General features: G+C 55.3%; 45 protein-coding genes, 1 tRNA gene and 1 pseudogene. 25 read left to right on the forward strand and 22 right to left on the reverse strand.

Annotated features, from left to right (window positions below; translation table 11 throughout):
- A partial coding sequence (locus tag H151_RS0114060; RefSeq protein WP_026354031.1) for a recombinase family protein occupies positions 1-332 on the reverse strand: 332 nt, incomplete at its 3' end.
- 282 nt (positions 333-614) lie between these two features.
- Here H151_RS0114060 and H151_RS0114070 point away from each other — a divergent pair.
- Together H151_RS0114070 and H151_RS0114075 are read left to right on the forward strand one after the other, a co-directional pair.
- A complete protein-coding gene (locus H151_RS0114070) occupies positions 615-905 on the forward strand; it encodes a hypothetical protein (RefSeq protein WP_083918627.1) in 291 nt (96 codons plus the stop codon).
- A 1-nt stretch (position 906) separates the two neighbouring features.
- Positions 907-1,278, forward strand: a complete 372-nt coding sequence (locus H151_RS0114075; protein WP_019960634.1) for a hypothetical protein — start codon at positions 907-909, stop codon at positions 1,276-1,278.
- Here the strand turns inward: H151_RS0114075 and H151_RS0114080 are convergent.
- From H151_RS0114080 to H151_RS0114095, 4 genes are all read right to left on the reverse strand, one after another.
- On the reverse strand, positions 1,275-2,021 hold the full coding sequence (locus H151_RS0114080; protein WP_019962312.1) for a hypothetical protein: 747 nt from the start codon (positions 2,019-2,021) through the stop codon (positions 1,275-1,277). The two genes, H151_RS0114075 and H151_RS0114080, sit on opposite strands and share 4 nt — an antisense overlap.
- A gap of 75 nt (positions 2,022-2,096) precedes the next feature.
- Positions 2,097-2,387, reverse strand: coding sequence for a type II toxin-antitoxin system RelE/ParE family toxin (locus tag H151_RS0114085; protein ID WP_019962313.1), 291 nt, complete (start codon positions 2,385-2,387; stop codon positions 2,097-2,099).
- A complete protein-coding gene (locus H151_RS0114090; protein ID WP_026354032.1) occupies positions 2,380-2,634 on the reverse strand; it encodes a type II toxin-antitoxin system ParD family antitoxin in 255 nt (84 codons plus the stop codon). Before H151_RS0114090 ends, H151_RS0114085 begins: the two co-directional genes overlap by 8 nt.
- Before the next feature lie 100 nt (positions 2,635-2,734).
- Complete coding sequence (locus H151_RS0114095) at positions 2,735-3,316, reverse strand: hypothetical protein (RefSeq protein WP_156823524.1); 582 nt, start codon at positions 3,314-3,316, stop codon at positions 2,735-2,737.
- A 338-nt stretch (positions 3,317-3,654) separates the two neighbouring features.
- Here H151_RS0114095 and H151_RS16575 point away from each other — a divergent pair, with 338 nt between their 5' ends.
- From H151_RS16575 to H151_RS17910, 7 genes and pseudogenes are all read left to right on the forward strand, one after another.
- Positions 3,655-4,083, forward strand: a complete 429-nt coding sequence (locus H151_RS16575; RefSeq protein WP_051088985.1) for a hypothetical protein — start codon at positions 3,655-3,657, stop codon at positions 4,081-4,083.
- A gap of 106 nt (positions 4,084-4,189) precedes the next feature.
- A complete protein-coding gene (locus tag H151_RS0114105; protein WP_019962317.1) occupies positions 4,190-4,486 on the forward strand; it encodes a hypothetical protein in 297 nt (98 codons plus the stop codon).
- 24 nt (positions 4,487-4,510) lie between these two features.
- Complete coding sequence (locus H151_RS17630) at positions 4,511-4,708, forward strand: hypothetical protein (protein WP_156823525.1); 198 nt, start codon at positions 4,511-4,513, stop codon at positions 4,706-4,708.
- An 85-nt stretch (positions 4,709-4,793) separates the two neighbouring features.
- Complete coding sequence (locus H151_RS0114115; RefSeq protein WP_019962319.1) at positions 4,794-6,407, forward strand: type IV secretory system conjugative DNA transfer family protein; 1,614 nt, start codon at positions 4,794-4,796, stop codon at positions 6,405-6,407.
- A 79-nt stretch (positions 6,408-6,486) separates the two neighbouring features.
- Positions 6,487-6,768, forward strand: a complete 282-nt coding sequence (locus H151_RS0114120; RefSeq protein WP_019962320.1) for a hypothetical protein — start codon at positions 6,487-6,489, stop codon at positions 6,766-6,768.
- Between the two features lie 89 nt (positions 6,769-6,857).
- Positions 6,858-7,181 carry a hypothetical protein gene (locus H151_RS0114125; protein ID WP_019962321.1) on the forward strand — a complete coding sequence of 108 codons (324 nt, stop codon included), beginning with the start codon at positions 6,858-6,860 and terminating at the stop codon, positions 7,179-7,181.
- A gap of 16 nt (positions 7,182-7,197) precedes the next feature.
- A pseudogene (locus H151_RS17910) lies at positions 7,198-8,235 on the forward strand (recombinase family protein); the annotation flags it as partial.
- A 39-nt stretch (positions 8,236-8,274) separates the two neighbouring features.
- Here the strand turns inward: H151_RS17910 and H151_RS17640 are convergent.
- The 6 genes from H151_RS17640 to H151_RS0114160 form a co-directional block, all read right to left on the reverse strand.
- On the reverse strand, positions 8,275-8,472 hold the full coding sequence (locus tag H151_RS17640; protein WP_156823526.1) for a hypothetical protein: 198 nt from the start codon (positions 8,470-8,472) through the stop codon (positions 8,275-8,277).
- Between the two features lie 271 nt (positions 8,473-8,743).
- Positions 8,744-8,830, reverse strand: a tRNA-Leu gene (locus H151_RS0114140).
- A gap of 159 nt (positions 8,831-8,989) precedes the next feature.
- Positions 8,990-9,799 carry a fimbrial biogenesis chaperone gene (locus H151_RS0114145; protein ID WP_083918629.1) on the reverse strand — a complete coding sequence of 270 codons (810 nt, stop codon included), beginning with the start codon at positions 9,797-9,799 and terminating at the stop codon, positions 8,990-8,992.
- A gap of 12 nt (positions 9,800-9,811) precedes the next feature.
- The gene (locus H151_RS0114150; protein WP_083918631.1) at positions 9,812-10,291 is read right to left on the reverse strand and encodes a DUF4402 domain-containing protein; all 480 of its coding nucleotides are present in this window, start codon (positions 10,289-10,291) and stop codon (positions 9,812-9,814) included.
- 86 nt (positions 10,292-10,377) lie between these two features.
- Positions 10,378-11,007 (reverse strand): hypothetical protein, encoded by a 630-nt coding sequence (locus H151_RS0114155; RefSeq protein WP_019962324.1) that lies wholly within the window; start codon positions 11,005-11,007, stop codon positions 10,378-10,380.
- Positions 11,008-11,171: 164 nt separating this feature from the next.
- Entirely contained in the window at positions 11,172-14,195 is a 3,024-nt protein-coding gene (locus H151_RS0114160; RefSeq protein ID WP_026354034.1) for a stalk domain-containing protein, read from the reverse strand.
- 309 nt (positions 14,196-14,504) lie between these two features.
- Between H151_RS0114160 and H151_RS0114165 the strand changes: the two genes are divergently transcribed.
- From H151_RS0114165 to H151_RS0114185, 5 genes are all read left to right on the forward strand, one after another.
- Positions 14,505-15,515 (forward strand): SPOR domain-containing protein, encoded by a 1,011-nt coding sequence (locus H151_RS0114165; protein WP_019962326.1) that lies wholly within the window; start codon positions 14,505-14,507, stop codon positions 15,513-15,515.
- 103 nt (positions 15,516-15,618) lie between these two features.
- Positions 15,619-18,681, forward strand: a complete 3,063-nt coding sequence (locus tag H151_RS17230; protein ID WP_019962327.1) for a PAS domain-containing protein — start codon at positions 15,619-15,621, stop codon at positions 18,679-18,681.
- A complete protein-coding gene (locus H151_RS0114175; protein ID WP_019962328.1) occupies positions 18,668-19,099 on the forward strand; it encodes a response regulator in 432 nt (143 codons plus the stop codon). Before H151_RS17230 ends, H151_RS0114175 begins: the two co-directional genes overlap by 14 nt.
- A gap of 9 nt (positions 19,100-19,108) precedes the next feature.
- Positions 19,109-19,912, forward strand: a complete 804-nt coding sequence (locus H151_RS17235; RefSeq protein WP_019962329.1) for a response regulator — start codon at positions 19,109-19,111, stop codon at positions 19,910-19,912.
- 233 nt (positions 19,913-20,145) lie between these two features.
- Positions 20,146-20,355 carry a hypothetical protein gene (locus H151_RS0114185; RefSeq protein WP_019962330.1) on the forward strand — a complete coding sequence of 70 codons (210 nt, stop codon included), beginning with the start codon at positions 20,146-20,148 and terminating at the stop codon, positions 20,353-20,355.
- A gap of 96 nt (positions 20,356-20,451) precedes the next feature.
- Here the strand turns inward: H151_RS0114185 and ald are convergent, their stop codons facing one another.
- On the reverse strand, positions 20,452-21,570 hold the full coding sequence (ald, locus tag H151_RS0114190; RefSeq protein WP_019962331.1) for an alanine dehydrogenase: 1,119 nt from the start codon (positions 21,568-21,570) through the stop codon (positions 20,452-20,454).
- Between the two features lie 195 nt (positions 21,571-21,765).
- Here ald and H151_RS0114195 point away from each other — a divergent pair, with 195 nt between their 5' ends.
- Both H151_RS0114195 and queF read left to right on the forward strand, forming a co-directional pair.
- Complete coding sequence (locus tag H151_RS0114195; protein ID WP_019962332.1) at positions 21,766-22,233, forward strand: Lrp/AsnC family transcriptional regulator; 468 nt, start codon at positions 21,766-21,768, stop codon at positions 22,231-22,233.
- A 55-nt stretch (positions 22,234-22,288) separates the two neighbouring features.
- Positions 22,289-22,753 (forward strand): preQ(1) synthase, encoded by a 465-nt coding sequence (gene queF / locus H151_RS0114200; protein ID WP_019962333.1) that lies wholly within the window; start codon positions 22,289-22,291, stop codon positions 22,751-22,753.
- A 47-nt stretch (positions 22,754-22,800) separates the two neighbouring features.
- Here the strand turns inward: queF and H151_RS0114205 are convergent, their stop codons facing one another.
- A complete protein-coding gene (locus tag H151_RS0114205; RefSeq protein ID WP_019962334.1) occupies positions 22,801-23,436 on the reverse strand; it encodes a nitroreductase family protein in 636 nt (211 codons plus the stop codon).
- Positions 23,437-23,593: 157 nt separating this feature from the next.
- Here H151_RS0114205 and H151_RS17240 point away from each other — a divergent pair, with 157 nt between their 5' ends.
- From H151_RS17240 to H151_RS0114235, 6 genes are all read left to right on the forward strand, one after another.
- Positions 23,594-24,292 carry a TetR/AcrR family transcriptional regulator gene (locus H151_RS17240; RefSeq protein WP_019962335.1) on the forward strand — a complete coding sequence of 233 codons (699 nt, stop codon included), beginning with the start codon at positions 23,594-23,596 and terminating at the stop codon, positions 24,290-24,292.
- 140 nt (positions 24,293-24,432) lie between these two features.
- Complete coding sequence (locus H151_RS16595; protein ID WP_019962336.1) at positions 24,433-25,593, forward strand: efflux RND transporter periplasmic adaptor subunit; 1,161 nt, start codon at positions 24,433-24,435, stop codon at positions 25,591-25,593.
- A gap of 2 nt (positions 25,594-25,595) precedes the next feature.
- A complete protein-coding gene (locus H151_RS16600) occupies positions 25,596-28,733 on the forward strand; it encodes an efflux RND transporter permease subunit (protein WP_019962337.1) in 3,138 nt (1,045 codons plus the stop codon).
- A 38-nt stretch (positions 28,734-28,771) separates the two neighbouring features.
- Positions 28,772-29,374: an NUDIX domain-containing protein gene (locus H151_RS0114225; RefSeq protein ID WP_019962338.1), complete on the forward strand. Its 603-nt coding sequence runs from the start codon at positions 28,772-28,774 to the stop codon at positions 29,372-29,374.
- A 12-nt stretch (positions 29,375-29,386) separates the two neighbouring features.
- Complete coding sequence (cysE, locus tag H151_RS0114230) at positions 29,387-30,223, forward strand: serine O-acetyltransferase (protein ID WP_019962339.1); 837 nt, start codon at positions 29,387-29,389, stop codon at positions 30,221-30,223.
- Between the two features lie 93 nt (positions 30,224-30,316).
- On the forward strand, positions 30,317-30,541 hold the full coding sequence (locus H151_RS0114235) for a DUF3126 family protein (protein WP_156823527.1): 225 nt from the start codon (positions 30,317-30,319) through the stop codon (positions 30,539-30,541).
- Between the two features lie 79 nt (positions 30,542-30,620).
- On the opposite strand, the gene H151_RS0114240 is transcribed toward H151_RS0114235, so the two are convergent.
- Positions 30,621-31,373: a PhoH family protein gene (locus H151_RS0114240; RefSeq protein WP_019962341.1), complete on the reverse strand. Its 753-nt coding sequence runs from the start codon at positions 31,371-31,373 to the stop codon at positions 30,621-30,623.
- Positions 31,374-31,692: 319 nt separating this feature from the next.
- Between H151_RS0114240 and H151_RS0114250 the strand changes: the two genes are divergently transcribed.
- Entirely contained in the window at positions 31,693-32,220 is a 528-nt protein-coding gene (locus tag H151_RS0114250; RefSeq protein WP_026354036.1) for a gamma carbonic anhydrase family protein, read from the forward strand.
- Positions 32,221-32,283: 63 nt separating this feature from the next.
- Here H151_RS0114250 and H151_RS0114255 read toward each other — a convergent pair whose 3' ends face one another.
- From H151_RS0114255 to H151_RS17245, 3 genes are all read right to left on the reverse strand, one after another.
- Complete coding sequence (locus H151_RS0114255) at positions 32,284-32,781, reverse strand: DUF4339 domain-containing protein (RefSeq protein WP_019962344.1); 498 nt, start codon at positions 32,779-32,781, stop codon at positions 32,284-32,286.
- A gap of 177 nt (positions 32,782-32,958) precedes the next feature.
- Positions 32,959-33,576 carry a PilZ domain-containing protein gene (locus H151_RS0114265; protein WP_019962346.1) on the reverse strand — a complete coding sequence of 206 codons (618 nt, stop codon included), beginning with the start codon at positions 33,574-33,576 and terminating at the stop codon, positions 32,959-32,961.
- Between the two features lie 68 nt (positions 33,577-33,644).
- Positions 33,645-34,208: a PAS domain-containing protein gene (locus tag H151_RS17245; RefSeq protein ID WP_019962347.1), complete on the reverse strand. Its 564-nt coding sequence runs from the start codon at positions 34,206-34,208 to the stop codon at positions 33,645-33,647.
- Between the two features lie 201 nt (positions 34,209-34,409).
- Here H151_RS17245 and H151_RS0114275 point away from each other — a divergent pair, with 201 nt between their 5' ends.
- Positions 34,410-35,270 (forward strand): hypothetical protein, encoded by an 861-nt coding sequence (locus tag H151_RS0114275; RefSeq protein ID WP_083918635.1) that lies wholly within the window; start codon positions 34,410-34,412, stop codon positions 35,268-35,270.
- A gap of 797 nt (positions 35,271-36,067) precedes the next feature.
- Here the strand turns inward: H151_RS0114275 and hfaD are convergent.
- The 3 genes from hfaD to hfaA form a co-directional block, all read right to left on the reverse strand.
- Positions 36,068-37,279 (reverse strand): holdfast anchor protein HfaD, encoded by a 1,212-nt coding sequence (gene hfaD / locus H151_RS0114280; protein WP_019962349.1) that lies wholly within the window; start codon positions 37,277-37,279, stop codon positions 36,068-36,070.
- Positions 37,227-38,231 (reverse strand): holdfast anchoring protein HfaB, encoded by a 1,005-nt coding sequence (gene hfaB, locus H151_RS0114285; protein ID WP_019962350.1) that lies wholly within the window; start codon positions 38,229-38,231, stop codon positions 37,227-37,229. The genes hfaD and hfaB overlap by 53 nt, the downstream gene beginning before the upstream one ends.
- A gap of 223 nt (positions 38,232-38,454) precedes the next feature.
- Entirely contained in the window at positions 38,455-38,880 is a 426-nt protein-coding gene (gene hfaA / locus H151_RS0114290) for a holdfast anchoring protein HfaA (RefSeq protein ID WP_019962351.1), read from the reverse strand.
- Positions 38,881-39,018: 138 nt separating this feature from the next.
- On the opposite strand from hfaA, the gene H151_RS0114295 reads away from it, so the two are divergent.
- A complete protein-coding gene (locus tag H151_RS0114295; protein ID WP_019962352.1) occupies positions 39,019-39,780 on the forward strand; it encodes a rhomboid family intramembrane serine protease in 762 nt (253 codons plus the stop codon).
- A gap of 7 nt (positions 39,781-39,787) precedes the next feature.
- Here the strand turns inward: H151_RS0114295 and H151_RS0114300 are convergent, their stop codons facing one another.
- Positions 39,788-40,435 carry a GDYXXLXY domain-containing protein gene (locus tag H151_RS0114300; protein ID WP_019962353.1) on the reverse strand — a complete coding sequence of 216 codons (648 nt, stop codon included), beginning with the start codon at positions 40,433-40,435 and terminating at the stop codon, positions 39,788-39,790.
- On the reverse strand, positions 40,432-41,793 hold the full coding sequence (locus H151_RS0114305; protein ID WP_019962354.1) for a DUF2157 domain-containing protein: 1,362 nt from the start codon (positions 41,791-41,793) through the stop codon (positions 40,432-40,434). The genes H151_RS0114300 and H151_RS0114305 overlap by 4 nt, the downstream gene beginning before the upstream one ends.
- Between the last annotated feature and the right edge of the window lie 707 nt (positions 41,794-42,500).

Here is a 42,500-nt window from a genome sequence, read left to right on the forward strand (position 1 = left end):
GCGCTGGCGACCACAAAAACCGTCTCGCCAAAGGGGGAGCCGGTATCCATCCCCTCACAGATCGAACGAAAAACAATCCCGCGCGCCTTCATCGTGTGCAAAGTATCAATGAGATCAAACACGCTGCGCGCCAGACGGTCGAGCCGCCACACCACCAGCTCATCACCGGCATTTAAGGCCTTCATCATCTGGTTATAGGCCGGGCGGTCCAGACAGGCCCCCGATATACCATGGTCTTCAAACACCTGATCACACTGCGCCGCCACCAGCGCATCGCGCTGAAGATTAAGCGATTGATCATGCGTTGAAACGCGCGCATAGCCGATCCGCATGGCGGCCTCCTTTCCGTGTCCGGTGATAAGCGTAAAACCGCACTGAGCGCGCATTTTATCGTCTCTAATCCCTTCCTTTACGGGACGGGCGCGAAGTGGACGAAAATCCGGCGCGTTTTCACGCCGGATCAGGCGATCTCAATGATGGGTTGACCATAGCAGGGAAAATCTCTTTTTGGAAGGTTTTTGAGACACTTAGCCATACATGTGTATGCGCTATACAGCCTCGATAAGCTCTTGACGGCGCGCGCGGTTTCTTCATGCCAGAGGGGGAGCGCCCGCATGAACCAGTCATCATCACCACAGCAATCATCCCAGAAAAAGACCACCCTGACGGGGGCCATGGCCTGGATCGGGGCCTTTGCGGGCTTCTTATGGGGCGGCACCGCCGGGGATGCCGATCCCGAAATCGGGTTTTGGGCCGGGGCCCTGGCCGGGGCGCTCTTGGGCGCGGCAACGGGCTGGATTGGGGCGCTGACCTTACGCGTTGTGTTCCACATCGCCTTTCTGGCGCTGGCGCTCTTGCTCATCGCCGGGCGCGTGCTTTGGTTTTTCAACAACATGGGAGCGTAAAATGGCCACCCTCAAAACTCTGCTCATCGCAATGAACGCCGCTTTAATGGCCACAGCCCTGTTCACACCCCCCGCACCGGCGCAAGACACAGATGTAGAGCCGGAGCGCTTTACGAATCGTAATATTTTAAGAATGGCTGAAAATGAGCGCAGTGTTTGGTTGCACGGATTAGTGCTTGGATTGGCAAGTGGCATTGCCTTACGCGATCAGAATGCTTCTGATTGTGTAGCAGCTTGGTATTTTGAGAATGAACAACAACACTATGCTACTGTCATTGCTAATTTGGAAAGGTTTCCTGATCACGTCCCGCCGACGGTTGTATTAGCTCTCGCAAGACGCGAATGCCCGCAACTTCGCATAGATTACAACTAAGGAGAAGGGCCGCTAGATAACTGCGGTTCACCGAGCGGTAACAAAGGGTCATCAGAACTTCGGTTTTGTGAAATACTGAACTCTGATGATCCACTGATATGAGCGGCGACGCGGTTTATCTCATCCGAAAAGTTCTGCAACTCCTCGACGCTTAAGGGATTATCCTGATCATTGATCCTGTCTCTGGCAGGATCGATGATCTCGGTCTGGATGTCGGCCAGTTCTGCACTGCGCTGCATTGCAATGCGATATTCTTCAACATTTGTCGCATCTTCTGGAATTGTAACCCCGATCAAAGCCGATGGCGGAATGATCCGCCCATCGCGCGTTTCTGCGCTGCCATCCGGGCGCATAAAGATCACCGTGCCGTCATCAAGACGGGCGGCCTCCGCCTCCAGACGCTCCAGCTCTTCGGCATTGTCCACAAGTGCGTCATTCAATGCGCTTTGGGCCTGGGTTATCGCGCTCTGGGCGCGTGTATAGGCTTCGCGGTATTGCGGGTCTAACAAGCGCGCCTGCAAGGCGCTGAGCGCTGTTTGAACAATGTCCTGGCGGTCCTTGCGTTCTTGTCCGCGCAGGTCTTTATCGCCCGTGATAAAACGCCGGACCTTACCATTTTCCCGGCCCGCGATCTCATCCTGTAAATCTGAAAATTCGTGTTTCTGACGGATAAGCTGGGCGCCATGTCCATCCGCATCCCCTGCGGCGTTCAAATAATGCTCAGATAAATATCCCTTGTCCATAAAACCCCTTAAATATATGAATATTATAAGGATATGGACTTAAGATTGGGTTAAGATATTCACCGCGCGGCCAATTTAAAGGTGCTCGCTTGGGTTCTGCCGCCCATGGAGGAACGCATGAACAATAACAGCTTCACGCGTGACTTCATAATAAATCCAATAATCCTGGATGAAGTATTTACGATACCCAATGCGGACATCACTGGCATTTTGCCCAATATGAGGATTATTCATGAGGGCGACTAAAGCGTTTTCAAGTCCGCCTTTGTAAGTCTCAAGCTGGGCTTGCCCCCAGTGCTTTATTGTCCAGGCTGCAATAGCTTCAAGGTGCCGCTCTGCTGGCTTAGTAATGACCAGTTCAAGCATTTTTAGCGCGCGCCCAAATTCCTTCTATGAACCCATGAACATCTTCACGCGTCGTCAGAGCCGTGATTTGCCCGTTATCATAAGCGCGCTGACTTTCATCAATCATGGCTTGAAGCTGGCTGCGCTCTTGATCCTTACGAATAAGGTCACGTAAATATTCGCTATCATTTCCATAGCGTCCACTTTCAACTTGGGCTTTCACCCAGCTGTCCATAGGCTCTGGCATTGTGATGGTTTTGCGTATCATATATCAATCATACTAAATATGATCGAATTATTCAAGAGCGTCATAGGCTCACGGCATAATCTGGCGGCGCTTTACACCGAAGAAATATCCCGTTCAGCCCCTAAAGCGGATAAGCCAAAAGATGGCGGCGCAGATCATCATAAAGCACGGTGTCGCTATAGCGGTGCATATCGGATTTATTACGCAAAGAGAGCAATTCCTCCTTGTCCAGCAAGGTACGAAAATGCCCCGTCAATCTCTCGTACCGCGTGATCACGCTCCCGTATTTTTCAATAAATTCCGGGTTATCTTTATACTGACGGATAAAGGCTCCGATCTCACTAAGCTGGCTTAAGGCCTGACGCGTCTCATCGGGGTAAAGCTGCTCTGGGGTCTTGGGCAGATGGATAGAACAAAACAGCCGCACCGTCATTTCATAGACATGGCGCGTCTTTTCCTTTGGATCGCGGAACCTGGCCGCATGATGTTTGCGGTGGGCGGCAAAATTCGGGCCTTTTGAAACTTCTTCCAGGATTGCCCGGCCCCGCGCGCTAAGCGCACGGTTTTGATAAAGATACATCCCCGTTCCGCCAAAGGCGTGGCGCTCCATCAATGTCGCCTCAATGAGCTTTGCGCGCAAACGGGAGAAGAGCTCACGGATGGAGCGTTCAGACAGCCGGGTATCTCGCGCTGCCTGCGCCACCGTATGACCCTGCGCAAAGGCCTTGAGGACCTTTAAGAAACGATATTCCGACAATTTGGAACCGTGGTGATAGCGGTTACGGGGTCTGGGGTTCGAGGCCGTTTTTTGTTTTCGGTTCGTCATAACAGATTATATTTTTCATAGACTTAAATATTGTCTTGCCCGGCTTTGCTTCCGTAAGGCGTTTGACGCGCGCTTGGCCTGAGCATAGCCTCCTGATCATCCCCTCTAAAGACAAAAGCGCTCCATCACAGCGGCTTGAAACAGGTTTTGAAAGGGCCAGTGCGCCCGGATTTCAAGGCCTGTTTCGACCTGGGATCAATCAAGGAGCTGAGACGATGATCTGTCCTTACTGCAAAACCCACCTATCCGCCGCCAATGACCAATCCCACACCCCGCCCAGAACACTCTGGCTGGAGGAGCCGGACCGCCTGCTCTCGGTCAGCTATAGTTCCCGCCTGGCAATTGTCATTGCCAATCTGGGTCTATCGCGCCGCGCCCTGGCCGATGACATGGCCCATCACCTTTATCTTTATGAGGGTGTTATCCGCAACCGCGCCAGCGGGAAGGTTATTATGCTGGATGATGAAGCGATAGAGCGGGCCTTCAATAATGATGGCAGTTTTCGCTGGATTTCTGAATTCATCCGCCGCGGCGAACGGCCCGGCCAGCGGCGTATGCAAGAGCGAACCTTTGAGCGCCTGGCCCTGCTTGATCTTTATATCAAAATCAAACACCCGGCCATTGCGCGTCATTTAGCGCGCTAAGCCCCCAACCTAGGCACCGACCTATGATTTGATCCTTGACATCCGGCAAGGCCAAAAGGGCCCGCATACCGCAAGGTCCAGCCCCGCCGGATGTAAGGAGGATGCCATGCTTCGATCACCCAAGCGAGATGAGGCCAAGACCCCCTTCATGAAGTCAGTAGAGGGACTTGCCAATGTCCTGGCGCTCATCGCCACCTATTTAGGGACGCCCCCGCTTCACCGCGCCACCAGCGGGTTTATCCAACGCTACACGGCAGAGAATTACGGCGAAATGCTCGCCGATCCGGCCAGCTTCGTCTGGTTCTGCCTGGTCGCGGCCAGCGTGTTCTTCATCTCGCGCGCCACCTTATCAACCGCCATCGTCATGGGCGGTTTGATGCTGGCATCACGCTTTGCCTTTTAACCTCAAAGCTTAAGGAGCTTACGCATGAAAAAAGCCAAACACCATCAAGAAGCCGGGCCGATCAAAACTCTGATCATAGCCCTTGGCGCGTTCATCACGCTGGGCGGCATAACAGGTCTGGTTTCCGCTGAAATCGGGATGGGGCTGATCATGACCACGCTCGGGATCGGCATAATCTGGGCCGGATCGCACCTGCCCAATAAAAATCACATCACCTGGTAACCCGCCGCTCACAAGGGGCACAAAATCTATTGAAGGGGGGCATGATCCATGCCTCCCTTTTTTTAATCAAAGGACAATCAAGACCATGTTTGAAGATGCGTTTTACGCCCAGAACCGTTACGGCTCGGCGCGCTGGTCCGATGAAAATAATATCCGCAAGGCCGGATTATTTGACCCCAAGGGCCTTCAACTTGGATTTTTCAAAGACAAAACATTGCGCATGCCAGGCGATGCCCCGTTGATTACGATTGCCGGGGCCGGTGCGGGCAAATTTACAACCGTCATTGCGGCCAATCTGTGTATGGACCCCCAGACCCCCATGATGGTGCTGGACCCGCGCGCAGAGATCGCCGCGACCTCCCTTCACACCCTGGCGCGCGCAGGCACCTATGGCTATTGCTGGTGCCCCGTTGCCATGCACCACTTGCCGCAACATAGCTGTAATCTGCTTGATATTCTTACGCCCCAAAGCCCAACGCTCAAACCCGATACGGCCATGATCTTTTCCACGCTGATCCCCATTGGCCCCAATACGCGCGAGCCCTATTTTAAGCAACGCGTCCAGCAATGGTGCAGCGCCCTGACTTTGTTCGAGATTCACCGCAAAGGCTTTGCGACCCTGCCGGGCCTTTATCGTCAATTTCAAAAGATTGAAGGCGATCCCCAAGCCTGGGCCGATACGCTGTCGGGCATGTTACAATCCCACGAACCCGATATTCGCGCCAGCGCCGGGGAAATGCTGACCAAACAGCAAGATGCGCCGCGCGAATTCGGTGCGATTACCGGCGAGTTTCAAGCCTCTATGGGGTTCTTGAACGATCCATGCCTGCAAACCGCGCTTGAGGGGGAGGGTTTCTCGGTGAAGGCGCTCGCCCATCCCCTCCAGACCAGCCGCATTTTCCTGAATGTGCCTGCTGAATATATCAAGCTTTGGGCCCCGGTCTTGCGCCTCTTTTTCGCTTTGGCAATGGTCTATAAACGCCGCGCCCCCCTATCACCGCGCATTTTGCTAATGATCGATGAGGCCGGGCAATTAGGCTATTTTGAGGAATTACTCAAAGCCTTCACCTTCGGGCGCGGCGATGGCGTCCGCACATGGGCTTTTTTTCAAGATGTCGGCCAGATCACGCGTAATTTTGGACCTGATGCGGTTCAAAGCTTTTTAGGCTCGGCGCAAGTGCGTCAATTTTTTGGCGCGCGTGATTACCCCACAGCCAAGCTCATCAGTGATATGCTGGGCCATCAAACCCTGCATTTTGACGATCATTTGCAACAATCCGACGCCAGGCGGCGTAGACAAAAACTCCTGCAAGTGGTGATGAAAGGCGAAGACCCGTTCGAAGCGGCAACTGATTTCGGACAGGCTGATTTTGCCACCACCTATCAAAGCCAGCAAAGCCGTGCACTATTAAACCCGGATGAAGTGCTGGCCCTGCCTGAAGACAAACAAATCCTTTTTATCTCCGGCAAAAACCTTCATCCCGTATTGGGCGAGCGCAAGCCCTATTTTATGCGCGCTGACATGGCCGGGCTTTATCTAAACAACCCCATGCACCCGCCAGCGGATAGTGTGCGTATTAAAACCCGCTTTGGCCATAAAACTCTCAAAGTGTGTGAAGGCCCGGTCTCCCAAGACTATGCCCATCTGCCGCAATACCAAACCGGGCGCATGCGCTGGGCCGAAGGATACCCGGTTTAAACGCTTATTCCCCCAAATTTCCGCTGATAACCGGCCATGATGAAAAGGCGTAGCCCCCAAATAGAGGAGCCTTTTCATCATGGCTAAGCTTAGTAAAGCGCAAAACCGCTTCACCGATATTGCAACCCGGCGCGAACTCGATGCGCTGGAATCCCAGCGCCAAACACCCCGGCTAGAGCGTCATCTTACCCCTGGCGGAACCCTAACCCAACGCGTCCACCAAACCCTGCATGAGGCCGATCAGCGGCGCATGGCGTATCTGCGTGATCGGCTCAGCCGGACCAAGGATAAACCCGCGCGGGATTTGGCCCTCAGCGCGAATAAAGGCCGCGCCAAAGCCCAGTTTGATCGCGGGCGCTAACCTCAAAAAACAACCCATAATTGCATATTCTGCCCAAAGTTTGATATACTTAAGCATGCCGGGCAGCATGGACCTAAAGGAGGTTTTCCATGACCAGGCCCTATAAAGACGCTCAAATCACCGCTTCACCCGATTTTACCAAGGCCGCATCGCGGACCGGCCCCATTGACGCCGCGCAGTTTGAGCGCTGGCTCCAACAGCTGGGTGATATAGATCTGGATGACACTGAAAAACGCGAGATGCTTGAAACCCTTTGGCAGCTGATCGACACCGTATTGCGCATTCAATTCGGCCTTGATCCGGCCCAGCAGCTTTGTGGACAAAATCAGAATAAATCCACACCCCAGCCCGGCGATCAGCTAAACTTGAAGCCAACAGGTCAAGATCAATCAGACCCCAACATTCACGCATAAAGACAAGGAGGCGCGTATGAAACCCGAACCAAGCCCCAATCCCCAGCGTAAAGCCGTCATATATACGCGCGTCTCCACAGACCGTCAGACCCGCGAAGGCGATGGCCTACGCTCTCAGGCCACAGCCTGTGAAGAATTTGCCGCGCATAACGATTATACGGTGATCCGCACCTTCTCTGATGTCATGAGCGGCAAACACGCCGCACGTTCCGGCATGGAAGATATGCTTGCCTATCTGCGTGCCCATCCGGGCGATAACTGGGTTGTCCTGATAGACGATATAAGCCGCCTGGCCCGTGATCTGATGAGCTATCTCACGCTGAGAAACGAAATCGCGGCGGCGGGCGGCGAGCTTAAATCACCCAAAATGACCTTCTCGGATGATCCGGCGGCGCAATTGCCCGAACGGATGATGGCCATCATTGTTGAACATGAACGTATCACCAATGCCCGGCGCGCCTCTGAACGCATGCGCGCGCGGCTTCAAAACGGCTATTGGTGTTTTCCTGTGCCCTCGCCCGCCTATCGCTTCATCAATGATCCCGCACAAGGTGGTAAAGTTATGATACGCCAGGAACCGGCAGCGCGTGTCTTGGCCGAAACCTTGGAGCTTTTTGCCTCCGGCCAGCTCAGCTCACAAGCCGAAGTGATGCGTCACCTGAATGCCCAGCCGGGCTATCCCAAGGGTAAATCCGGCACGATCAGCAAGCAGCGCATCCGGCCGCTGCTCTCAAACCCCTTAAATGCGGGTTATATTCAATATGACCCTTGGGGGATCAAACTGACCAAAGCCCGCCATGAACCCTTGATCAGCCTGGAGACCTTTAAAAAAATCCAGGACCGCCTGAAGGGCCGCCCTGTCTTCCCGGTCCGCAAATCGATCAATGAAGATTTTCCCTTGCGCGGCTTTGTGTTGTGCGATGATTGCGGCCAGCCCTATCGCGGCGCGTTTTCCAAAAGCCGGAACGGCGCGCTCCACGGCTATTATGTCTGTCAGACAAAAAGCTGCTCATCCTATGGCAAATCGGCGCGAAAGGCCGATGTCGAGGATCAGTTTGAGGCCTTGCTCGCCTCACTGGCCCCACGCCCGGAATTAATGCGTATCGCCGCCGATATGTTCAAAACCCTTTGGGCCAACCATAGCGCCGCCCATCATGAGCGTATGGACACGGCCCAAAAGGGCCTCAAAGCGCTGGAAACACGCCTGCAAGGCGTGATCGAGCGGGCAATCCATGCAACACGGCCCAGCCTGATCAATGCCTATGAAGGCGAAATAGAACGTCTGGAACATCAGCGCAGTGTTGAAGAAGAGCGTCTGGCGAGGATGGAGCGCGAAGGCGCGTTGAAGACGCCTGATTTTGAAAAAGCCTATCGAACCGCCATGGAATTTCTGGCAAACCCCTTGAAGCTCTGGCGTTCCCAGCGAATCGAAGACCGCCGCGCCGCCGTCAAACTGACCTTCGCCAGCCAGCTGCGCTATAAAAGAAATGACGGCTATCGAACCGCCGACATCGCGCTGCCCTTCAGGGTTCTAGGCGACTTGACCCAACCTGGGTCAAGTATGGTGCGGACAGCCGGACTTGAACCGGCACGCCCATTCGGGCGACAGATTTTAAGTCTGTTGCGTCTACCGATTCCGCCATGTCCGCACATGTCTTTGAGGCTGCCCCCAAATCGATAGAGGCGCGATCCTACACAATCAGATGAGGATTTCCAGTCGCCAAAGCTGCATCTGAGCCAAGAAATACAGACATGAAAAAGCCCCGCCCCCGAAAGAGGACGGGGCCATGATCGCGCAAAGGCTATACTTAAAGGCTGACGCCGGTTTGGGACAGCACGGCGTTATTGGCGTTGGGATCGACATAATAGACATGAAGCTCGCCGCGGCTGAGATCGGCCCCATGATCAGGGAAAAGCGGAATGGGCCGGGTGATGGTGGAGACTTCTGGATAAACCGCAACACCGTTTAATTGACCAATGGGGGTCAGCTGGCTGGTGCTATCGGGGCGCCAGAACAGATGCACATTGCCAAAGGTACTGAAGGCTCCCTGACGATCAAAGCGCACCATGACTTGGGCGTCTTGAGGGCGTAACTCAACGGCTGTGGCTGTGATATTTGCCCCGCCCTGGCCTTGGCGCACAATGATGGGCAGCGTAAAGCCCAGCGCAATATTGACCTGTGCGGCCATGCCTTGACCGCCGGTATTGCTGGCCAGCAAAGCGGGCGGGGAGAGATCTTCGGCGTTTAAACGCAAATGAGAGCGGTATTCGCCGGCCGGCAGGCCAGCGGGACGACGCACGGCCAGGCGGATGGTTTGGGTTTCACCTGGGCGAAGGGTGATCCGGCTGGGGGAGAAGACGACAAAGCTAGCGGAGCCGCCGACATTGGTAACGACCTCATTGACCTCGCCATATTCATTCATCCGGGTATGGATCCAGTCAAAGGTATAGGCTTTGACGGAATTGGATGAATTGACCACGGAGATCGTCGCCGAACGCTCATTCGGTTCAATAATGATCCGTTGTGGGGTAAAAATCAGATCCGCATGGGCTGCGGTCGTGAAAGCCAGGGCGCACATAACCAGGGCAATGAGTTTTAACCCGAATAACCGTCTCATAATCGCTCTCTCTTAAGGGACTGGGGTAACTGTGATGGTGATATTTCCGGAATGAACTTCATTCATCCCATTGGGCGTTGCGACATCAGAGTGAAGGCGTGCGCCGACATAGAAGACTGCGCGTCCATTGGATTGGGCGCGAATGGTGCTGGGCAGTATCGTGACATCGTCGATGGTAAGCTTCACCAGGCTTTGTGAGGCCCCGCCGAGATAAGGCGAAAAGCTGACATCGACGGTGATTTCCTGATTGGGGGCCAAGCCATCGACCATCACTTCGGCGCGGTGGCCGTTGACGAAGCGCACGATATTGCCGCTTTGAGTAATCGAGTTGTCTGGCCCAATGGTCAAGGTGGCGGCGAGATTATCGGTCTTGACGAAGGTGCCAAAGGATAAGTCTTCGACAATTGTGACGGTGTAGCTGACCTGCGCGCGCGCATGGGTACTGAATGTCAGGCTGATCAAGGCAGCCAGGATGACAGCTAGCACCCGCACTTTTCACTCCCGCACCGACATAATGACCCAAAAAAAACGCCGCCCAAAAGGGCGGCGTTTAATCTGCGATGATTCTCAGCTCGATCTTAGCTGAAATTCGCGGTTAAAGCGATCGTACCGGTATAAACGGTGTTGGTCGCTTGGAAGTTTGCGGTTGCGCTGCTGGCTGTGATCGTACCGCCTAGAGCGAAGGTGACATCGCCGGTACCATTGGTGGTCATGGTGCAAGAGCGGGTCGTTGCAGGAGGGCCACCGGCGTCCGTGCAGGTGCCAATTGAGCCCGCGCCAGGAGCAACGACGGGGGTGGCAGATGGAACGACGGTAAAGCTACCGTTGGTGGATGGAACGCCAGATGCGCTCAGCGTGCCACCGGTCAACGGCCAAGACACCGTGACGTTGGTGAAGCTTGGAATGCCGGTGGAAACGGTATAGCTACCGGCGGTACCTGCGGTCAGAACCAGCATGTTTGAGGTGCCAGTAGAGGTGTTTGAGAAAGCACCCGCTGGGGTCATAGACCCGGCAGGCGCGTTGGTGCCGTCGGAGATCATCGTGATCGTGCCGAAGTTCAGCGGGGTGTTTTCAGTGATGGCCAATGCGTTGTTCAGGGTGACGCTAACATTGATGTTCTCGATTACCTGAGCTGAAGCGACGCCTGTTGCTGAGGCTGCGAGCACCAGAGCAAGGCCAAGCGGGCGTTTGAGAGAAAGAGTGTCCATGTCCCTACCTTGTTTTTGCAAGGGGCGTCGCCCCATTGGAAGTTGATAAGTCAAGCCTGAATTTGACTTCCACAAGGGCTATAAAAGCGCTTTAACGTTAACGAAGCGTTTCTCGTGAACGGACAATTGGCAAGTTTTAGGGAAAATTCAGCATAATTCTATACTTATTGACGTGAAGACTGGCGTGTTTGCGATAAAACGGTCACGGCGCAGGCCGGATAAGCCGCCTTTAGGATTTGACACGCCTGGGCGGCGCGCTCTGCATTGGGGAAGGGGCCAATCTCCAATTCATACTGTCCATTGCCCGGTGTTGAGCCGTCAATCAAGCCAATCCCGCGCAAGGTTTCAGGATAATGGGCCAGGGCCAGTAATAGCGCGCTATTACGACCAAAGGGGGTTTGATAGACCCCCAAGGCTAGGCCATAGCCGTGTCCGCGGGCGTGCCCTCTTAACGCTTGGTGGAGATCATCGCGCGATTGACGGCTAAAGCCAGAATTGAGACTGGCTATGAGGCTTTCATCACGATCAATTAAAGTGAGTTCAATACCCTTGATCTCATGGGTGCGTGTAATGCGCACATAGCTGGACCGGGTCAGGCGTAAATTGCGTTCGTTTAAAGTGGCCGGATCGACCTCTATTTGGTAATACCCCACCGGCAGGTGAGAGATCAGAAAATATCCTTCGCCATCGGTGCGCCCTTCCCCGCGAAGTCGTCCTGTCAGGTCAAAGATTTTAACCGGCGTCCCGGTGAGCGCGCGGTTATATTGCCCATTCCGGACATAAATCACCCCTTCCAGCTCTGCCGTAGGGACCACGGCGATATCAAAGTTTTGCGTATTGCCTGGGCGTGGAATGACCGAGAAGCTGGGCTCAAGCGGAGCCAGAAAGGGATCATCTAGGCTGGAGAGGTCAATTTCAATATCGCTCGCTTGGTGCGTGCCCAGGCGCGCGATATAGGCAATCCCGCGGGCATTGGTCAGGCCAGAGCGCCGGGCCTGAATGGCATTGATGCGCACATGCTCCAAGGCGCGGTCGCCGCCATTGAAGATGCCATCTTGGTTGAAGTCTTCAAAGACCCGGATGGAGAGTGCGCCAAAGGCACCATTGCGGTCACTGGTGATATGGGCCTGACGATCAACACTGTCCCAACCCACGGAAAGACGTCCATCAATAAAGGCGGACCACTGGCCAGTGGTCGACCATTGACCGCGCGGGCTGAGCGTAAGAAGGCCTAAATCCCAGTCGGCGCGCGCCTCCAGCGTGGTGTCTTTAGAAAGGAAGCTATAGCTGGCGCTCGCCTGGGTGCTGAGATCATTGTTGATGCGATAGCGGCTGCTGACATGGAGCAGCTCAACCTCGCCTTCTTTGAAGTTTGTGGTTAGCCTGGCCCGGGTCAAGACGCGATCGCGGTTAAACCCCCAGGATACATCACCCACGAATGAATCGTCATTGGGGTTTGGCCCGTCTTGCCAGCGCAGGCTGGTATCCAAGCTTCCGCCCAGTACGGCGCGGCTGGTGCGTAGATTGGCTTCATAGCGCGGATCCGTGCCCTCATCCTGGAATTGGCGAAGGTCAAGCTGGTAGGGGGAGTTTTGACCTAAAATGTTCGGTAATTGCCCAGAAATTGCGAGGCTCAAGGCGGAGGAGTTCTGAAGGCGTTCGCTATTTGTGAAGGGATAATCCACCCACCGCGTATAGCTCAACTGGGTTTGTTGGCCGAAGATACGCCGGCCCGCGCCGGCAGACGCCACAAAGCCGCCGGTATTATCAACACGCACCGTCGAGCGAAGGAGAGTATTGCCAATAAAGGTCGAAAGGCTGGCTGCGCCCTGATAATGATGCTCCCCATTGATGATGGGAGTGTCCAGGCCCAAGGTTAAAGATGAGCGTTGGCCCAAACGCATCGACAGCGAGCCGGACGCGCGATAGCCCTCTTGAGCCGCATCGCCCCCTTGATTCTGGTCGAATACGCTTCGCCCCTGCTGGGTCAGGGCAATGTTATACAAAAGGCCAGCTTGACTATCCGCCGTGACCGGGATGTCACGCTCTTCTTCACGCACCTGGCCTTGGGGGCCATAGAATTTAAGCACGAACCGGTTTTGCCCAGCAAACAGCATCACTTCATCAAAACTATAGCGCCCGTTTTCACTGGCGCGTTGCTGGTCGATCAAGACATCATTGCGATAGAGCTCGACATCCCATCCCGGTTGCAAATCGCCGTCAAAGCGGGTTGTGCCATAATCGGCTTGGCCAAAAAGGGGCTGGTTCGACACCCGAATGCCGCGCTGAATGGATGAGCCTTGATCAAAGGGGAGGCTGACCCCTTGAATATCGCCCCAATCGAGCTGCGTGGCTTTTAACGGGCCAAGCAAATCACCCTCACTTGAGCGACGTGAGAACGTGATCCGGGCTGAGGGTACAGGATTATCTTGTGTCCCGGAAAGAAATAAGATTGTTGAATGTTTTAAGAAATCGCCTTGGGCGATCAAGGAATATGACAGAAGATTATTTAAGGATTGGCCCGGTAATTGGCGCAATCGATTAGAGGCTTGCAAGTCGAACATCGGCGTGGACAGCCAGGCATAAGGCCGGGTCGCATCCTCATGAGCCGCTGTTTCCAACCCGCTTAGGGTGCTACCTGTTCGCCGGTTTGCGCGCTGAAGTTGAGCGATAATGGGAAGGGTCTGCTCGGTTTCCAGTTCCAGATACATAAAGCGCAGATTGGCGTCGACTTTAAAGCCTAACCAATCTTCCAAGGCGCGTGTATGCACATATATATCATAGCCATCGCTATAAAGCGCCTGCGCAGGCAAGGTCAGCGTCTTGTCCCCAAAACGCGCTTCGCCGGTTTGCGGATCTAAAGCGACACTTTGGTCTTCACTGAAGGCCCATCCGGAGACGGCTTGGCTGGTTTCATCTACACTGATCGCCAGATAAAGCGCATCAGCCAATTCGCGGATAGGGACCATGATGGAGCGCCCCCGCTTAATCGCGGTGAGCGGCGTGTCGAGCGTGTAGCGCCCGATTCGCACTTCGAACACGACTGTATCCCCGTCAGGAATACGCAAATAGGCAGCCTCAGATTCTGAGAGGAAGTGCGGCTCAATACGTTTTGTGAATTCACGCGCGAGGTCAATGAGTTGCTGATCTTGAGCCGGAGGCGTGTTGGCGCTCTGGGCCCAGCTCATACTGGTCCAGCTCAAGGCCAAACTTAGTCCGCATACCAGCGTTTTTTGGATCACCGAAACCACGCGCGAATCACTAGAGGAAACAACACCTTCTTATCCATTTTAAGGGCTTGGTAACCCTGGTTAACCTGAAGTTACCTGTGGATGACTCGCGCGATAAAACAAGTGGATCTTTATTTCTTGTTTTAAATCATGATGTTGACGGATGGGTCATATTTGCCTAGAAAGCAGGCGCACCCATCTCGATTTGGTAAATAAAATGCTAAGCTTTGTGGGACGTCGATTCACTTTAGGGGCTTTCCAGCGGGTATGGGCCGTTTCATCCTCTTCACATTTATGGGCTTGACCCTGATGTGCGCTCTGAGCGGGTGTGCGAGCCTTGGTTCTCGAGGTCAGGGGGAAGATGCGTCTTTCGTGCCGAGCTTGCCAGAAGTGCCTACCCAGACCTTGCCCTCAACCGCGCGTGTGCAGTCTGGTGGCTTAAGTCCCCAAGAAGAAGAGGCTTTGCGCCAGCAAGTCGTTTCGCTACAGGCGCAATTGACCCAGATGAAACCCGGGGTCGATCGGCTGCTCTCCATCGAAAATGATATCCGGATCTTGCTCGAGCAGCTTGCCGCGATTAGCGATACCAGCTTGGCGCAAAGTCATCTCGCAAGTTCAGCGCCGGGGGGTAACCCAGTTCGTCCGTTGGGGGCTTCGCCCGCACAACAACCCTCTTCCTTCCAGCCCCTGGCAAGCGGGGATGAGAGTGGGGGGGCTACGCAAACCCAAGCGAACACTACGCTCCAGCCTCTCTCTCAAAACGCCCCCCGCACGGATTTTGCCCCAACACAAAGCGCGGGGGGGCCTGCGAATTTATCCAGTCCGCCGCCCTTGACGCCTCCAGCGCAAACTTTGTTGCGAGAGGAGCAAGCGCGCGCCGCGCAGCAAAGCGCTCAGGCCTCACCCTCAACATCGCCATCCCCGATGCCCGCAACCGCATCGCCTACGCCGCGCCCGACACCGCCTCCTGTGTCTTCTCCCACGGTGAATAATCGCGATGTTGTCAGGGGCCAGGACGAGATTTTTGTCCATTTGGCCTCTTACCGCAGTGAAGAGATGGCGCAGGCGGGCTGGCGTGAAATGGTGGCGCAATATGGTTCGATCCTGGCTGGGCTTTATCCGCGTATCATTCGTGCGGATTTGGGTGAGCGTGGCATTTATTATCGCCTTCATGCCGGACATTTTTTGGATCAAGCATCAGCTCAGGCGCTGTGTGAGCGTTTGAAAAGTGTGGATGTATATTGCCAGGTGACCCATCTGGCTCCCTCAGGCGCTTAATCTCAACTTTAAATTATAGCTGGCGCACCACAGCAAGGGTTTATAAAGGCACATCGCTAAAAATGAATGCATTCGTTGAGTCTGACTCAAAAGTGGGTGCATCATGATTGAGGGCCAGGAAACACAGAAGGGTTTCCGTGAAATTGCGGATGGATTTTTTGCGAACGCGCCCAATCCAGCCGCGGTCTTCGATACGGATATGCGCTATTTGGCGGCCACTAAAGGATGGTGTGACGCCTATCATGTGATCATTGAAGAGATTTTGGGACGCACCCATTATGAGGTTTCCCCCGAAGTGCCAGAGCGCTGGAAAATTCTCCATCAGCGCACTTTAAAAGGCGAAGATCTCAGCCATGATGCCGATCCGTTCTTGCGCAGTGACGGGCGCATAACTTGGATCAAGTGGCATAATGTGCCTTGGTATCGCCAGGATAAGTCCATTGGTGGTCTTATCATGTATACGGACATTATCACCGATCAGGTCATTGCCCAGCAGGCCTTGAAACAATCGGCGGATGGTATTGCGCAATTGGACCCGTCTGGACGGGTGGCCGAAGTTTTTCAAATTTTCGCAGAACAGTTTAAACTTGAAAAATCCGATATGGTGGGAACCCATTGGTCGGACCTGTTTCATCCTGATGATTATAATGCCATTTCACGCCATTTTGAGCAGGCGCAAACTCAAGATTGTATTGATTTCGTTGCGCGCTGTGTGCGTCGATCGGGCAGTATTTTTCACGCCAATATCACGCTTTATCGAGTGGTGGATGATGATGAACTCTTGGTCGGGTTTTACTGTCACCTGAAAGATGTCACTCAGGAAGTCCGCGCGAATGAGGAGCTTGAGCGCAAGAATGCCAAGCTGGAGCTGGCCGAACGCTTTGGGCATATCGGCCATTGGCTGATTGATCTTGAGCATGATGAGGTTCAATGGTCTGAGCAGGTCTATCGCATTCACGGGGTCTCAAAGGCAAGCTATAAGCCCAATCTGCGCTCTATGATTGAGTTCTATCATCCTGAAGATCGCGCCCGCGTTCATGAAGAAATTCAGCGCGCCATCCGGGATAAAGCGGGTTTTGCCTTCGAAGTGCGCTTGATGCGGCTGGATGGTGAAATGCGCTATGTCCATGCCAAGGGCCAGTGCCAGCGCGATGAGCAAGGCCATGTGCGTGCGCTGTTCGGTATTTTCCAGGATATTACTGATTACACCAAGGTTCGTCTGGCGTTGAGTGAAACCCAGGAGCGCTATATCTTGGCCTCAGAATCGGCCAGCGTCGGCTTATGGGATTGGAATGTCAGAACCAATCACTTTTTTTGGTCGAGCGTATTTCAAGCCATGGTGGGCTTGAAAAATGATCGGACGCATACTGATTTTGTGGAGTTTGAAACCCGCCTTCATGAAGAAGACCGTGAAGGGGTGATCCGTGCCATTTCGGAACATTTAGATGACCGCGTCCCCTTTGATGTGACCTTTCGGATACGTCACGATCTGGGTCATTATATCTGGGTGCGCACGCGCGGTCAGGCCCGTTGGGATGAGCAAGGTCAGCCAATCCGCATGGCCGGTTCGGTGGATAATATGACGCGAGAAATGGCCGACCGGAATCTGCGCAGTGAAATGCTGGCAGTGTCGTCTTCGGTGAAAATCAATCCGCGTGAAAAGATCAATCGGGTGTTGAAAGCCGCCGCCAATTATTTCGGGCTTGAAGTCGGTATGGTCTGTGAGTTTGAAAATCAAAACCCGTGGGTGCGTTACGCGGTATCGCCGGATAACTCCATTCATGCCGGCACGCGCTTAGAGGCATACACCGAGTTTGAGGATGTTAACGATCAAACAGCGTGTGATGACTTGGGCGCTTTGGTGAAACCGGCTGGACGCCAACGTAACATTATTGGCGTGCCGATTTATGTGCATGGTAAGCGTTATGGCGTGGTGAGCTTTTCTTCTCAACATGAGCGCAATCAAAACTTTGAAGAAAATGATTTCTCCGCCATTCGCCTGATTTCGCAATGGGTTGGCTTTGAGCTGGAGCGTCAAACGGCCTTGCAAGCTCTGGAGGAGAGCGAAGCGCGCTTCTCCTTGGCGGTTCAAGGGATGAGTGTCGGGGTCTGGGATAGACCCAATTATAATCAAGACGCTGAAATCTGGTCGCCGGTGCTGTATCGCCTTTTGGGCTATGAGCCCGATGAAATTGAAGCGACCGCTTCGCGATTGAACACGCTTGTTCATGAACATGATCGCTTTAAGTTGGCTAAAAGCATACGTGATCATGTTGAAAATAAAGGAGACCCTTTCTCGCAAGTCATTCGTATGCGCCATAAAGATCATGGCTATAAATGGTTTTTAGCGTCCGGTCAGGCGATCTGGGGCGAGAAGGGTGAGCCAACGCGCATGATCGGATCCTTGATGGACATTGATGCGAGTGTGCGTGCCGATCAGATGAAATCTGAGTTTGTTTCGACGGTTAGCCATGAATTGCGTACGCCCATGACCTCGATCATGGGCGCGCTCAGCTTGGTACGTTCAGGCCGCTTTGGCGAGTTGGATGAGAAGGCCGCCAACCTGTTGGCCATCGCCCATTCCAGTGGCGAGCGTTTGGTGCGTTTGATCAATGATCTCTTAGATATTGAGAAAATCGAATCCGGCAAGCTGGACTTCAAGCCCCAACGCTCTTGCATCAAAACCATCATGGAGCAGGCGATTGAGCAAACGCGCCCCTTTGCTGATCAATTTTCCAGTCAGATTGAACTGTGTGATTATCCCAAGGATGTCTGGGTTCATGTGGACCCGGATCGTTTTGCTCAGGTTTTGACCAATCTCATTTCCAACGCCGTGAAGTTTTCGCCAGAGAACTCAAGGGTAGAGGTTGGGGCGCATTTGAAAGATGAGAGCATCATCGTTTCTGTGCGCGACTTTGGGCCGGGGATTGCACCGGAATTTCGCCCTAAAATCTTCCAGAAATTTTCCCAAGCCGATGGTTCTGATCAGCGCAGTAATAAATCGGGATCCGGTTTAGGGCTTTGTATTTCTAAGGCCATTGCCCAGCTGCATGGTGGGGATTTGACCTTTGAGACCAAGGTAGGAGAGGGCACGACCTTTTTGATCACTCTACCGATTCTTAGCGCTGATAGCGCGTGTTCGGAGGCTCAGCATGTCCGAGCTTAAGCGTTTAGCCTATGTCGAAGACGATCCGGATATCCGCGCGATTGCTGAGCTGGCCTTGGTTGACATTGGCGGCTTCGATTTGAGCCTCTTTAGCTGCGGGCAGGCGGCCGTGGAAGGGATGGAGGGCGCAGGCCCGGACCTGATCTTAATGGATGTCATGATGCCCGGCATGGACGGCTTCGAGACCGTGCGCCGTTTGCGTAAAATTGAGAGCTTAAGCGCGACCCCCATCGTTTTCATGACGGCGAAGGCTCAAGTGCAAGACATTCAGCAATATAAAGATTTGTCCCTGTCAGGGGTGATTACGAAGCCCTTCGACCCGATGAGTTTGGGCCAGGATGTGCGTGATATCTGGCGGGCGATTCAAAGCGGGCAAGCCCATGAGCCCAGTGTTTTGACCGCTTGGCAAAGACAATAGGAGGCGAGGATGAAGAGTGTGCGTGAAATCGTAGAGGGCTTTTCTGAAACGGCTCAGGCTCAGGTCCGCCATTTGGCGAGCCTGGCGCGGTTTGAAGCCGAGGAAGGCGATCACAGCATCGCGTTTCAACGTCTGGCAGAAGAAGCCCACCGTTTGGCCGGGGCTGCGGGGTGTTTGGGCTTTGAGTATTTCTCTGCGCGCGCTGAGATGATCGAGGAATTGGCGCAAAGCGCACTCGCCCTGGCGGATCAGTCCCAAGGTGCCTCGCCAGAGCTGTTACAGGCCTTGGAGCGCCTCACACACATGGCAGAAGAGATCCGGCCCGAAGATTCCAAGCTTCTTGCCGTCGAGCAGGCGACCCAGCGCGCGCGCAGCGAAAACACCCGCTATCTGGATGAGCCCGATCTACACCTCTTGCAAAATAAGGTCGTGTTGGTCGTGGATGATGATGTGTCTGTGCGCAATTTGGTGCGCGTTGTGATGTTGGAGCTGGGCGCGAAGACCGTGCATATGGCCAAGAGCGGCAAGGAAGGCTTTGAGATCGTCAAAAGGGCTATGCCGGACCTCGTGATCTGTGACTGGATGATGGATCAGGGTACGGGCCTTCAGCTTCTAAAAGTGATGCGCCACGATGATCGTGAAGCCTCAGCCCACATTCCCTTCATTCTCCTGACCAAGGTCAATAAAACTGCCGGCATTGAGCATGCGATCCGCGCCGGCGTGGATGACTTTGTCGTTAAGCCCTTCAACCGGCGCCGCTTGGTGGGCTCAATCAAGAAAGTGCTCGATAGCGTGAAGCTGCACGATGTGTAAGTGAGTCGATTGCCCGAATTTTTGGGTTTTCGCTGACCGTGTGCAAAATTTTGTGGTTTTTTACGTATGCCCTAAGGCTTGTTTCTGTTCAGTTTTTAGGAGTTTTGAGAAAATTTTTCGTTACAGTTTTGTGACAAGCAATAGAAATTTCTTGATATATATAGGGTTTAGGCCTATATTCACTTGCCTACGAGGTATGGAAGTTTTTCCGTACAAGGAGGTAATTGAAAATTATGTTGAAACGTCTCTTGGGGCTCGCCGTGATTCTCGGTTGGTTTGGGTTTGCGGCTTTGATCGCCACTTTCCCCCTACCTGCGGCTCTGGAGGTGGTCTTGGCCATTATCGGTATTGCGCTCACGCTGCTCGTCTTGGCCTTGTCGGGTCGTATGTCGAAGCGCGACCCGCTGACCTTGAACCTCACGGCTCATCGCCCACACTACTAGGACACTGACGCTTAAACGCGTCGTCCTGCCAAGACAAAGCCCCGCCTTCCTGTGGAAGGCGGGGCTTTTCTTTGCCTGGAATTTGGTGAACGCTTCTTAGAGGACGCTCAACCAGGATGGCTTGACGAAGGGAACGCCCAGATCGTCAGCGGCAGGCTTATAGGTGACTTCGCCTTCGGCGATATTCAAGCCGCGGGCCAGGTGAATGTCTTCGTTCAGGGCCTTGTGCGTGCCTTTATTGGCCAGCGCCATGGTGAAGGGCAAGGTCGCATTGGTCAGCGCCAGGGTTGAAGTGCGCGCCACTGCGCCTGGCATGTTGGCCACGCAATAGTGCACGATACCATCAACGATATAGGTTGGGTCCTGGTGTGTGGTGGCTTTAGAGGTCTCGAAGCAGCCGCCTTGGTCGATGGCGATATCAACGAGGACAGAACCGTCTTTCATGGTTTTCAGCATGTCGCGGGTGACCAGTTTCGGTGCTGCTGCACCCGGGATCAGAACCGCACCGATGACCAGATCTGCCGTTTTAACCGCTTCTGCAACCGCCGCAGGGGTTGAGAAGGCGGTTTTGACGCGGCCTTGGAAGATCGCATCCAGTTCAGCTAGGCGATTGATTGAACGATCGAAGATTGTGACGTCTGCGCGCATGCCGACAGCCATTTCCGCCGCATGGGTGCCTGATACACCGCCGCCCAGGATGACAACTTTAGCAGCCGTTACGCCAGGAACGCCGCCCAACAGAACGCCGCGCCCGCCTTCGCTTTTTTGTAGAGACAATGCGCCAACCTGAACCGACATACGACCTGCGACTTCAGACATAGGCTTCAGCAAGGGCAGGCGGCCATACACGTCGGTGACGGTTTCATAAGCAATCGCCGTACAGCCAGATTTGCGCAAGCCCTCGGTTTGAACCGGATCGGGTGCCAGGTGCAGATAGGTGAACAGGGTGTGGCGCGCTTCAAGCTTTTGGCATTCAACAGGTTGAGGCTCTTTCACCTTCACGATCAGCTCGCCTTCGGCGAAAGCGGCATCGGCATCAGGAACGATTTTCGCGCCAACCGCTTCGTAATCGCTGTCAGCAAAGCCTACGCCTTCACCAGCAGAGGCTTGAACAAAAACCTCGTGACCGGCCAAAACCAGCTCAGCTGCCCCGTTCGGGGTCAGGCCAACGCGGTATTCGTGGTTCTTGATTTCCTTAGGCACACCGATCTTCATGGCGATCTCCTTTATGACCCCTTATGCGCGGGGGCGTGATAATCTTGCGCCTACATACTAGATTTTCGGATATATGTGCAATAAAGAAGCCTCAAGGGGAATGAAATTTGACCCAAGGGGGATCGGGTGAAATAATATTTCATGCCGTGACGTGAATGGGGTCAAAATGTGAAGCTTTTGCGAAGGTTTGGGATTATGCATCTTGATACGATCGACGCCACCATTTTGACCCATCTGCAAAAAGAGGGGCGGCTCACCAATGCTGAATTGGCCGAGCGGGTGGGATTATCGCCTTCGGCTTGCCACCGCCGGGTGCGCGCCTTGGAAGAGAGCGGCGTCATTCAAAGCTATGTCGCGCTGCTGGATGCGGATGTGTTGGGCTATGGTTTGACGGTTGTGGTCTCTGTGACTTTAGAAAATCAGCGCCGTGAAACTATGGAGCGCTTTGAAAACGCTGTGAGTGATGTGGGCGCGATCATGGATTGCTTCTTGATGACAGGGGCGGATGATTATCTGTTACGCCTGCGGGTCAAAGACGCCCATGATTATGAGCGCGTTCACCGCGAGCAGCTTTCAAACCTTCCTGGCGTGACGCGTCTGGTTTCCAATATCGCGATGCGTAAAGTATTTGTGCGTACTGAGCTGCCTGTCCAGGGGCGTTAAGGGCTCTGGCGGCTCCTTATTGTCAGGGGCGACAGATTTCGCTAAAGGCCATACCATGACTGATGAACGCTATTCCAAACTGAACCAATTGGGCGGCTCCAGCGCTTTGCCGCAGAGCCCTGAAGTCGCTGAGCTGGAGCGGGTCTCAAACCCGACCACGGCTCAGGATTATTTGATCCGCTTTACCGCACCGGAATTTACGTCCCTTTGCCCGGTCACGGGGGCGCCGGATTTTGCCCATATCATGATTGATTATGCGCCGGGCGAATGGATCGTCGAATCGAAGTCTTTGAAGCTCTATCTTGGCTCATTTCGCAATCATGGCGCCTTCCATGAAGCCTGCACGATGATGATTGGCCAGCGACTGGTCGATGAGTTGCAGCCCAAATGGCTGCGTATCGGGGCCTATTGGTATCCGCGCGGCGGGATCCCGATTGATGTCTTCGGCCAATGGGGCGAAATCCCCAAAGGCCTGTGGGTGCCCGATCAGGGCGTACCGCCCTATCGTGGACGCGGATAACGCAGACAACAGTTTGGCCCCCTATCTTGGATAGGGGGCGTTTTGTATCAGCCTTGCCAGTATTGCACGCGCGGGGCTGGGCGCGGGCGTTCAACCGCCGCGTCGGTTTGGGTGCCAATATAGATAAAACCTGCGATACGCTCGCCCGATTTAAGTCCCAGAATGTCTTTAACATCCCGGTCATAGGCATACCATTCGGTCAGCCATTGCGCGCCAAAGCCCATGGCCTGGGCCGCGATCAGAATATTCTGGCAAACCGCACCAGCGGACAGGATCTGCTCCCACTCATTGACCTTATGGTTCTCGGTGACATCGGAAATCACACCGATCACCAAGGGCGCGCGGGTAAAGCGGGTGCGCTCCAAATCATAGCGTTCCTGGGGGGCATGGCCTTCATGCAGGCGGAAGATTTTTTCCAAAATGATCGAAAAGCGCGAGCGCGCTTCGCCTTGGAAGACCACAAAGCGCCAGGGGAAAAGTTTGCCATGATCGGGCGTGCGCGCTGCAATTTGTAAAAGGGCGTCAATCTGCTCTTGGGTGGGGCCAGGTTCACCCATGTCTTTAGCCAGGGTGGAACGTCGACGCGAGAGCAGCGTTAGGGTTTCAGAACAAGGGCTTGGTGTGGGCAAGGCTTCGCCCGGTGCTGGGGCATTTAGGGGGAAGGTGGGGGATGTATCCGCCATGGAGAGCCTCTTTAGATGTGTCGAAAAGCCGAGATGGTACTTTGACGGGCTGGAAACCCTCAGTCTATATCATCATCTTTAGAAAAGCCGACAAGAGCCCTTACTGCGAATAGGTCTCAATAAGTGAGGCCCGTTCACCTGATTGGAAAATAAAAGAATGGCGATTGAAATTATGGATGATGAAGAGATGAGCCCGGCGCAGCGTCGCCGTCAAAAAGTGCGCGCCTCCATCATTCAGGCTGCGGAAGCGATTTTCGAAGAAGATGGCGAAAGCGGGATTTCTATGCGCCGGATCGCGGAGCGGATCGATTATTCACCGGCAGCGCTCTATAAGTATTTTGAATCTAAGGAAGCTCTGTTCGAAGAGATTCGCGAACAATTCTTTATCCGCTTGATGAAGCGAATGCGCGCGGTCGAGCCTGAGTGGGGCCCACAGATTTGCCCTGCCTGTCTACGCGCCTATGTGGAAACAGGTTTGGAGCAGCCCTCGCACTATCGTCTGGCGTTCAGCGCAGATGGGTGTGGGGATGAAGAGGCCTTCGAAAAAGGCCAGCACGCCATGCATGCGGCCGATTATCTGGAGGGCAAGATCACCCAGAGCATTGAAGACGGGTGGTTTCGCGACTGTGATCCACGCTATGCCGCGTGCAGCGTGTGGGCGTCTGCGCATGGTTTGACCATGTTGTGTGTGACAATCCCAGGTTTTCCAGGGGCTAAACCGGGGTGTGAAGATGTGACGCTGGACACAATGATCGATTTTCAAGGCGAAATGCTGATGCGTTCGTTAGGATCTACCCAGCTGATTGGCGAATTGGATAAGGGCTATTCTCCGACCTGTAAGAGCTCACAAGAATAATTTAAAAGTCCGGATTTAGGGGTGCGCTGCAAAAAATCGTCCTAAAACTGAGAAAATAGCGCTCATGTGAACGCTGTTCACTTTGCAAACGCTGTTCAAGGGTGTATCTAGCCCCCATGGGATCAAAATGGGAGCAGACCATGACGCGTGCAGACTCAAGTGGAAAAAGCGCAAAGCCCCTTAAACCCGGCTTGGCGAGTGGGGTGGCGTTGGCCGCCATCCTTGTCGCGTTGGGCGTGTTTGGTGTGAGTTCCTTTCGTGCGGTTGAGGCCCGTCAGGGTGAAACCAGCGCCTCTCCCATCCCCGTGGATGCTTTCGAAATCAATTATATAAACACGGCTGAGATTGAGGAGCGCTTCCCCGCCCTCATTCAGGCCAAGCGTGAAAGCGCCCTTGGGTTTGAGCGGGGGGGCCGGGTTGACCAGATCCTGGTGGATGTGGGGGATGAGGTGGCGCACGGTCAGGTTCTTGCCATTCTCGATATCCGCGCCCTTACCGCGCAAATTGCCGCCGCTGAGGCCCAGGCGCGTGAAGCGCGCGCCCAAGGGCAATTGGCGCAAGTCACGCTGGAGCGTCAGCGTCAGCTGGTCGAGCAAGGCCATATCTCTGCCCAGCGTCTTGATGAAGCTTCCGCCCAGGCTGATGCAGCCCGTGCACGGATCGCCGGCGCGCAGGCAAGCCTTACCGCTTTACAAGTCGAGCTGGATTTGGCGAACTTGAAAGCGCCTTTCGCGGGGGTGATTACCGCCCGGCACATGGATGAAGGTGCGATCGCTTCGCCCGGTGCCCCGATCGTTCAGATCGTCGAGCATCAGGCCCTAGAGGCCAGCGTCGGCCTTCCCGTAGAGGAAGCCGCAGGGCTGGTGGCTGGCGAGCGTTATCATTTTGAGGTGGACGGGCGCCAGATCGAAGGTCGGTTCAGGGCTGCGACCGGCGTTGTCGACCGGCAATCGCGCGTCGTCAGCGCCGTTTTTGATATTGATGCCAGCCAAAACGTGGCACCGGGCGCTGTTGCGCGCCTGATCCTCAATCATAGCTTGGCCGAGCGCGGCTTCTGGGTGCCGATCAGTGCCCTGTCTGAAGGTCGGCGCGGTCTATGGACCGTCTATATTCTCACACCAGAAGGCGAGGGCAGCGGGGCCGGTCAGGTTGTAAGCGCACGCACCGTTGAGGTGATCCACACCGAGGGGGAGCGGGTTTATATTCGCGGCGCGGTGGATGATCGCAGCCTCATCATTCATGGTGGAACCCAAAGGGTGACCCCCGGTCAGCACGTCGTCCTACGCCGGGCGGAGGGGTAATCATGGTCAGTCTATTTTACCGCTATCCGCGTCTGACGATATTGACGCTGTTTTTAATCGTGGCGGCGGGTCTGGGCTCGCTTGCGACATTAGGCCGACAAGAAGACCCTAGCCTGATTGAGCGCTTTGGCACGGTTGTCACCTATTTCCCGGGGGCTTCGGCTGAGCGTGTCGAAGCGCTGATTACCGAGCCCTTAGAAGCGTCCATCATGGAATTGGCGGAGATGGATGAGGTGATCTCAACGACCCGCGCGGGGGTGTCGGTGATCAATGTCGCCTTCCGCGAAGATCTCTCTGAAAGTGAGGTCGAGCAGACCTGGACCAAGTTGTCTGAACAGGTCACGAGTGTGCGGCCTTTACTGCCCAACAACGCCTCTGCGCCCAAGATTAACCGTCAATATATGGGGGCGGCCACGATTGTGATCGGGGTGAGCTGGGCCAGTGAGGGCGAGCCTAATCTGGCGATCATGACCCGTTTGGCGCGCGATCTGGAAGACCGCCTGCAAAATATGTCGGGCACGGAAGAGACGGAAATCTTTGGCGAAGCTCAAGAAGAAATCCGCGTCGAAGTGGATCCAGAGGCTTTGGCCGCTTTGGGCCTAAGCGCGCGTGATGTCGCCGACATTCTGGCTGATTCTGATGCCAAAGTGCCTGCCGGGGCCATAACGGGACGCCATATTGATCTGTCGGTTGAGGTGGCGGGCGAGCTTGATTCGTTGCAAAGGGTGCGCGCCGTTCCGATCGCACAAACCCCAGATGGGCGCTTTGTCAGCGTGGGCGATGTCGCCACGGTGACCAAAGGCGTGCGCAGCCCGGCCTCTAGCGTTGCGCTATATGATGATCAGCGCATGATCTTCCTGGCCGCCTATCTGCAACCGGAATTACAGGTCGAAGAATGGTCCAATCGCGCCGAAGCCTTGGTCGATGCCTTTAATGATGAAGTTGATGGTATCAATGTTGAGGTTCTGGTCGCGCAGTCTGATTATGTGTCTAAGCGTCTGAATGGTTTGGCGCTGAACCTGCTGAACTCCGCGTTGATTGTCTTTGCCGTATTATTCTTGATGATGGGTTGGCGCTCGGCGCTGGTGGTCGGGGCGGCTTTGCCGCTGACCATCTTGTTGGTGCTGTTGCTGATCAATGTTTATGGCTCGCCTCTTCACCAAATGTCGGTGACGGGTTTGGTGGTCGCGCTGGGTCTGTTGATCGATAACGCCATCGTGGTGGTGGATGATTATCGCATCCTGCGTCGGCGTAAGATGAGCCGCGTTGATGCGATGGAAAAAGCGGTGAAGATCCTGTTCGTACCGCTATTGGCCTCAACCGTAACGACCGTGCTTGCCTTTGCCCCGATTGCTTTGATGCCAGGCGTGGCGGGGGAGTTTATCTCCATGATCGGGGTGTCGGTGATTTTCGCCATTACCGCGTCTTTCGTCTTATCAATGACCATCATTGCCACCTTTGCAGCCTGGTTTGACCATGATGAGCGTTCAGATGCGCCGGGCCCGTTTTGGCGCGATGGATTACGCTCCAAACCTTTGGCCAATGCCTATCGCGGTTTATTGTCAGGGATTTTGAAACGCCCCAGCCTCGGGATCGTTTTGGGGTTGTTACTGCCGATTGCCGGTTTCATGGCCGCTCAGACCTTGCCGATGCAATTCTTCCCCGCTACGGACCGCGACATCTTTCAGGTGCGTTTGACCTTGCCCGCGACGGCTTCCATTGTGGAAACTGAAGCCGAGGTTGCGCGCGCCACAGACTTTATTGCCGCGCGCGAAGGGGTGGACCATGTCGCCTGGGTCATCGGGAAAAGTGCCCCGCGCACCTATTATAATGTCTTAACGGGGGATGAGGGGCGTGCGAACTATGCCACCGGCTGGGTGAAGACCCGCTCTAACGCCGATACCAAGCGCATCTTGCAAACCCTTCAGGACGATATGCGCAGCGCCTTTCCCGATTCGGTCTTCTTGACCTTACCGTTTGAACAAGGTCCGCCCTTGGTGGCTCCGATTGCGCTGCGCGTTTTTGGGCCAAGCTTTGACCAATTGGTCGAAACCGGTGATGAGATCCGGGCGATTTTGGCCACCACGCCGGGGGTAACCTATACCGAAGCGATGATGGAGCGCGGGATCCCCGTGGCACGTCTGGCCGCTGATGAAGCGGCGGCTCAATTGGCGGGGCTGCGCCTTACCGATGTAGCCGGACGGATCCGGAGTGATCTCGATGGCGTTGTCGGGGGCAGTATCCTAGAAGGTGTGGAAGATATTCCGGTGCGCGTTATCGCCAGTGATGCCCGCCGTGCGCGTATTGGCGATGTCATCGCGACGCCTTTACCGGGCCAGCCTGGGGTCGCCAGCGCGTCAGTGGGGGCCTTGGGTGAGTTCGAGCTGGAGCCTAAAATCACCTCCATCACGCGCTATAATGGTGAGCGGATGAATATGGTGCTGGGCTATCTCAGCCCCTATGTCTTGCCCGATCCGGTCTTGCAAGATTTCTTCACCCGCTTTGAAGCGGCTGGGGTTGAAGTGCCTGCGGGCTATCGCCTCTCCATCAGCGGTGAAGCCGAAGAGCGTGGGGATGCCATGGGCGGATTGATGTCGACCGCGCTGCCCTTGCTGATCTTGATGATCGGGTCTGTGGTGCTGGCGTTCAATTCCTTCCGCTATGCCGGCGTCGTCTTTATCACCGGCTTCCTTTCCGTCGGCTTGGCGATGTTTGGGGTGTGGCTCTTTGGCATGCCTTTGGGCTTTAACGCCATCGTCGGCACGATGGGCCTGGTGGGCCTCTCCATCAATGGCTCGATTGTGGTCTTGTCCGCGTTGAAAGCCAACGCGCAGGCCCGCGCCGGGGATTTCATCGCCATTCGTGAAACGGTGATGGATGCGACCCGCCATATTGTTGCGACGACTTTGACAACCATGGGGGGTTTTGTGCCCTTGATCATCGAAGGCGATAGCTTCTGGCTGCCCTTCGCGGCCGCCGTGGCAGGCGGGGTGGCGGGATCTGCGATCCTGGCGCTGATCATGGCTCCGGCGGCTTTTGTCTGGCTGATCCGTAGCGAGGGCGTGCGCCTAAGCTATGATGAGGCGAATGATCCCCATATCGGTGATGAGGACAAGGGCTTGTCAATCGCAGCCCAATAAGTCAGCAAGGCGGCGCTAATTTCGTTAAAGGATTTACCATGACTGAGCGCCGCCGCGGCCCCTGGATTATTCACGGGGAAAAGATCGCTTATGACACGCCTTGGATGACGGTCACCGATTATCAAGTGACCTGTCCAGATGGTAGTCCTAGTAGTTATGGTGTGATGAGCCCGAAAAATCTTGCCATCGGTATTGTGCCGTTGTTTGACAATGGCGATGTGATGCTGGTCGGGCAATATCGCTTTGCGCTGGATGCCTATAGCTGGGAGCTACCTGAAGGGGGCGGGCCGAAAGGCGATATTCCGCTGGCCAGTGCAAAACGGGAGCTGAAAGAGGAAACCGGTCTAAGCGCGGATCATTGGCAAGAGATTTTGGGCCTCGATCTCTCAAATTCCATCACAGATGAGTGTGCCCATGCCTTCTTGGCCTGGGGCCTGACCCAGGGTGAGGCCGAGCCCGAAGGCACAGAAGATATCACAATTCAAAGAGTGCCATTCCAAACAGCGCTAAAAATGGCCATGATGGGTGATATTCGTGATGCCTTTACTCTGGTTATGTTAGCCAAGGTGGACTACATGGCCAGAAGAGGCGATTTGCCCGAGGCGCTGTGCCAGGTGATCTTGGCCCAGCCCCAAGCTTAAAAAGGTCGATCCATGAGTTTAGCGGAGATCCGAACCGAGCGCGTCGCGCCCTTGGGCGATGTTTGGGCGCGTTTGCGTGTAGAGGCCGCCGGGGTGGCCGCAGAAGAGCCCATGCTGGCGAGCTTTATCAATGCCGCCGTTTTGCGCCATGGCAGCTTTGTTGAAGCGTTGGCGCACCGGATTGCCGCCAAGATGGCCGACCCCCAGCTGGATGTCCTTTTGATCCATGATGTGGTCAATGAAGCGATCAAGGCCGATGGTGAGATCGCAGAGGCCGCCGCCGCCGATATGCTGGCGATTGATGAGCGTGATCCAGCCTGCCGCTCGCTGCTGCAGCCCTTCCTCTATCATAAAGGCTTTCATGCGGTTCAAGCCTATCGCATTTCCCATTGGCTGTGGAATGAGGGCCGTGAAGCCCTGGCCTTTCACATTCAAAGCCGGGTGTCGGAACGCTTTGGCGTCGATATTCATCCGGCGGCCCGCATTGGGCGCGGGATCATGATGGACCACGCCACCTCCGTGGTGATCGGTGAAACGGCCGTTGTCGGCAATGATGTCTCAATCCTGCACGAAGTGACTTTGGGCGGGACAGGCACGGCCGGCGGTGATCGCCATCCCAAAATCGGTAATGGTGTGATGATCGGGGCAGGGGCCAAAATTCTGGGCAATATTCATATTGGCGATGAAGCGCGTGTTGCGGCGGGCTCGGTCGTGTTGAAATCGGTCGAAAGCCGTTGCACTGTGGCCGGCGTTCCGGCCAAACCTGTGGGTGGTCCGTGTGATCAACCCGCCAAAACTATGGATCAGGTACAGATCGCCGATGGGGATCTGGACACACAAGACGATTAAGACTGAGTATAAGGCGGTATGGGGCATTGAACCCTTGGCCCGTCATGCCTAGTTTGGGCTCAATCGATTCCCATTCATCATGAGGACAATGCCGTGAACAAGAATATGACCGTCGAAGAAGGCGTGAAGCTGGAAATGTATCTGCAGAAAAAGCTTCATGATGACCTTAAAGTTCAATTGCGCAATCGTCCCGATGAATGCGCCGAGATTTATAAGGGCGGGGAATGCCTGGGCGTCGTGTCCAAAAATGTTGAGGAGGGGGAAACCTCTTACTCATTCGAGATCACCATTTTGGATATTGATCTGGAAGAAGTTTAACATCCACATCGGATACACATAAAAAAGGCGGGCCGTGGGCCCGCCTTTTTTATGTGTAGACTTTACAAGGTGTGCCTCATTAGAGCACTTCCAACATGCTGGCCACCAAGGGGTGACGCACAATGTCTTGGGATGAGAGGCGTTGGACGGAGATGCCCTCCACCTGATCGAGCTTTTCGCTAATGCCTTGCAGGCCAGACAGCTCAGGCAGAAGGTCGGTTTGGGCCGGATCACCGGTGATGACCATGGTGGAATTCCACCCCAGACGGGTCAGCAGCATTTTCAGTTGCATATAAGTGCAGTTTTGCGCCTCATCGACGACCACATAGGCATTATTCAGGGTCCGTCCGCGCATATAGCCGATGGGGGCAATCTCAATCAGGCCTTCAGCCATCATGGCGCGCAGGCGCTTGGGCGAAAGCCGATCAGAAAGCACGTCGTAAAGCGGGCGCAGATAGGGCGCGAGCTTTTCTTCCATGGCACCGGGCAGGAAGCCGATGGATTCGCCCGCTTCAACCGCGGGGCGGGACAGGACGATGCGGCCCACTTCACCGGCTTCGAGCGCTTCAACGCCTTTAGCAACGGCCAGGAAGGTTTTCCCGGTTCCCGCAGGGCCCAGCGCCAGCACCAGATTATGGTCATCAATGGCGCGGATCAGTTTTTCCTGACCGGCAGAGCGCGCCTTGACATTTTTTTGATAGCTTTGGTCCCGCAAGGGTTCACGATCATCGGGCGTCCAGGATGATCCGGGGAAGAGGGCGCGGACCTTATCTTCCTCATAGTGATCCTGATTGAACTGGCCTTGGCGTCGTTTCACTGTGCGTTTGCCCATGGTGGGACCTCCAGACATTAAAAAGCCCCTGGCCAAATGGCGAGGGGTGAAACACTGCGGCAGAAAGAGAAGGCAACTTCAGCATCGGATGGTGATGGGGGCGGCGTATGGCCGGCATATCTGGGTACGGGGACCAATCTGATAGGCAAGGCCCAATTCCTCCGATCCAAAGTTAAAGCGATCAAGGTCGAATCGCGAGATTCTGTTTACACCTCGAATCGCCAGTGCATTATGAGTGTAGGATGATTGATAAAGCCTTGTCGACGAGAACTGATAAAAAGCTCAAAAATATAAAGACCCTGTTGGGGAGGAAATGTTAATGACTGTCTATGCCCTCGATGACTATGTGCCCCAAATTGATTCGGATGGGGTCTGGATTGCCCCCACGGCCAGTGTGATCGGCCAGGTGATCATGAAGGCGCGATCTAGCGTTTGGTTCAATGCGGTCGTGCGCGGGGATATGGATCTGATCACCATTGGTGAGGACACCAATATTCAAGATGGTGCGGTGCTGCACACCGATGCCGGGATCAAGCTGACTTTGGGCCGGGGCATTACCGTCGGCCATCAGGCGATGTTGCATGGGTGTGAGATTGGCGATTATTCGCTGATCGGTATTGGGGCCACTGTGATGAATGGGGCCAAGATCGGGAAAAACTGCCTGATCGGGGCGCATGCCTTGATTACTGAAGGTAAGGAAATCCCGGATAATTCTCTGGTCATGGGGGCACCGGGCAAGATTGTCAAAACCCTCGATGAAGGCGCTGCGGTCATGTTCAAAGCGTCTGCTGATCATTACGCCGATAATGGCGCGCGTTTTGCCAAGGGCTTGAAGCCTATCGTATAAGCCAAAAGAAAAGGCGTGAGCCGCGCTCACGCCTTTGATCAAACGCCGTGGGCGGGCATTATTTTAGCTGCGCGTCCAAAGGGCGCGGATGCGTTGATCGCTGTCTTGACCCAGATTGAACCAGGCGGCGCGATCGCGTGAGGCATCGACGACCAAGAGGTTTTCTTCACGCTCCAGCACATGGCTCAGCTCATTACGTAGGATCGCCGCGGTTGTGGCCCCGCGTAGCAACCAAACGCCAGCGCCAATGGTTTCGATCTCACCATAATTGCGCAAGGTCTGGCTAAAGCTTGCCACATTGTCGGCTTCCAGTTGGGCAATCACCACGAAGTTTGCGGTTTGGGTTTTGACCTGGGGCTGGGTGCGCTCGCTGGGCTCGCGGCGCATTTCATCCATCCACAGGTTGAACTGGTTAATCTCACCGGCCTTGCGCCAGCCCTGATCGCGGGTCTCTGAGACCTCGGAATGCGAGGCCACCCGGCCTTCACCGACAAAGGCGCGCATTTGCGCAGGGGTGTAGGGGCCATAGACGCGCCCATCCACCTTCACAAACCAAGTCATTGTAATTCCGTCATCACGCGGCATAATTCTTTATTCTCCCGACCCTTGGGGGCCCTGATTGCCCACGACTATCAGACATAGATGGGGCAAGTTTTGGGCCAGACCTATTATATGGCTGGGAATTGTGAAAGTTTAAGCGCTTTCACTGACACTTTATCAATCAAATTTTAGAGAGGTCTAGCTCTGACGCTCAGTGGGCGGATCAAAGGCAACGGCAAAACCATTGTCTAACCAACGCGCTACGCGGCCAAACATCTCGCCGACCTGCACGCGTTCGCCCACGCGGGGGCGTTCCAGGCATGCAAAAGCCGCACCTGTAACCGAAACATCGACCACATCGGCTTTAATCATGACCCCATCGGACAGCTTAATACTGGCACGTCCGCGTCCGGGTTTGCGTGGCGAGATCCGGTCTTCGTCCAATCCCAGACGTGCCATATTGAAACGCCAGGTAATGGCATCTGCCAGTTTATCTTTTTTGCGGGTGGAGGCGATAAAGCGCACCGCAAATCCGGCCTTACCCGAACGCACGACATCGCCTTCGATCCGGCCCAGGCCGTCGATCAACATGATGACCCTGTCACCCATGGAGGGCGGGTTTTCTGTGCGAATGCGCGCGCCGCCGGGGGAGACATCGACCAAGCGGCAGGGAAATTCCCCGCGCAAGGGATCTAAAAATCGGCCCGGTAAAGATAAGGGCACACGACGTCCGCCCCGGCGTTCCTGGGCGGCGCGCGCGGCGATTTTGATCTGTCGCCGATCAAGGCGATGCGGGTTTGTAGAAATTCCGGACATCGATGCTACCTTATGATGGTGGCTATCTTGCCCTAGGAAAATGAAAAAAGCGTAGCTGTTAACCCTTGCTAGTGATCATTTGCAGCCAGCAAAGTGTCGTAATAGCGCGGCGCGTGCAGATGACATTCAACACTGGGGGTTGGGGTGCGCGCGGGATGCAGTTCGCGCAGCACATGGCGAATGATCGGGCGGCGTTCGAGATGGCGCGCGCGGGTCATCGGCTGATAAAGCCCTAAAATACGGTCCGTCTGTCCTTCAGGACCGCGTAGCGGTAGCAATGAAATCTCCACATCCACACTTTCCCCATCCAGCGCAATGGCCTGGGCCATGGCCGTGGCGGGGGCAGGGGTGGACAAGGCCCCTTCTAACAGGGCGGTCATATGCGCGCGGTCAAAATCCTGCCACAGGCTGAGGAAGTTTTGATCTTTGAACTCTCGTCGATGCATTTTGCACAGGCTGGTGCCTGCCAGACGGAAGACATGGTGTGCCGGATCCATACGCCGCAAGATAAAAAGATTGCCCAGAAGGCTCGCCAGATCGCGCGGTGCAATATCCGCACGCGTCGGGGCCGAGGCCCCGCGCCGGCGCGCATCCCAATACGCATAGAGTGTCTGTGTATGTGCGTGTCGCATACCCGCCCCATCCTGTCCTTATCCGTCCCACCGGCGGGCTCGTCTTGAGACAGGCGCTCCGGTCTGGGCGGGGCAAGTGCAAAGGTCTTGCCAAATCGTTGACGCGCGGGGCTCGCTTTAGGGATCGCAGGCTTTTTCACGCGCCTAAGGGATAACGGTCCAAGGCTTGCATGAGTTCGTAAAAATCTTTGGGAGCCGCTCATGCGTGTATCACCACGATACGCTGCCGCCTTGGCAGCGGTTTGTGCCAGTTTTACAGCCTGCCTGATGACGCCATCGGTTGAGGCCCAACCGGTTTCACCGCCACCCCCCCCGGTCTATGGCTGTTGCACGCATGGCTCTGGCCCGATCCTGCGCACGCCTTCGGTCAATGTTCACGCCCCAAATGTCTATGTGGGCGGAACCAACGTGAATGTGGGCGTCAATGTCGGGGCCCATGTGAATGTCAATGTGAGCGCGAATGCCAGCGCGAACGCTTATGCGCGGGCCAATGCCGGGGCCAGCACCGTGGTCTATGCCGGGGGCGGGGTCATTTCACGCGGTGGGCCGGGTAATGTCACGACAATTAGCGGGCTGAACCTTGTCGATCAACAGATGACGGTGATTGAGGAAAGCCGCTCGCGCTGGGTGGAATCCTGGCGTGTGGTGCGCGCGGTATGTCTAGATGATACAGGCTCGCCCCATCCTGCCTCGCGCCCGGATCAGGATGAAGAGGTTGGCGCAGAGTATGAAGGCGAGATTTTCCGCTGCATGTCGGGCACCGCGATGCAGGTCACGATCGGCTGGCGCGTTGACGGCGAAGACCGCTATGAGGGCGGGGAGACTTTGATGTGCCAAAAGGGCGAGGCTCTTCGCCACCGCACCGGCGGGGATCTTTATTGTGCCCCGCAAGAAGCGCGGCGCAATTGTAATGAGCGTTCCCTGCTTCGCCGGTGGGGGCCGGGGGTGAAGCTCGTCTATATGCGTTATGAAGAACATTACACCGAAGTGGTCGAAGAACACACGCAGCGCACATCACAGATGACGCTCATGCTGGATGGCGGGGTCGGCGGATATCGGTGATATCCCTGTTCTGCCTTTAAAAATTAAAAGAACCACCACTCAACCTTTTCAGGTTTGATGTCTGATGCCCTGATCCCCATCGTGGGATCAGGGTTTTTCTTTTGTTGTTTTGTAATAGCCCGAACGTAAAGCCATCTGAAGCAAAGAAAAGCTGTCATCCCGGACGAGCTTTTGCGAGATCCGGGATCTATTGTATTTGCCATCAAAGTTCATGGATCCCGGATCAAGTCCGGGATGACAGTTTAGGGATTTGTCATGCCAGACTTGATCTGGCATCCATGCCGTGAACTTGCATCACATTCTAATCGACCAGAATTTCGCTCAACCCGTACGGCATGGGCCCCAAATCAAGTTTGGGGTGACAATTTCTTGAAAAGTCCTCGCTGCGCTGCGGTCGCGCACCTCTTATTTGTCCTATCGCCTGTCGGCTATTTGAGGACATTCGCGCTTGCGACCTCTATGGGGGCGATTTTGGACCCCGGATCAAGTCCGGGGCCGCGTCGAGAAATGTGTAGAAACGCGTTCCCGGCCAAGCGAAGCGCAGAGCCGGGATCCATTTAGCTTGCCATGAAACGCAACAGATTCCGGGTCGCGCTAACGCTTGCCCGGGATGACAAGAAAACTTAGTCCCCTAACATCGTCATCCCCGACGCCCTAGGCGTCTGGGGATCCATGGATGGCCAGATGCTGCGCATCGGCCATGACGTATAGGATTTATGTTTCCACATACGAAAACGCTCGCAAGCCTATGGCATTGCGAGCGTTTCCCCCCGAGATAACGTGTCTAAATAAGTGTGTTAGTGGCCGCCCGGATCCCGGCTGGAGAAGGTGGCGGCATTGCCCACCGCAATCGCGCTGCCCGTGACATAGGGGTTATAGCCTTGGGTCGTGACTTGGGTGCGGGCAGAAATCGCGCCGGAATTAATCTGATTGATCGTGCCAGAATTTGCCGTCACGCAGGCCGAACAGATGTAGGCCGATTGGGCATTACCCATGGCGGTAGCGCTGGCGACCACGCCCTTACCGGCCCCGGCATTGACCAAGGTGGTGGCGCTGACATCTCCAGAATTGGTTTGCGTCACGCCGCTATAGACCGATCCGCCCAGGGCGGAGGCGAGGGCGGTATTGCCCACGGCATTTGAACTGCCCAAGGCTAAGCCTTCATCATGGCCATATACGCTTAGAGAGGCGCTGGCTGAGACGCCGCCGGTATTGATCTGTGCGCCATCAATTCGGATCGCGCCATCATCATTAAGGACTTGCGCGGTATTGCCCACACTTTGGGCGGAGGAGGTTGCCCCCCAGATCGCATCGCCTTCATGATCGACATCAGACACGCTGGTAATGGCCCCTGAATTGGTCTGATCAACGCCAATATGGGCTTCGCCGCCATAGGTGCGGGCCGATTGACTATTGCCCGCGCTCACCGCACTGGCGCTGGCCGTGCGTGAGTTGACACTGTTGACATCGCTGCGGGCTTCGGCGCGCACGCTGGCGCTGCTCGATTGGCGCGCGGTGACGCTTTGCGGGCCATAGCCATTGGTCTCCAGCGCATTGGCTGTGCCTTGGGCTACGGTGGTCAAGTCACCAGTATAAGCGTCTGGATCACCATTATCGAGACGTAAGAGCGCAATGGCCTCAACCGTGCTGCCACTGGCCGTTTGATCGGAGGTCATATCCAGTGCGCCCTCATGGATGAGGGAGGCGGAATTGGCCTGAGCCACGCCGGAGCTGTTCAATCCGCCATAGATATTGGTGGCATTGGCTTGTGCGCGCGCACGGGTGTCGGCCGCCATGCTTTGCTGATTGGCAAAGGCGGTTTCGTCATAATAATCGCCCGTAACGGAATTGCCCTGCGCGGTGGCAAGGGCGACGCCGTCATCGGCCTGATCAAGGGTGAGCACGGTTTCAGAGGTGACATCGCCACCGACCGCGCCCTCTTGGGTGTTTTGCCCGTTATTGATAGGTGCCGCGTAGGAGGCCGCTGATAGCCACATCGCGGCGCTCATGCCCGTGATCAATAGAGGTCCGCGCTTGAACATTGGGGGTCTCCGATCCCGTATAGGATGTCTCAGTCATCACGCCGCCAGAGGTATTGGATGGCCCGATCGGGTCATAAAACTGGCAGGCTTGATCGGCGTTAACGCCATAAATTTGTGCAGAAATTTCCAGAACGGCGCGCTCAATCACCGAACGCACGGCCAGCTGGATCGGCTCTAAAGAGCGCCCACCGCCAGACACATCCAGCACCACATCATTCCAGAAAGAAAAGACGCCGGCAGACATTTCATGGCCGACGATTTGTTTCTGGTAAGACACCACATCGACGACTTCCAGGGTCTGGGTGTCAACCAGGCGCAGGTCCAGCCCGACATTCATCACGAAGACGCGGCGTGAAAACACACCAGCCGGATCAGAATCGCGGCTATCACCCGCAAATACATCCTGCCCGTTGGAGCGGATATTGGTGTTAAGCTCGGTAATGCCGCCGACCAGATAATAATCAGACCCGGGTAGCGAGCCCGCATAAATCTGACGATAGCCGGCCTCATTGGCGCTATCACCGATCAACTGATTGTTGGCATAGCGCAATTCCAGCTCTGATACAGAGGTATCAAAACGCTCCACCAGGCGCGCACCAGATTTGGCAAAGGCCGAGATGGCCATCAAGGACGCGCCCTGGGTGACTTGAGCCCCATTCTCTGGTGAGTATTGGCCGGTATAATCGGCAATCCGGCCCACCGCGATGCGCGGCGATTGCAGGCCTTGGGCGCGCGCATAGCTCGCCATACACACCAAAGCGTCAGAATAAGGCGTTGGATTGGTCGTGACAGGGGCGTTGCCGGTCGGGCGCGCATAGAGCCCGTCCGAACCGGCATTCGTCGTTGCGCACGCACTTAAAGCGAAGGCCGAAACAGCGCCGGTCAGAATCAGGCGCGCGGTCTTGTTCAATGTGAGCATGGAAAACCCTGTCCTATCGTGTTCATACTTGTCCCTTTGTTCGCAAAGCCTGTGCCAAATGCGAGATTGGGATTAAGCGCCTGTACTCATAGAGATTATTCGCACTAAAGACGGAGTGACCGTCTGCTCATTCCTGGCTTGAACCACTTTTGAGTGTGTCAGACACGCTCAGAGCGTTTTGAATTGACACACTGTGGTTAATGCCGGGCCGGGCCGTGGTGATCTATCGGTTGCCGCCCTGGGTATTGGCATGGGCGCTGACATCACCGGTATTGATCTGTTTGGCATTGACGATCACGGTGTTGTAATTGCCCACAACATTGACATTCAATTGATTGCCAACCGCCAGGGATGAGCTTTGATTCAGCGTACTGCCCGACCCAACGCCGCCATAGGCCTGGCCAGAGGCGCGGGCCTGGGCGCTGGCTTGCACGCCAACCCCGGTTTGGATCACACCGTTCAGGATAATCCGGTTGCCATTGGCATCGCGCGCGACACGGTTGACATAGGCGCTGCGTTCTTGGCCGGGCGCTTGGCCATAGGCACGGCCCCATTGCGCGGCGCTTTGCTGGGCAAGGGCGGGGCTCGCGCTTACCAACGCTATGGCGCAGCTCGTCAAGGCAAGGCGAAGGCTCGTGGGCGTGGTCATGGTGTATCAGTCCCATCCAAAAATAAGACACATCAGTCTTGTAACCTGCAATCGCTATGCCATTTGTAAGAGGCCTGATAAAAGTCAGACAGAGGTTAAGGCTGAGGCCCAGACCAAGGGTGGGGGAGAAGGTAGAGTATGGAAAAAGATCCACGTGAGGATGCGCCTGCCGGTGAATTCGGCCCGCATGAAACGGGCCCTTATAGCCATAAGCCTGGCCCAGAAGGCGATCCCTGGCAGGCCCGACGGGTGCGCCGTCCGCGTTTAGGGGGCCCAATCTTCAACAATATTCCGCTCACCATCCTCGCCCTGGTCGCGCTTATGATTGCGGTCTTCGCACTGGATTCGTTGGTCCCTAGCCTACATGGCGTGTTCTGGATCTGGGGTGCGGTGGTGACGGGGCCATATATGGATCTGGTCCCCAATGCGCCCTTGGGCGGATTGCCACCTTATCTGCTTCATGTCTTCCTGCATGGCGGGTTGATGCATATCGTGATGAATGCGTTTGCGCTGTTGGCCTTTGGCGCAGCGGCGATGCGCCCCTTTCGGCCCGGTCCGATGGGGGTGATTGGCTTTCTCAGCTTCTTTTTCATCTGCGCGCTGGGCGGCAGCGTGTTTCACCTGCTAACCCATTTAAACACACCCACCGTGATGGTCGGGGCCTCGACAGCCGTGTCTGGCGTGCTGGCCGCGGCAGGCTATGCTGGCGGCGGGCGTGAAGGGATGATGCGCCTGGCGCTGCCCTGGTTGGGAATCAATCTGGTGTTTGCGGGTCTGGACCTGTTTATGGATTTCCCCATCGCCTGGGCAGGACATATCGGCGGGCTCGCCGCAGGGGCGATTCTTTATCCCTTCTGGCTTAAAATGTATGGTCGCCAGTTACCGCCGCACCAGCCCTGATCACGATTTAAAACAGGCTGTCGATATGACGTTCGCCATCAATGACGAGGCCCTTGATGACAATCCGCCCCTCAGCACCGACCGAAGCGATGAGTTGCACGCGGTCTTCATTGCGCAGCGCCTCTAAGGCCAGCGCCGTCTCGCGATCGGCATAATACCGCTCGATCGTATAGATGACGTTGAGGACATCGCGGCCACTGCTTTCAATTTGGCGGCGACGGATCGGCCGCTCGGCGGCTTCTAATTCACCCCCAGGCGCATCTGCATCAGTGGGCGTGACCTCTTCATAGTCAAAGTCTTGGCGTACCCAAGACACTTGCCCCTGCACCACCAGGCCTTGGGCCTGGGCGGGTGGGCTCATATAAAGTTCAACGGCTTGCCAGCGCCCTTGAGGGCCTGGCGCGATGCGGACATAGACCGTGTCGCCGGTTTTCCAGCCCCGCTTGGGGGCCAGGAAATTCTTGGTATCGAGCTGATGGAGCGGGGTGCGGATCTGAATATAATGCCCCAGCAGGACATCGCGCGGGTCCACAGGCTCCATGGAGAGGATGATCTCATCGCCCTCTGCGCGCGCTTTGGCATGAATATAAACCAGGCTTCCCAACAGCGCGCAGGCCGCAAGGCCCAGGGCGATCAGGCGAATAAGGGCGATCATGAGCGGGCCTCCGTCTCTGGAGACGATTTAACCAAGGCTTTTCGTAACAGCGGCAGGCTCAAGACCAGCGCCAGGATTAAGGCCCCGCCCAGGAAAAAGAAGAGGGCGGTGTTTAATAAATCGCCGAACAGCTCATAATAGATATAGCTGACTTCGGCGATGAAGAGGCCAATCCCGACAATTCCGATCAGCTTTTGATCGGCTTCGGCTCCCGATATGATCATCGTAACCGCCAGGCTGAGAACGAGCGCGCTCAACGCAATGCTGATCGCCAAGGCCCAGTTTGCATGCGCCAAAGTCTCCGACAGGGCCGGAGCCATGATGAAGCTGGCCATGACCAGCGCCAAAGCGGCGGTGTTAAACAAGGACAGGCGCTTAATGCCATAATCCAGGCCAACGTGAACCGCGCCTAATAGCAAAGCGATAAAGGCGGGTAGCCAAAAGGCACTTTGTCCCAAAGTGATTTGGTCGATCAGGCCAAGCGTTGTGTCATCGACATTGACGCGCTGGCCTGCATTATCAAGCACATTGACCTTCAAGATAAAGCCCATAATGACGGCCGCCAGCGTGAACCAGGCATGCGCCAAACCCATGCCATACACTCCACGCCCACTCCAGAAGCGCGCGATGAGCGCTAGGGTCAGTGTGATGAGCGCAAATAGAGAGAGGCTTTCGATCTGAGTGAGCAGTTTTAGATCCACCAAAGTCATCATCATATAGCTGAGCCAGCCGAGGCCTGTCAGAGCGAGCAGGTTAAGGCTGACTTTAGAGCGCATAGCGCTGGCAGAGGCCCAGCCGATCACCCACAAACCTAAATACATCCAAAGAAGGTCGGGCGCGTAGGGGGAGTTAATCTCCAGGCTCAACCAGAAACCGCTAATCACGGTGAAAGCAATCAAAACAGGACGCGAAGGGGTGAAGATGGCCGTCGCTAAGGCGATGCCGGCCCAGATCAAAACCCCGGTATTGCGGAAATCGGCCATGTTAAATGTCTGCGCGGTCAGGGCAATGCCTGCACCAAAGAGCAGCGCACCTAACAAGGCGAGGCTATGGCCGAGGCCGCGTGATCCCCGCCAAAAGGCGAGACCTGCACCTGTATAGGCACTCAACAGCGTTATAAGGATGAGGGCAAATTTCCAGATCCGCGCCATATCAGCCCAGTTGGCAGCGACAAAGGTCAAGGCACTCATCGCCAGCAGGACAATGCCCAGCACAAGACCGGCATCGCGCGCCGACCAATTGGCCCGGCGTGCGCGCGCATCGTCTAAAATGGCCTTACGGCTGTCTTCAGGCACCCAACCGGCCTCGATCCACCGATCAAGATCCTGGTCTAATCGCCCGCGAAAGACGTTACGCATGATGGACCCCACTTTCCCTCACTTATGATCTTACCAAAGTCTTAAACGGCTGGGGAGCGAAAAAAGTTTACACCTTCATGACGGTTCAGCAGCAAAGGCGTCACCAAGCTGTAATCGAGCTGTCATCCCATCTTGCGCGACGCACAAAAAAGTCTATCTCTATCGCTCTGCACGGCGGACAGCGGTGTCATTCGGATCTGTTACAAACTTGTAAAAAGATCTTGCGGTGGCGACGAGGTTTCGTTAATGTGCGGCTTCTTCCTTGGTTGGGGATATATTTGGCCTGGCGGCTTTGGTTTGTCGGGGCGGGTATATTTTCGCTGTTTGGGTAGTGTTTTGGTGATTGGGCTGGGTGATCTGGCTTTGATGACTGGGGCGCGTTCGGGTGGCGGCATTGAGGGTGGTTTGACTTTTCGGAGTTTGGCTGCGCGCGGTGTGAGAGAGGGAGTTGACGGGGTTTCGGTTTCGCTTTAGACACCGCGCTCCGCTTCGGGAAGTCGGGTTGGTTTGAGCTTCAGGCTTTGATTGATTTTGAGTTTTCGAAGGGCTGTTCTTTCCGGTTAAGTCCGGTGAGGGTGGTAAGACGGATCTTCGGATTAGGCTTACTGAACTTCACTGCGACGCCACTGAAAAGAGCGGTTGACGAGGTTGGGGTTGTTCTTTAGACACCGCGCCTCGCTTCGAAGTGAAGTTGAAAATCTGATCTA

Origin of the sequence: Woodsholea maritima DSM 17123 (genome assembly GCF_000382325.1) — a bacterium.
Lineage (GTDB): Bacteria > Pseudomonadota > Alphaproteobacteria > Caulobacterales > Maricaulaceae > Woodsholea > Woodsholea maritima.

Coding starts and splice junctions, on each gene's coding strand:
- H151_RS0114070 (WP_083918627.1), top strand. CDS start 615: ATGAACCAGTCATCATCACCACAGCAATCATCCCAGAAAAAGACCACC.
- H151_RS0114075 (WP_019960634.1), top strand. CDS start 907: ATGGCCACCCTCAAAACTCTGCTCATCGCAATGAACGCCGCTTTAATG.
- H151_RS0114080 (WP_019962312.1), bottom strand. CDS start 2,021: ATGGACAAGGGATATTTATCTGAGCATTATTTGAACGCCGCAGGGGAT.
- H151_RS0114085 (WP_019962313.1), bottom strand. CDS start 2,387: ATGCTTGAACTGGTCATTACTAAGCCAGCAGAGCGGCACCTTGAAGCT.
- H151_RS0114090 (WP_026354032.1), bottom strand. CDS start 2,634: ATGATACGCAAAACCATCACAATGCCAGAGCCTATGGACAGCTGGGTG.
- H151_RS16575 (WP_051088985.1), top strand. CDS start 3,655: ATGATCTGTCCTTACTGCAAAACCCACCTATCCGCCGCCAATGACCAA.
- H151_RS0114105 (WP_019962317.1), top strand. CDS start 4,190: ATGCTTCGATCACCCAAGCGAGATGAGGCCAAGACCCCCTTCATGAAG.
- H151_RS17630 (WP_156823525.1), top strand. CDS start 4,511: ATGAAAAAAGCCAAACACCATCAAGAAGCCGGGCCGATCAAAACTCTG.
- H151_RS0114115 (WP_019962319.1), top strand. CDS start 4,794: ATGTTTGAAGATGCGTTTTACGCCCAGAACCGTTACGGCTCGGCGCGC.
- H151_RS0114120 (WP_019962320.1), top strand. CDS start 6,487: ATGGCTAAGCTTAGTAAAGCGCAAAACCGCTTCACCGATATTGCAACC.
- H151_RS0114125 (WP_019962321.1), top strand. CDS start 6,858: ATGACCAGGCCCTATAAAGACGCTCAAATCACCGCTTCACCCGATTTT.
- H151_RS17640 (WP_156823526.1), bottom strand. CDS start 8,472: ATGTTCCAGACGTTCTATTTCGCCTTCATAGGCATTGATCAGGCTGGG.
- H151_RS0114145 (WP_083918629.1), bottom strand. CDS start 9,799: ATGAGACGGTTATTCGGGTTAAAACTCATTGCCCTGGTTATGTGCGCC.
- H151_RS0114155 (WP_019962324.1), bottom strand. CDS start 11,007: ATGGACACTCTTTCTCTCAAACGCCCGCTTGGCCTTGCTCTGGTGCTC.
- H151_RS0114160 (WP_026354034.1), bottom strand. CDS start 14,195: ATGAGCTGGGCCCAGAGCGCCAACACGCCTCCGGCTCAAGATCAGCAA.
- H151_RS0114165 (WP_019962326.1), top strand. CDS start 14,505: ATGGGCCGTTTCATCCTCTTCACATTTATGGGCTTGACCCTGATGTGC.
- H151_RS17230 (WP_019962327.1), top strand. CDS start 15,619: ATGATTGAGGGCCAGGAAACACAGAAGGGTTTCCGTGAAATTGCGGAT.
- H151_RS0114175 (WP_019962328.1), top strand. CDS start 18,668: ATGTCCGAGCTTAAGCGTTTAGCCTATGTCGAAGACGATCCGGATATC.
- H151_RS17235 (WP_019962329.1), top strand. CDS start 19,109: ATGAAGAGTGTGCGTGAAATCGTAGAGGGCTTTTCTGAAACGGCTCAG.
- H151_RS0114185 (WP_019962330.1), top strand. CDS start 20,146: ATGTTGAAACGTCTCTTGGGGCTCGCCGTGATTCTCGGTTGGTTTGGG.
- ald (WP_019962331.1), bottom strand. CDS start 21,570: ATGAAGATCGGTGTGCCTAAGGAAATCAAGAACCACGAATACCGCGTT.
- H151_RS0114195 (WP_019962332.1), top strand. CDS start 21,766: ATGCATCTTGATACGATCGACGCCACCATTTTGACCCATCTGCAAAAA.
- queF (WP_019962333.1), top strand. CDS start 22,289: ATGACTGATGAACGCTATTCCAAACTGAACCAATTGGGCGGCTCCAGC.
- H151_RS0114205 (WP_019962334.1), bottom strand. CDS start 23,436: ATGGCGGATACATCCCCCACCTTCCCCCTAAATGCCCCAGCACCGGGC.
- H151_RS17240 (WP_019962335.1), top strand. CDS start 23,594: ATGGCGATTGAAATTATGGATGATGAAGAGATGAGCCCGGCGCAGCGT.
- H151_RS16595 (WP_019962336.1), top strand. CDS start 24,433: ATGACGCGTGCAGACTCAAGTGGAAAAAGCGCAAAGCCCCTTAAACCC.
- H151_RS16600 (WP_019962337.1), top strand. CDS start 25,596: ATGGTCAGTCTATTTTACCGCTATCCGCGTCTGACGATATTGACGCTG.
- H151_RS0114225 (WP_019962338.1), top strand. CDS start 28,772: ATGACTGAGCGCCGCCGCGGCCCCTGGATTATTCACGGGGAAAAGATC.
- cysE (WP_019962339.1), top strand. CDS start 29,387: ATGAGTTTAGCGGAGATCCGAACCGAGCGCGTCGCGCCCTTGGGCGAT.
- H151_RS0114240 (WP_019962341.1), bottom strand. CDS start 31,373: ATGGGCAAACGCACAGTGAAACGACGCCAAGGCCAGTTCAATCAGGAT.
- H151_RS0114250 (WP_026354036.1), top strand. CDS start 31,693: ATGACTGTCTATGCCCTCGATGACTATGTGCCCCAAATTGATTCGGAT.
- H151_RS0114255 (WP_019962344.1), bottom strand. CDS start 32,781: ATGACTTGGTTTGTGAAGGTGGATGGGCGCGTCTATGGCCCCTACACC.
- H151_RS0114265 (WP_019962346.1), bottom strand. CDS start 33,576: ATGTCCGGAATTTCTACAAACCCGCATCGCCTTGATCGGCGACAGATC.
- H151_RS17245 (WP_019962347.1), bottom strand. CDS start 34,208: ATGCGACACGCACATACACAGACACTCTATGCGTATTGGGATGCGCGC.
- H151_RS0114275 (WP_083918635.1), top strand. CDS start 34,410: ATGCGTGTATCACCACGATACGCTGCCGCCTTGGCAGCGGTTTGTGCC.
- hfaD (WP_019962349.1), bottom strand. CDS start 37,279: ATGAGCGCCGCGATGTGGCTATCAGCGGCCTCCTACGCGGCACCTATC.
- hfaB (WP_019962350.1), bottom strand. CDS start 38,231: ATGCTCACATTGAACAAGACCGCGCGCCTGATTCTGACCGGCGCTGTT.
- hfaA (WP_019962351.1), bottom strand. CDS start 38,880: ATGACCACGCCCACGAGCCTTCGCCTTGCCTTGACGAGCTGCGCCATA.
- H151_RS0114295 (WP_019962352.1), top strand. CDS start 39,019: ATGGAAAAAGATCCACGTGAGGATGCGCCTGCCGGTGAATTCGGCCCG.
- H151_RS0114300 (WP_019962353.1), bottom strand. CDS start 40,435: ATGATCGCCCTTATTCGCCTGATCGCCCTGGGCCTTGCGGCCTGCGCG.
- H151_RS0114305 (WP_019962354.1), bottom strand. CDS start 41,793: ATGCGTAACGTCTTTCGCGGGCGATTAGACCAGGATCTTGATCGGTGG.